Raw genomic sequence first — 53,418 nt, forward strand, 5'->3', positions numbered from 1 at the left:
TGCCGGCATCCGCCGCGCGTTTCGGACGGGTACCCGATGTTCCCGACTATTAGCGACAACTCAGCGACAATCGCCACACGGACAACCCGCGCCTCACCAAACCCATTGTCGCTGATGATATTTGACACTCTGGGCTCATTGGCCTCTTGAACATCACCAGTCCAACGTCCGCATGCGAGCGACTGTGTCGCTGATAGCTGGACATGCCCAATTCTGCGACAGATGAGGAAATAAGAGCCTCAACTGACGTAAGTAAACACCGAGGTCGGGGCGAACGGTGCCTATGGTGCTCAAGTGGCGATTGTCGCTGAGTTGTCGCTAATAGTCGGGCACCTCGGCCCCCATCCGATTTCCGCGACACGCCGAAGGTGCATCGCGCCCCGGAACCATCGACCCGAGGCAATCGCCTCGAGATCTTGTGCAGAGATGTTCTGCCGAGGTCGCACGGTACCCTCGTCACGATGTCCCCCGAGGCTTGGAGCTGCGCTAGATGGTGTTCGACGCCGTAGGTAATCCCCAGACGATTCTGCTGCTCGGCGGCACCTCAGAGATCGGGCTCGCGATCTGTGAGCGCTACTTGCGCGACGCATCCGCCCGCATCGTGCTGGCCGCGCTGCCCGGCGACCCGGGACGCGACGACGCGGTGGCCCAGCTGCGCAACGCCGGCGCCAGCGCGGTGGAGGTCATCGACTTCGACGCGCTCGACACCGCCAGCCACCCCGACGTGATCGACAAGGCCTTCGCCGCCGGTGATGTCGATGTGGCGATCGTCGCATTCGGCCTGCTCGGCGATGCCGAGGAACTGTGGCAGAACCAGCGCAAAGCCGTTCAGATCGCCGAGATCAATTACACCGCAGCGGTTTCCGTCGGTGTGCTGGTCGGCGAGAAGATGCGCGCCCAGGGCTACGGCCAGATCATCGCGATGAGCTCGGCCGCCGGCGAGCGCGTGCGCCGGTCCAACTTCGTCTACGGCTCCACCAAGGCCGGGCTCGACGGCTTCTACCTCGGCCTCGGCGAGGCGCTCCGCGAATACGGCCCCCGGGTGCTGGTGATCCGTCCCGGGCAGGTGCGCACCCGGATGAGCGCCCACGTCAAGGAAGCCCCGCTGACCGTCGACAAGGAATACGTGGCCGAGCTGGCGGTCACCGCGTCGGCCAAGGGCAAGGAGCTGGTCTGGGCGCCGGGGGCGTTCCGCTACGTGATGATGGTGTTGCGGCATATCCCGCGGTCCATCTTCCGCAAGCTCCCCATCTGATGCAGGCGGTCCGCTCAGGCAGGGTGGCCGGACACATGGTGATCGCCCTGCTGCTCGCCTCGGCCGTGGCCGGGGTGTCGATCGCGGCGATCGCCCAGGTCCAATGGCCGGCCTACAACACGTCCAACCAACTCCATGCGCTCACCACGGTCGGCCAGGTCGGCTCGCTGGCCGGCATCTTCGCCGCCGGACTGATCTGGCGCCGCGGCCGCCGCACCCTGGCCCGGCTGGCTGCCCTGGTGTTCCTGTCGGCGTTCTCCGTGGTCACCCTCGCCATGCCGCTGGGCGCCACCAAGCTGTACCTGTTCGGGGTCTCCGTCGATCAGCAATTCCGCACCGAATACCTGACCCGGCTGGCCGACACGCCCGGCCTCCACGACATGACCTACTTCGGGCTGCCGCCCTTCTATCCGGCGGGCTGGTTCTGGATGGGCGGTCGCATCGCCGCGGCCACCGGAACCCCGGCCTGGGAGATGTTCAAACCGTGGTCGATCGTGTCGATCACCATCGCGGTGGCCCTGGCATTCGTGTTGTGGGCGAGCATGATTCGCTTCGAGTACGCGCTGGTGGTCACCACGGCGAGCACCGCGGCCATGCTGGCCTACGCCTCCACCGAGCCCTACGCCGCGATCATCACGGTGCTGTTGCCTCCGGTGTTCGTGCTGGCGTGGTCCGGGTTGCGGGGCGGGGCCAGACACGGCGGCTGGGCCGCCGTCATCGGCGTCGGCATCTTCCTGGGCTTCGCCGCCCTGTTCTACACGCTGCTGCTCGCCTACTGCGCGTTCACGCTGGCCCTGATGGCCCTCGTGCTCGCCGTCGTTCGCCGCAACATCGACCCACTGCTGCGGCTGGCCGTGATCGCGGTGATCTCCGGACTGATCGCCCTGATCACCTGGGGCCCCTACCTGCTGGCCGCGCTGCGCGGTGAACCCGCCGAGAAGGGCACCGCCCAGCACTATCTGCCCGACGCCGGCGCCCAACTGACCTTCCCGATGCTGAGCTTCACGCTGCTCGGCGCGTTGTGCATGCTCGGCACCTTGTGGCTGGTGGTCCGCGCGCGCTCGTCGACGCGCGCTACCGCCCTGGCCATCGCGGTGCTCGCGGTCTATGCGTGGTCGCTGCTGTCGATGCTGACCACCCTGGCCGGCACCACCCTGTTGTCGTTCCGGCTTCAGCCGACGCTGACCGTGCTGCTCACCACCGCGGGCGCGTTCGGGTTCATCGAAGCAACACAGGCGATCGCGCGGCGTTACCAGCCGGACACCGGGCGCCGCGTCGTCACCGCCGCGGCGGCCATCGGCGTCATCGGCGCCGTCACGTTCAGTCAGGACATTCCCGACGTGTTGCGCCCCGACATCAACGTGGCCTACACCGACACCGACGGCACCGGGCAGCGCGCCGACCGCAGACCTCCCGGCGCTGAGCGTTACTACCGGGAGATCGACGCCAAGATCACCGAGATCACCGGGGTACCGCGCAACCAGACCGTGGTGCTGACCGCCGACTACAGCTTCCTGTCCTTCTATCCGTACTACGGCTTCCAGGGTCTGACGTCGCACTACGCCAACCCGCTGGCCGAGTTCGACAAGCGCGCCAAGGCCATCGAGAGCTGGGCGACACTGACCAAGGCCGACGACTTCGTGAAAGCGCTCGACGAATTGCCCTGGAAAGCGCCGACCGTATTCCTGATGCGCCACGGCGCGAACGACACCTACACCCTGCGGCTGGCCTCGGACGTCTACCCCAACCAACCCAACGTGCGCCGCTACCACGTCGCGCTGGACGCGGCACTGTTCGACGACCCACGCTTCGAGGTGAGCGACATCGGCCCCTTCGTCCTGGCGATCAGAAAGCCGACTCCCGATGGCGATTAATTCCGGCGCGGACACGCCGATAGCATCAGAGCCCGTGACGGGAGCGCAGGAAACCGCAGGCAGCAACCACCGGACTGCGCGGCTCATCGCGATCGTCGCCGGGTTGCTCGGCGTGCTGATGGCAGTGGCAACACCGTTGCTGCCGATCAAACAGACCACCGCAGAACTGAATTGGCCGCAGAACGGCACCTGGCAGAGCGTCAACGCGCCGCTGATCGGATACGTCGCCACCGACCTGACCATCACGGTGCCGTGCCAGGCCGCCGCCGGACTGGCCGGGCCCGACAACCTGCAAAACCGCAGTCGCACGGTCCTCCTCTCCACGGTGCCCAAGCAGGCACCCAAGGCCGTCGACCGCGGTCTGCTGATCGAGCGGGTCAACAACGACCTGCTGGTCATCGTGCGCAACACCCCGGTGGTCAGCGCCCCGCTGGATCAGGTGCTCAGCCCGGCCTGCCAGTACCTGACCTTCACCGCGCGCGCCGACAAGGTGACCGGTGAGTTCGTCGGGCTCACCCAGGCCGCCGCCGACGACACCACCGACGACCCCGACGCCCCGTTGCGCGGGGAACGCGGCGGGTACGACTTCCGCCCGCAGATCGTCGGCGTCTTCACCGACCTGTCCGGCCCCACACCCGAGGGCCTGAAGTTCTCGGCCACCATCGACTCGCGCTACAGCAGCGCCCCGACGCTGCTCAAGCTGCTGGCGATGATCATCGGGGTGGCGATGACCGTCATCGCGCTGGGCGCCCTGCACGTACTCGACAAAGCCGACGGGGTTCGGCACCGCCGCTTCCTGCCGCCGCGCTGGTGGTCGATGACACCGCTGGACGGACTGGTCACCGCCGTCCTGGTGTGGTGGCACTTCGTCGGGGCCAACACCTCCGACGACGGCTACATCCTGACCATGGCCCGCGTGTCCGAGCACGCCGGCTACATGGCCAATTACTACCGCTGGTTCGGCACCCCGGAGGCCCCGTTCGGCTGGTATTACGACCTGCTGGCACTGTGGGCGCACGTCTCCACCGCGAGCATCTGGCTGCGGCTGCCCACGCTGGTGATGGCGCTGGCCTGCTGGTGGGTGATCAGTCGCGAGGTGCTGCCCCGCTTGGGCCACGCCGTCAAGACCAACCGCGCCGCCGCCTGGACCGCCGCGGGCATGTTCCTGGCGTTCTGGCTGCCGCTCAACAACGGCCTGCGCCCCGAACCCATCATCGCCCTGGGCATCCTGCTGACCTGGTGTTCGGTGGAACGTGGCGTGGCCACCAACCGCATGCTCCCGGTGGCCGTCGCGATCATCATCGGCGCGCTGACCCTGTTCTCCGGGCCCACCGGCATCGCCGCCGTCGGCGCGCTGCTGGTGGCCGTGGGGCCGCTGAAAACCATTGTGGCCCGGCATACCTCACGCTTCGGCCACATGGCCCTGCTGGCGCCGATCCTGGCCGCCTGCACCGTGACGATCATCCTGATCTTCCGCGACCAGACGCTGGCCGGTGAGATCCAGGCCAGCTCCTTCAAGTCCACCGTCGGCCCCAGCCTGGCCTGGTTCGACGAGCACATCCGTTATTCGCGCCTGTTCACCTCCAGCCCCGACGGTTCCGTGGCGCGACGCTTCGCGGTGCTGACCCTGCTGGTGGCGCTGGCGGTGTCGGTGGCGATGACGCTGCGCAAGGGCCGCATCCCCGGCACTGCCGCCGGCCCGAGTCGGCGCATCATCGGCATCACGATCATCTCGTTCCTGGCGATGATGTTCACACCGACCAAATGGACTCACCACTTCGGTGTGTTCGCCGGGCTGGCCGGCTCCCTGGGCGCACTCGCCGCCGTCGCGGTGACCGCGGCGGCGATGAAGTCCCGACGCAACCGGTCGATGTTCGCCGCGCTCGTGCTGTTCGTGATGGCGCTGTCGTTCGCCACCGTCAACGGCTGGTGGTACGTCTCCAACTTCGGTGTGCCGTGGTCGAACTCGTTCCCCGAATGGCACTTCGGGTTCACCACCATGCTGCTGGGCCTCTCCGTGCTGGCCCTGCTGGCGGCGGCCTGGTTCCACTTCAGCGGCCGGGACAAGTCGCCGGACCCCACGCGCCGCTGGCAACGGATCGTGCAGTCACCGCTGGCCATCGCGGCGTGGGTGCTGGTGATGTTCGAGGTGGTGTCACTGACCTTGGCGATGACCGACCAATACCCGGCCTGGTCGGTCGGCCGCTCCAACCTGGAGGCACTTACCGGCAGGACCTGCGGGCTGGCCAGCGACGTGATGGTCGAGGAGAACGCCAACGCCGGCATGTTGGCCCCCATCAGCGAGCCGCCCGGTCAAGCGCTCGGCGCGGTCACCGCACAGGGATTCGGCCCGAACGGCATTCCTTCGGACGTCTCGGCCGACCCGGTGATGGAGCAGCCCGGCTCGGACAACTTCGCCGACAGCGACTCCGGCACCGTCACGGGCAGCGAGGTGGGCACCGAAGGCGGCACCACCGCGGCCGCCGGCGTCAACGGATCACGCGCCCGGCTGCCCTACGGGCTCGACCCCGCCACCACCCCGGTGCTGGGCAGCTGGCGGGCCGGCACCCAGCAGCCCGCCATCATGCGCTCGGCCTGGTACCGGCTCCCTGACCGCGACAAGGCCGGCCCGCTGCTGGTGGTCTCAGCCGCCGGCCGCTTCGATCCGGGCGAGGTCGTGGTGCAGTACGCCACCGACGAGCAGGCCGCGGAGAACAAGCCGGGCGGCGGCATCGGATTTGCCGACGTGGGCGCCGCCCCGGCCTGGCGCAACCTGCGGGCCCCGATGGCGGCCATCCCGCGGGAGGCCACCCAGATCCGGTTGGTCGCCTCCGACGACGACCTGGCTCCCCAGCACTGGATCGCGGTGACCCCGCCGCGCATCCCGCAGCTGCGGACCCTGCAGGAGGTCGTCGGCTCGTCCGACCCTGTCCTGCTGGACTGGCTGGTGGGCCTGGCGTTCCCGTGCCAGCGGCCGTTCGGCCACCAGTACGGCGTCACCGAGGTGCCCAAGTGGCGGATCCTGCCGGACCGCTTCGGCGCCGAGGCCAACTCCCCGGTGATGGACTACCTGGGCGGCGGCCCGCTGGGCATCTCCGAACTGTTGCTGCGGCCGTCGAGCGTGCCGACCTATCTGCGCGACGACTGGTTCCGGGACTGGGGATCGTTGCAACGGCTCACACCGTGGTATCCCGACGCCGAACCCGCCCGTCTGGACCTGGGCACCGCGATCCGCAGTGGACTGTGGAGCCCGGCTCCGCTGCGACACAGTTAGGACACAGCTGGGACAACACTGCTGAGCCCGCGGTAGGGCAAAAGGGCGTTCACATACGGGTCGCATAACATCGAGCCTCGTGCCTTCCGATGAACCAACCGACCGTGTTGTGAGCATCGCACGCCTGATCGCCGTCATCGCGGGCATCGCGGGCGTGGTGCTGTGTGCCCTGGTGCCACTGCTGCCCGTCAAGCAGACCACCGCGACCATCCAGTGGCCGCAGGGCACCGACGCCGAAGGCAACATCACCGCGGTGACGGCCCCGCTGGTGTCGGGTGCGCCGCTGTCGCTCGACGTCTCCATCCCCTGCACCGCGATCGCGACCCTGCCCGCCGCGGGCGGTCTGGTGTTCTCCACCATCCCGCCGGGCGGCATCGACGCCAGCCGCAACGGCCTGTTCGTGCGGGCCAACGCCGACACCGTGGTGGTCGCCTTCCGCGACTCGGTGGCCGCCGTGGCCCCCCGCGACGCGATCGCCGCCGGCGGCTGCAGCGCCCTGCACGTGTGGGCCAACCTCGGCGGTGTCGGCGCCGACTTCATCGGCATCCCCGGTGCCACCGGCACCGCGGCCGTCGAGAAGAAGCCTCAGGTCGCCGGTCTGTTCACCGATCTGAAGGTGGCGCCGCAGCCCGGGTTGAGCGCCCGCGTCGACGTCGACACCCGCTTCATCACCTCACCGACCCCGCTCAAGCTGCTGGTCATGGCCCTCGGCGTGCTGTGCGTGGTGGCCTCGATCGTGGCGCTGGCCGTGCTGGACGGCCGGAGCACCCATCGGGTGCGCGGCGCGTGGCGACGGTTCGTCAAGGTCCCGGTCGCCACCTGGATCGCCGACATCGGCGTCATCGGCGGCCTGGTGCTGTGGCACCTGATCGGCGCCATCTCCTCGGACGACGGCTACAACCTGACCATCGCGCGGGTGTCGGCCGACGCCGGCTACACCGCCAACTACTTCCGTTACTTCGGCGCCACCGAGGCCCCGTTCGACTGGTATCAGTCCGTGCTGGCCCACTTCGCCTCGATCAGCACCGCGAGCGTGTGGATGCGGGTGCCGGCAACGCTGGCCGCCATCGGCACCTGGTTGCTCTTGAGCCGTTGGGTGCTGCCCCGGCTCGGCCGCCGCGTCGCCCTCAACCGCGTCACGATGTGGACCGCGGGGGCGGTGTTCCTGGCCGCCTGGCTGCCGTTCAACAACGGCCTGCGCCCCGAACCGCTGATCGCCTTCGGTGTGCTCGCGGTGTGGGCGCTCGTGGAAAATACGATCGCCAGCCGCCGCCTGTGGTCCACCTGTCTGGCCATCATCGTCGCCGCCTTCAGCGTCACCCTGGCCCCGCAGGGCCTGATCGCGCTGGCGCCCCTGCTGATCGGGGCCCGCCCGGTGCTGGGCGTGATTCGGAGCCGGCGTCTCGCCCTGCCCGCGGTGGCTGCCCTGGCCGGCTCGGCCGCCCTCGTGTTCGTCGTGGTGTTCCGGGACCAGACGCTGGCCACCGTCGCCGAATCGGCCCGGATCAAATACACCGTCGGCCCGACCATCTCCTGGTACCAGGAATTCCTGCGCTACTACTTCCTCACCGTGGAAGATTCCGTGGACAGCTCGCTGACCCGGCGCTTCGCCGTGCTGATCATGCTGCTGTGTCTGTTCGGCATGATCGCGGTGCTGCTGCGTAAGGGCCTGGTCCCCGGGCTGGCCAGCGGGCCGGTGTGGCGTCTGCTCGGCACCACCGCCGCGGGTCTGCTGCTGCTCACCTTCACCCCGACCAAGTGGGCCGTGCAGTTCGGTGCCTTCGCCGGGTTGGCCGGTGCGCTGGGCGCGGTCACGGCGTTCGCTTTCGCGCTGGTGGGCCTGCACAGCCGACGCAACCTCGCGCTCTACGTCACCGCGCTGCTGTTCGTCCTGGCCTGGGCCACCTCCGGCACCAACGGCTGGTTCTACATCGGCAACTACGGGGTGCCGTGGTTCGACCGTCAACCGGTGATCGTCGGCCAACCCGTCACCACGCTGTTCCTGTTCCTGGCGATCGTCACCGCGGTGCTGGCCGGCTGGCTGCACTTCCGCATCGACTACGCCGGGCACACCGAGGTGGCCAACACCCGGCGCAACCGGGTCCTGGCCTCCACCCCGCTGCTCGTGGTCGCCGTCATCATGGTGGTGCTCGAGGTCGGGTCGATGGCCAAGGGCTTCGTCCAGCGCTATCCCGTCTACACCACCGCCGCGGCCAACGTGCGCGCGCTGAGCTCCGGGCTGTCAGCGGACAGCTGCGCTATGGCCGACGACGTGCTCGTCGAGGCCGATACGAATGCCGGGATGCTGCAACCGGTTCCGGGTCAGACCTACGGTGAGTACGGGCCCCTGGGTGGGGCGAACCCGGTCGGATTCACCCCCAACGGCATCAGTGACACCCTGGAGCCGCCCAAGCCGGTGGTGGCCAACCCGGGCACCGTCAACTCCGACGGCTCGCCCAACAAACCCAACGTCGGCATCGCGTACGCCGCGGGCACCGGCGGCGGGTACGGACCCGTCGGCGTCAACGGCTCCCGGGTGTTCCTGCCGTTCGGCCTCGACCCCGCCCGCACCCCGGTGATGGGCAGCTACAAGGAAAACACCCTCGCGGCCAAGGCCACCTCGGCCTGGTACCAACTGCCGCCCCGCACCCCGGACCGCCCGCTGGTCACGGTCGCCGCAGCCGGCGCCATCTGGTACTACGACGAGGAACACGAGTTCCACTACGGCCAGTCCCTGAAGTTGCAGTGGGGCGTGCACCGCCCCGACGGCAGCTTCGAGGCACTCAACTCGGTCCAGCCGATCGACGTGTTCGCCCAATACGCCTGGCGCAACCTGAGATTCCCGCTGGCCTGGGCGCCGCCGGAGGCCAACGTGGCCCGGATCGTCGCCGACGATCCGAACCTGAGCGATGACCAGTGGTTCGGATTCACCCCGCCGCGGGTGCCGACCCTGCAGACCGCGCAGGAATTCCTCGGCTCACAGACCCCGGTGCTGATGGACATCGCGACCGCCGCGAACTTCCCCTGCCAGCGCCCCTTCTCCGAACACCTCGGCGTGGCCGAGCTGCCGGAATACCGCATTCTTCCCAACGTCAAGCAAGTGGTGGTGTCGTCGAACATGTGGCAGTCCGCCCAGAAGGGTGGCCCCTTCCTCTTCATCCAGGCACTGTTGCGCACGTCGACCATCCCGACGTATCTCCGTGACGACTGGTATCGAGACTGGGGTTCGATCGAGAAATACGACCCGGTGGTGCCGCCCGGCCAGGCGCCCGTCGCCAACATCGATGAAGGAACTCAGCGAGTGTTCGGCTTCAGCCGGCCCGGACCGATCCGGGCCCTGCCATGACCACCACCGTGCGTGAACATCGCGCCGACAAGGACGTGAAGGTGGCCCGCTGGGTCGCGATGATCGCCGGGCTCATCGGCTTTCTGTGCGCGGTGGCCACACCGCTGCTGCCGGTGGTGCAGACCACTGCGACGCTCAACTGGCCCCAACAGGGCGAGCTGAACAACGTCACCGCACCGCTGATCGCCCAGACCCCGGCCACCATGTCGGTCACGGTGCCCTGTGAGGTGATCCGGTCGGTTCCACCCGAGGGGGCCATGGTGCTGGGCACCGCTCCCAAGGAAGGCAGGCAGGCCGCGCTCAACGCGTTGTTCGTCAACGTCAACAGCAAGCGCGTCGACATCACGGACCGCAACGTGGTGATCGCCAGCGTGCCGCGGGAGAAAGCCGCCGCGTGTGAACGCATCGAGATCACCTCGTCGGAGGACGGTACCTTCGCCACGTTCGTCGGGTTGACCGGTACCGACGGTAAAGAGATGCGCACCGGCTTCGCCGACCCGAACCTGCGGCCGCAGATCGTCGGAGTCTTCACCGAACTCAGTGGCCCGGCGCCACAAGGCCTTTCGCTTTCGGCGACGCTCGACACCCGGTTCACCTCCAAGCCCACCGTCCTGAAGCTGCTGGCGATCCTGCTCGGGATCGCCACCACCGTGATCGCGGTGCTGGCGTTGTGGCGCCTCGACCGGCTCGACGGGCGACGGATGCACCGCGTGATCCCATCGCGCTGGCGCACATTCAGTGCGGTCGACGTGGTGGTGGTCGGCGGGTTCGGACTGTGGCACATCATCGGCGCCAACTCCTCCGACGACGGCTACCAACTCCAGATGGCGCGGGTGGCCGACCACGCCGGCTACATGTCGAACTACTTCCGGTGGTTCGGCAGCCCGGAGGATCCGTTCGGCTGGTACTACAACGTACTGGCCCTGATGACCCACATCAGCGACGCCAGCATCTGGATGCGGCTGCCTGACCTGGTGTGTGGAGTGGTGTGCTGGCTGCTGCTGTCCCGCGAGGTGCTGCCGCGTCTCGGGCCCGCGGTGATCGCCTCGAAACCGGCACTGTGGGCGGCGGGCCTGGTGCTCCTGGCGGCCTGGATGCCGTTCAACAACGGCCTGCGTCCCGAAGGCCAGATCGCCACCGGCGCGCTGATCACCTACGTGCTGATCGAACGGGCCATCATTTCCGGCCGGCTCACTCCGGCTGCGCTGGCGATCATCTCGGCCGCGTTCACCCTCGGCATCCAGCCGACCGGGCTGATCGCCGTGGCCGCCCTGGTGGCCGGCGGCCGTCCGATGCTGCGCATCCTGGTGCGTCGCGGGCGCATCCTCGGCGTGTGGCCGCTGGTGCTGCCACTGTTGGCCGCAGGCACGGTGATCCTGTGTGTGGTGTTCGCCGACCAGACCTTCGCGACCGTGTTGGAAGCCACCAGGATTCGCACCGCGATCGGGCCCGCACAGGAGTGGTACACCGAGAACCTGCGCTACTACTACCTGATCCTGCCGACCGTGGACGGCTCCCTGTCGCGCCGGTTCGGCTTCATCATCACCGCGCTGAGCCTGTTCGCCTCGCTGTTCATCATGTTGCGGCGCAAGCGGGTTCCCGGTGTGGCCCGCGGCCCGGTCTGGCGGCTGATGGGCATCATCTTCGCCACGATCTTCTTCCTGCAGTTCGCCCCCACCAAGTGGGTGCACCACTTCGGCCTGTTCGCCGCGGTGGGTGCCGCGATGGCCGCGGTGGTCACGGTGCTGGCCGGGCCTGCGGTGCTGCGCTCGGCACGCAACCGGATGGCCTTCACCTCGGCGGTGTTGTTCGTGCTCGCCCTGTGCTTCGCCAGCACCAACGGCTGGTGGTACGTATCCAGCTACGGCGTGCCGTTCAACAACGACAAGCCCAACATCGGCGGAATCACGGTCAGCGCCATCTTCTTTGCGCTGTTCGTCATCGCCGCCCTGTGGGCCTACTGGCTACACCTGCGCCCCTCGGCCGAGGGGCGGTTGACCCGCGCGCTGACCGCCGCGCCGGTGCCGCTGGCCGCCGGCCTCATGGTGGTGGTGTTCGTCGGCTCGATGCTCTACGGGGTGGTGCGGCAGGAGGGCACCTACTCCAATGCCTCGTCGAACCTGCGGGCCTTCGCCGGCGGCTGCGGCCTGGCCGACGACGTCCTCGTCGAACCGGACACCAACGCCGGATTCCTCACCCCCGTACCGGGCGACTACGGTCCGCTGGGTCCGCTGGGCGGTGCTGCGCCGACCGGGTTCACGCCCAACGGCGTTCCGGATCACATTGTCGCCGAGGCGATCCGGATCACCGTGCCGATGCCGGGCATCGATGCCGACTGGGATGCACCGGTCGAGCTGAAGACGCCGGGCGTGAACGGATCGACCGTTCCCCTGCCTTACGGACTCGATCCCGCGCGTGTGCCGCTGGCCGGCAGCTACGTCGAGGGCCCCGCCCAGCAGGAGAGCAAGCTCACCTCGGCGTGGTACCAACTGCCCGCACGCGACGACGCTCATCCGCTGGTCGTGGTCACCGCGGCCGGGACAATCACCGGCAACAGCATCTTCAACGGCCGCACCGAGGGCCAGGCCGTCGAGCTGGAGTACGGGCGCACCGGTCCCGACGGCGCGCCGGTGCCGGCCGGTCGCGTGGTGCCCTACGACCTGGGCCCCATCCCCTCCTGGCGCAACCTTCGGTTCGACCGCGACGAGATCCCGTCGGACGCAACGTATGTCCGGGTCGTCGCCGAGGACAAGTCGCTGTCTCTCGGGGACTGGATCGCGGTCACCCCGCCCCGGGTGCCCGAGGTCAAGACCGTCCAGGAGTACGTCGGCTCCGAGCAGCCGGTGCTGATGGACTGGGCGGTCGGCCTGGCCTTCCCGTGCCAGCAGCCCATGTTGCACGCCAACGGCGTCACCGAGGTGCCGAAGTTCCGTATCACCCCGGACTACAACGCCAAGATGAAGGACACCGACACCTGGGAGGACGGCATCAACGGCGGCTTGCTGGGCATCAGTGACCTTCTGTTGCGCCAGCATGTGATGGCCACCTACCTGAATAAGGACTGGGGCCGGGACTGGGGCTCGCTGCGTAAGTTCGACACGATCGTCGACGCGACGCCGGCCGAGATCGAGCTGGGCACCGCAACGCATTCCGGGCTCTACACGCCGGGGAAGATCCGCATCAAGCCGTAGCCTCACCACCGCCGGTTTCCACCTCAGGGTTGTTGCGACGCGAATATCGCAGCCCTGCGGTGGAAATCGGCGCTGTGTCTAGCGGGTGCGCAGCTGCGCCAGCGCCCGAGTCGCGGCATGGGCGCCGCACATGCCGTGCGCGCCCGGACCGGGCGGGGTGGCCGCCGAGCAGATGTACATGCCCGGGATGCCGACGTCATAGGGCGCCAAGGTGATCCGCGGCCCGAACGTCAACTGACGGATGTCCTTGGCGCCGGTGCAGATGTCGCCGCCGACGTAATTGGGGTTGTACACCGACAGCTCAGTGGTCGATCGCACGGCGGTGCCGACGATCCGATCGGCAAACCCGGGCGCGAACCGTTCGAACTGCGCGATGATGGCCGCGGTGGCGTCGCCGGTAAACCCGTGCGGCACATGGGCATAGGCGTAGATCGGATTGATGTCACCGGCCGAACGCCCAGGGTCGGCCACATACTGCTGGCCCACCAGAACAAACGGCCGACGCGGCATGCGTCCGGCATGGATGTCACGTTCGGTGGCCGCGATCTCGTCGAAGTCACCGGCCAGATGCACGGTGCCGGCCCGGCCCACGTCCGGGTTCGTCCACGGCACCGGGCCGCGGATCGCGAAGTCGACCTTGAAAGCGCCGGGGGCGTAGCGGAATCGGCGGTAGCCGCGGGCCGCCCGACGCGGCATCCGGTCACCGAGGATGTCGGCGACCGCCGTCGGAACGAGATCGAACATGGTGATGTCGGCTTGGGGCAGTTGGGCCGCACTGGTGATCGCGGTCCCGGTGTGGATTTTGCCACCGAGCTCGGCCAGCACTGACGCCAGCGCGTTGGTGATCGCTTGAGAACCACCCTCGGCCACAGCCCAGCCGTGCCGGTGCCCGGCGGTCACGATGCCCAGCCCGATCGCCGAGGTCATCGGGTAGTGCAGCGGCCGGAACGTATGGGCCGCAACGCCGCCGAACAACGCCCGGGCAGCCGGAGTCCGGAAGATGCGCGCGAACACCGCCGCGGGCAGAACTGTGGGGGCACCAAATCGGGCCAACGCCAATGGGTGCGCCGGGATGCGCAGCAGCGGGCCCATGACGTCGTCGGCCAGGGTGTCGAATCGGGCCGACGGGCCAGCGAACACCGCCCGCCAGCGTGGGCCGTCGATGCCGAGCCCGGCCGCCGTCTGCTCGACACTGCGGTACAGCAGACCGGCGCCACCGTCGTCAAGCGGATGGGCACAGTCGATTTCGGGCCAGCGCCAACGCAATCCGTGCCGCTCCAGCTCGAGGTCGGCCAGGAATGTCGAGGCGACGGCCATCGGGTGGATCGCCGCGCAATGATCGACCACGACGCCCTCGAGAGTGCCGGAGCGCACTCCCCCGCCGATCTCGTCGGCGGCCTCCAGCACGGTGACCTCGTGACCCGCGCGGGCCAACACGATGGCGGCCGCAAGTCCGTTCGGTCCACTGCCCACCACTACTGCCGTACCCATCGGCGCCCCCTTCACCGTCAGCCTAGCCAACTGAGCGCCCAGCCAACTCCCGCCGCCTGTGGATAACTTGTGGATAAATTTTCCCAGGCGGGGCGTCGCTCGTGGTCAGCAGGTGTGCAAACGAATTACACGCTTGTGAGTAAGGCTGTGCGATTGTCGGCCGAGGCAAACTACAGCGGCAGCAGGCCGTGCTTGCGCTGAACCTTGGGACCGTTCTGCTTGTCCCGCAACAGCTTCAGCGACTTGCGCAGCAGCAAGCGGGTCTCGTGCGGCTGGATGACGCCGTCGATGTACCCGCGCTCGGCCGCGATCCACGGCGTGGCCATGTTGTCGTTGTAGCCCTTGATGAAGTCCGCGCGGATCTTCTGCACCTCCGGCGCGGTCGGATCCGGGAACCGCTTGACCAGCAGCTGTGCCGCCCCTTCGGCACCGATCACCGCAATGCGCGCGGTGGGCCAGGCATAGTTCAAGTCGGCCGTCAGCTGCTTGGAACCCATCACCGCATACCCGCCGCCGTAGGCCTTGCGGATGATCACGGTCACCTTCGGCACGTCGGCCTCGACGATGGCGTTGAAGAACCGGCCACCACGCTTGATGATGCCGCCGGTCTCCTCGGCCACACCCGGCATGGCGCCGGGGGTGTCGACCACGAAAACCAAAGGCAGGTTGTAGGAGTCGCAGAAGCGGATGAAGCTGGCCGCCTTGTCCGAGGCCTCGTTGCCGATGGCCCCCGACATGTTCATCGGCTGGTTGGCGACCACCCCGACCGGGTGACCGTCCACCCGGGCGAATGCGGTGATCAGCTCGGGCGAGCGCTGATCGGCGATCTCGAAGACATCGCCGTCGTCGAAGATCCGCAGCAGGATCTCGTGCATGTCGTAGGCCATGTTGTCGGCGTCCGGCACGATGGAATCCAGCTCAAGATCGTGCGGCGTGATCTCCGGCTCCAGGCCGGGATTGATGATCGGCGGATTGTCGAAGTGGTTCGACGGCAGGAAGCTCAGGTAGTCGCGCACGTACTGGTAGGCCGCGGCCTCCGACTCGACCACCTTGTGGATGTTGCCGCGCTGGGCCTGCACATCGGCACCGCCGAGCTCGTCGAAGGTGACCTCCTCGCCGGTGACGTCCTTGATCACGTCCGGACCGGTGATGAACATGTAGCCCTGATCGCGCACGGCCACCAGCAGGTCGGTCTGGATCGGCGAATAGACCGCGCCGCCGGCGCATTTGCCGAAGATCAGCGAGATCTCGGGAACCAGCCCGCGCAGCATCTCGTGCCGGCGGCCGAGCTCGGCGTACCAGGCCAGCGAGGTCGCGGTGTCCTGGATACGGGCGCCGGCGGAGTCGTTGATGCCGATGATGGGGCAGCCCACCATGGCCACCCACTCCATCAGCCGGGCCACCTTGCGGCCGAACATCTCACCGACCGAGCCCTGGAACACCGTCTGATCGTGGCTGAACACACCGACCGGACGACCGTTGATGGTGCCGTGCCCGGTCACAACGCCGTCGCCGAAGAACGCGTTCGGATCCCCCGGTGTCTTGGCCAGAGCGCCGATCTCCAGGAAGCTGCCCGGGTCGAGCAGAGCGTGAATCCTGGCCCGCGCGGACGGAATTCCCTTCTTGTCCCGACGGGCCTTGGCCTTCTCGTCGCCCGGATCGGCAGCGATCTCCAGCTTCTCGCGGAGCTCCGCCAGCAGTTCAGCGGTGGTCTTGTTCGTCACTTGCTCTCGCTCTCCGCAGTCGACATTGTCGCTTCGCTCTCGATACGGTTGATCGCCTCACTCAGGTGGGCACCGACCTTGGCAATGTACGGCTCGTCGATCGCCTGGATGTGCTCACCCCCGATGTGCACGACCTCCAGATCCGAGGCGTAGTCACCCCAGCCGCCGTCGGGCTTACGGGTGGCGTACGCGGGCTCGAACACGATGGCGTCATCGTGGTACCGGTCGGCCATGTAGAGGGTGACGTGGCCGTCGTAGGGCTGGATCTCGATGGTGTCCAGCGCCCGGTTGTCCAGGTACGACGTGCGCTGATGCTCGATGATCCCGCCGGGGATCTGCACGCCGCTCTGCGCGACGACCTCCAGGACGAACTTCACCTGGCCCTCGTCGTCGAGCTTCTCCAGCTCCTCGTAGGGGATCTCGGGAACCTCGACGTTGAAGGTGCGCTCGGCGAACCGGGCGTAGCGGTCCCAGCGGGCCCGCATGCCGGCCTGGCTTTGATCGATCGGCTCACCGGGGCGCACGCAGTCGATCAGCCCGACGAAACGGACATCGGCGCCGGCCTGCTTGAGGCCGATGGCACAGGCATAGGCCAGCGCCCCGCCCAGTGACCAGCCGGCCAGGATGAACGGACCCTTGTGCATCTCCAGCAGTTTGGGCACGTACTCGGCCGCGCGCTCCTCGATCGAGCCCTCGACTCGCTCGATGCCGTACACCGGGGTGTCGGCGGGCAGGCGCTTCATCAACGGCTCGTAGACGACCGTGGATCCACCGGCCGGATGGAACACGAACAGCGGCACCTGCGAGCCGCCTTGTTTCGGTGCCCGCAACGTACGCACGAATCCATCGACCACACCCTCTTCGAGCTGATCGCGCACGATCGTCGACAGCTCTTCGATGGTCTTGGCCGCCCGGACCTGATCGACCGTCACGGTGCCCTCGGCACGCTCAGAGAGCCGCTCGGACAGCTTCGTCGCGGTCTCGACATCGACCAACGGCAGCTCGTTGAAGATGCCGCCCGGCGACTTGCCGGTGACGATGGCCCACGTGGCGAAGGTGACCCGCTCGGCCGCATCACGCGGGGGCACGTCGGCACCCAGCGCCTCGGTGACCGCCTCCTGGGTCAGCACCTTGGCCGCGGCCGCGGCCGCGGTGGCCTTGCTGGGGCCGACCGGAGCCGACGGTCCCGACGGATCCGACGGCGGAGCCGGGATCGCCGGGCCACTCGGATCGGTGGGCGCCGGGGGGATCTCCAGACCTTCGGTGGCGTCCGCCTCGGCAGCCGGGTCCGGCCCACCGTCCTCCCCCGTCGCTCCGCTCGCCTCGGCCAACTTGGCCTCCAGCTCGGCCACCGTGGACGCCCCACCCAACAGCTCGGACTGCTCGGCGGCGATCTCCTCGGCCGTCTTGCCCTTCTGGGACTCGGCGATCTGATCGACCTCGTCGCGGTGCTCGATCGCGTACTTGATCAATTCCTCGACGTTGTACAGGTTGGCGTCGCGGACCGCCGTCAGCTGGATCGGCGGCAGGTCGAAGTCGTACTCGACGCGGTTCTTGATCCGCACCGCCATCAGAGAATCCAGGCCCAGCTCGATCAGCGGCACCTCCCACGGCAGGTCCTCGGGTTCGTAACCCATGGCCGCGCCGACGATGGTGCCCAGTCGCTGCGCGACGGTCTCACCGGAATCCGGCGACCACTTCTCGAAGCCGGCGCCCATGCCGGCGCCCTTGGTGAGGTTGTCGGACAGAATCTCCGCATCATCCTCGGGTTCCGGCTCGGCCAGGGCCGGTGCAGCCGAAACCTGTTCGGCGACAACACCGGCGCCGACCGCGGTGGGCAGGGCCGTGGCCGCACCACCACGGGTCACGATCGCGTCGTAGACCAGAGTGAAACTCTCATCGATCCGGGCATGCACCTGCACCGAGGCGCCACCCGGATGTCGGGTCAGCGTGGTAACCAGGCGCGACCCCTGGGCGGGCACCGCGCGCTGCTCGGACGCCGTCAGCTTGGCATCCGGAAGCACCTGCGCGGCAGCGGCTTTCACCAGCGCGGCCAGATCGGTGTCCTTGCCCACGTACTCCCAGACGTGCTTGCCGTCCGGCGTCGCGACGTGGTTGCCGGGCATGACGGCCGAGCTGTCACCGGTGAAGTGCGCCTCCAGCCAGTGCGGCTTGCGCTTGAACTTCGTCGGCGGGATGTTCGCGAAGTCCAGCGCACCGGCCAGGCCGGTCGAACGACGCGGGAACAGCGTCCGGAAATCCAGATCGTGGCCGTGCACGAAGAGGTGCGCCATGGCCGTCACCATCGAGGTGACCTCGTCCTGCTTGCGGGCCAGGGTCGGGATCAGCTGCGCGTCATGCAATCCGGCCGACGCGGTGGTCAGCCCAACCTGCATGAGCGCCACGGGGTTCGGCGCGAGCTCCAGGAACGTGGTGTGTCCGTTGTCCACCGCATTGCGGATGCCGTGGGTGAAGTAGACGCTGTGCCGCAGGCCCTTCTTCCAGTACTCCACATCGTGGATCGGCTCAGCGCCGGCGCGGATCAGCTTGCCCTCGTGCACGGTGGAGAAGTACGCCGTCTGCAGCGGATGCGCTTCGATGCCTTGGATTTCCGCGGACAGCTCACCGAGGAGCGGGTCCATCTGCTGGGTGTGGCTGGCGCCCTTGGTCTGCAGCTTGCGGGCGAACTTGCCCTCGGCTTCGGCCCGGGCGATGATCGCGTCGATCTGCTCGGGCGGACCGCCGATCACGGTCTGGGTCGGGGCGGCGTACACGCACACCTCAAGGCCCGGGTAGTCGGCGAACACCGTCTTGATCTCGTCGGCCGAGTACTCGACCAAGGCCATCAGCCGGATGTACTCGCCGAACAGCATCGCCTCGCCCTCACCCATCAGGTGCGCACGCGAGCAGATGGTGCGGGTGGCGTCGGCCAGTGACAGGCCGCCGGAGAAGTAGGCCGCGGCCGCCTCACCGAGCGACTGACCCACCACCGCACCGGGTTTGGCGCCGTGAGCCTTGAGGAACTCACCGAGCGCGACCTGGATGGCGAAGATCACCGTCTGGACCACTTCGATGGGGTATTCGCAGGTCTCGTTGGTGTAGTCGATCGCGTCGTCGAGGATCAGCTCGACGATGGAGTACCCGCGCTCGTCCTGAATGTGTGCATCGACCTTGTCGATCCACTCGGCGAAGACCGGCTCGCGCAGGTACAGCTCTTTGCCCATCTTGCGGTGCTGCGCACCGAAACCGGCAAGCACCCACACCGGGCCGTTGGTCACCGGCCCATCCGACGAGATCACGCTCGGATGCTGCTTGCCTTCGGCGACGGCCCGCAGGCCCTTGATCGCCTCGTCATGGTCATGGGCCAGCACCACGGCCCGCGACCGGCCGTGGTTGCGGCGCGACAGCGAGCGCCCGATGGATTCCAGCGACGACGCCCGGCCCTCTTCACTGTCGATCCAATCGGCCAGCTCCGCCGCCGCGGCCTTCTTGCGCGAGCTCAGGAACGCCGAGACCGCCAGCGGCACAACCTTTTTGACGGGGTTCTCGGCGTCGGCAGCGGCCAGCTCGGCGCGGGCCGCCTCGATCAGCCGCTTGGCCTCGTCGGTCAGGCCGGGGAGTTCGTAATTCTCCTCGTCATACGCGGGGTATTCGCCATCGCCGCCACCCGATTCATCTTCGTCGTGAATGAACTCGCCGTACTCGTCCATCCGCACCCCACCGACGTACACGGCGTCGGCGCCGTCGGAAGCCGACTTGTCCTCCGTCGGCTCCGAAACCGGCTCGGGCTCAACGAGATCCGAGGCCAGCACCTCGCGCAGCACCAGGTGCGCGTTGGCCCCGCCGAAGCCGAAGCCGGACACCCCGGTGACGGCGTGGCCGCTGTAACGCGGCCAGTCCGAGACGGTGTCGTTGACCTTGAGGTGTTCCTTGTCGAAGTCGATGTACGGGTTGGGCCCGGCGTAGTTGATCGACGGCGGCAGCTTGCCGTGCTGCAGCGACAACGCCATCTTGGCCAGGCTGGCCGCACCGGCCGCCGATTCCAGGTGGCCCAGGTTCGATTTCACCGCACCCAGCAGAGCGGGCTTGTCCGCGTCGCGGCCGCGGCCGACCACCCGACCCAGCGCGTCGGCCTCGATCGGATCACCCAGGATAGTGCCGGTGCCGTGTGCCTCGATGTAGTCGACGCTGCGCGGGTTGATCCCGGCGTCCTTGTACGCCTTGCGCAGAACCGCTTCCTGCGCATCGGGATTCGGGGCGAGCAGGCCGTTGGACCGGCCGTCGTGGTTGACCGCGCTACCGGCGATGACGGCCAGGATTTGGTCGCCGTCCCGGCGGGCGTCGGAGACCCGCTTGAGCACCAGCATGCCGCCGCCCTCGGAGCGGGCGTAGCCGTCGGCGTCCGAGGAGAAGGACTTGATCCGGCCGTCCGGCGCCAGTACGCCACCGACCTCGTCGAAGCCGACCGTCACCAGCGGGGTGATCAGCGCGTTGACGCCACCGACCACCGCGACATCGGCCTCACCCGAGCGCAGCGCCTGCACCCCCTGGTGGGCGGCGACCAGCGAGCTCGAGCACGCGGTGTCCACCGCCACCGAGGGGCCGCGGAAGTCGTAGAAGTAGGACACCCGGTTGGCGATGATCGAGCTGGCGGTGCCGGTGATGGCGTAAGGGTGGGCGATCGACGGATCGCTCATCGCCAGGAAGCTGTAATCGTTGGTGGAGCTGCCGATGTACACCCCGACGCTCTCGCCGCGCAGACTCGACGCCGGAATCCGGGCGTTCTCCAACGCTTCCCAGGTCAGCTCCAGCGCCATGCGCTGCTGCGGGTCGATGTTGTCGGCTTCCATCTTCGACAGCGCGAAGAACTCGGAGTCGAAACCCTTGATGTCGGACAGGTAGCCACCACGGGTGCGGGCCTTGCCGACGCGTTCGGCGATCCTCGGTTCGTCGAGGAACTCCTCCCACCGGCCCTCGGGCAGGTCGGTGATGCAGTCCTTGCCGGCCAGCAGGGCTTCCCACATCTGGTCCGGGGTGTTCAGGTCACCCGGGAACCGGGTGGCCACGCCGACGATCGCAATGTCTTCCACATCGCGTTCGCGGGACCAGTCCTCATCGCCGGTGTCCTCGGGTTCGGGTTCGCCCTCGATGATCACCGTGGCCAACGACTCGATGGTCGGGTGCCGGAACAGCACGGTGGCCGTCAACGTCACACCGGTGAGGTCCTCGATGTCGCTGGCCATGGCCACCGCGTCGCGCGAGGACAGGCCCAGCTCGATCAACGGCGTGGTCTCGTCGATCGCGTCCGGCGACTGCCCGGTGGCGTTGGCCACCGCCTTGCGCAGCCACTCGCGCATCTCGTTGACCGTCAGGTCAGGGCGCGACTCCGGCGCCCCGGTGCCTTCTGGAAGATTCGAATTGCTCTGGGTGTCATCCATGTTCAAAGTCACCTTCGTCGTGCAGGGGCGCCGGGCAGCGAATGCCTGGTGGAGCTCAGTCGGTCTCGTCGGGGAACGCGTTGGCGATCTTGCCGCTGCGCAGCGACCCGTCGAGGTAGGCCGAGCGGCAGGCCCGGCGGCCGATCTTGCCGCTGGAGGTACGTGGGATCGCGCCCGCGGCGGTCAACAGCACATCGCGCACCGTGACGCCGTGGCGCACCGCGATCGCGGCCCGGATGTCGTCGGTGATCGGGCCGACCTCGAGCTTGTGCGCGCCGGGGGCGCGCTCGGCCACGATCACCAGCTGCTCGGAGCTGTCGTCGGGGTCGCGGTGCAGGCCCGAGTGCGCGTTCTCGAACACCTCGTCGGGCAGCTGGTTGGCCGGCACCGAGAAGGCCGCCACGTACCCGGTGCGGACAGCCTTGCTGGCCTCCTGTGCCGAGTACTCCAGGTCCTGCGGGTAGTGGTTACGGCCGTCGATGATCACCAGATCCTTGACGCGGCCGGTGATGTAGAGGTCACCGTCGTAGAACGCGCCGTAGTCGCCGGTGCGCACCCAGGTGGCGTCGTCGGCGGCACCCTCGGCGTGCGACGGGCTGGTACGCGACTTGAGGATGTTCTGGAATGTGAGGCGAGATTCCTCGGGCTTGTCCCAGTAGCCGGTGCCCATGTTCTGGCCACTGATCCAGATCTCGCCGACCTGGCCGTCGGGCAGCTCGGTCGCGCTCTCGGCGTCGACGATGACGGCCCACTCGTCCACCCCGACCTTGCCGGCCGAGGCCTGGGCCACGGCCTTGGGGGAATCCGAGGCGACCTCGACGATGCGTCCGTTGTTGAGCTCGTCGCGGTCGACCGTGATGATCTTCGGCTCTTCCGAGCTCGGGGTGGTGGAGACGAACAGCGTGGCCTCGGCCAGACCGTAGGACGGCTTGATGGCCTTGGGCGGGAAGCCGAACGGCCCGAACGCCTCGTTGAAGCGGCGCACGGTGGCCGCCGAGATCGGCTCGCTGCCGTTGAGGACGGCCTTGACGTTGGAGAGATCCAGCCCCGACTCACCATCTTTCGGGACACCGCGAGCTGCCGCATGGTCGAAGGCGAAGTTCGGCGCCACCGAGATGGTGCCGCCGGTGTCACCTTCCTTGCGGGCCAGCTCACGGATCCAGCGTTCCGGACGACGCACGAAGGCGGCCGGGGTCATGAAGGTGAAGTAGTGGCCGATCATCGGCGCCAGCAGCGCGGTGATCAATCCCATGTCGTGGAAGAACGGCAGCCAGGACAGGCCGCGGTCACCCTCTTCGCCTTCGAGCGCCTCGACCACCTGCACAACGTTGGTGGCCAGGTTCAGGTGGGTGATCTGCACACCGGTCGGGATACGGGTCGATCCCGAGGTGTACTGCAGGTAGGCGATGGTGGTCTCGTCGGGCTGATCCGGCTTGACCCACGTGGCGGCGACGTCGTCGGGCACCGCGTCGACGGCGATCACGCGGGGACGCTGGTTGGCCGGCCGGCTGCGGAAGAACTTGCGCACACCCTCGGCGGCCTCAGTGGTGGTCAGGATCGCCGACGGGTGGCAGTTGTCCAGCACGGCGTGCAGACGGCCGACGTGGCCCGGCTCGGACGGGTCGAACAGCGGCACCGCGATGCGGCCGGCGTAGAGCGCGCCGAAGAAGGCGACGAGGTAGTCGAGGTTCTGCGGACACAGGATCGCGACGCGGTCACCGAGCTGGGTGACCTGCTGAAGCCGGGCGGCCACGGCCTTGTTGCGGGCACTGAACTGCGCCCAGGTCAGGTCGCGGGCGACGCCGTCCCGCTCGGTGGAGAAGTCCAGGAAGCGGTATGCCAGCTTGTCACCACGGACCCTGGCCCAGCGCTCGACGTGTTCGACGATGCTGGCGCCGTCAGGGAACTTGATCTGACCGTCCTTGATGAACGGATTGATGAACGGCATTTAAAACTCTCCTGTCAGAGCCGTACTCGTCGCGTTGTCGCACGTCACTGGCGGTGCGTCGCAGCCACTCGGCGGCCGGTACGTACCCAAACCCGGACGATCGTACCGGGCGCGCTCCGGACCCACGGATCACCTGATGAATACATACAACCCGCGACGGACGCGCAAAGCTCTTATTTTTCTCTTAATGTTAGGGGACCGTGATGGTCCCGGACAAATCCGGCGCGGCGCGATCAGCCGTGCTTGGGATGCGGCGCGTTCTCCACCAGGTCCTTGGCCCAGTTCAGCGTCCACTGTGTGGCGGTCTGTCCGTTCTCCACCCAGAACTGCGGGGTGTTGTACAGCGCGTGCACCGGTCCGGCCGCGCTGCCCGACAGCGTCTCCAACGTCTTGGGCAGATTGAAGATCGAGAACGCTTCCTCGGGCGCCGAACAGATCAGATCGCCCTTGCCGCAGATCTGGTTGGTCCGCTTGTCGAGTGCCCCGAAGCCTCCTTGGCGCGGACCCGTCATGGTCAGCCCCATCTCGGACAGCACCGGCACCTCGTGCAGCGTGATCTCGGCACCCTGGCCCGGCGGGTTGGGGCCGATGTCCTGCCCGACACCGAGCTGGCGTCGACCGTCGGCGATCAACGTCACCCCGAGCACCAGGTCCTCGTCGACCGGACCACGACCGTTACCGATGTCGCTGGCCAGATCCCCGCCGATCACCGCACCCTGCGAGAACCCGGCGATCACATAGCTGGTCAGCGGGCAACGGTCGTTCATCTCCGTCATCGCCTTGACCGCGGTGCGCATGCCCTCGGCCCGGCTGTCGTTGTAGGACATCTGCTTGTCGGCGGAGAACGGGTTGTGGAACTGGGCGGTGTAGGGGACGGTGTACACCTCGAGGCGGTCCCGGCCGAACTGCTCGGCCAACGGCCGGGTGATGTTGGACATCAACGACATCGGGAACTGCGTCGGGTTGAACGGGTCGTCGGTGGGCGAGGACTCCCAGGTTCCCGGGATCGAGACCATCATCACGTCGGGGCAGTCCGCGGACTGGAACTCCGGTCGCGGTTTACGCGTCGTCGACGGGCCGCCGGGCACGCCCGCCGGGGGTTCGGCCGAAGGCGGGGCCGACGGGGTCTCCGGACGACGCAGGATGATCACCACGACCGCGACCACCAGCACCACCACGAGGGCCATTGCCGCAGCGGCTATCAGGGCCAGGACGCGGTGACGCTTCCTGCGGCCGGCGTTTTTTGCCATGGGTTACTCGGGCTCCTCGCGTACGGGCTGGGTGGTCTGCGGTCAGCAGAGATGTTCGGTGGCGATACGGATGTAATCGGTGGCGGCGGCATCGATCTCGGCGGCGCTCGGCGCGGCCCGGCCGGAGTGCGCGTCGCGCACATCACTGCGCACCAGGGGCAGGACGAAATCCCGCACCGCCTGCTCGCCCTGCTTCGCAGCGCGGGCCTGGCACACGTACGAGCCGATCGACAATGCCAGCAGCTCACTGGACGGATCGATGCCCGCGGCCTTGAGCTCATCGAGATAGACGTGCTGCTGGGACGTGATGGCCACCCGGCCGGTACGGCCCTGCTGCGCGGACACCGCCTGCGGCTGCGCCCCGCCGACCTGGGACGTGGGCAACACGAGGGGCGCCATGATGTCACCGCCCGCATCGCAGCCCGTGAGCAACGACGCAGCGGACACCGCTACCACCAGGGTGGCCGACCGTACCGTGTGCTGCACGCTTCCACCGTACCGGCTGGTGAAATGTGCCCCGGCGCAGTTGATTCTGGTCACTACGGCGGCCTGCCCGGACGGCTACTTGATGGTGGCGACCAATTCACCCGACATGTAGGCGAGCTGCGGGGCCCAGCTACCCCAGTCATGCTGACCGGAGGCCGGGATGTCGAAGTGGCCGTTGCTGCCGCCGACGGCCCGGTAGTGCTGGTAGAACGCCCGGTTGCTGCCCTGGGCCTGATCGCAGACGCCGATCATCGCGGCCGGGTCGCTACACGTGAGCGTGGCCGGGCTGTACACCCACAGCCGGGTGTTGGCATCGGCGAGCAACTGCACGTGCACGTCGGGGTCATGCCACTTCCAGCGGCCCAGCTGTGGGGCTCCCCACATGCCATAGCTGTCGACGCCGCCGAATTGGGCCAGACCCGCGGTGATCGCACCGTTCATCGTGGTGGCCGACGGAGTCAGGAAACCCGACAGCGACCCGGCGAACCGGAACCGGTCGGGATGGAATGCGGCCAGGGTCACCGCCGCGGTGCCGCCCTGTGCGGCGCCGACGATGCCGTGCCCGTTCGGGGCCAGGCCTTTGTTGGCGGCCAGCCAGTCCGGCAGCTCCGCGGACAGGAACGTCTCCCACTGCTTACTGCCGTCCTGCTCCCAGTTGGTGTACAGGCTCCAGGCGCCGCCGGCCGGCGCGGCCACCGAGATACCGCGGCCCGCCAGCGTCGTCATGGCGTGCCCGGCGTTGACCCAGTTGCTGACGTCGGGTGCGGCGTTGAACGCGTCGAGCAGGAACACCGCATGGGGGCCGCCGCCCTGGAACGCCACCGGGATGTCGCGGCCCATCGCCGCCGAAGGCACCATGAGGTATTCGACTCCGTCAGCCCGAGCCGGTGCGCCCGTCGTCGCGGACACGGCCCACAGACCGGCACCGAGCACCGGCGCCAGCAGGGCCAGCAGCATCGCCCGCGTCAGGCTCAACGCACGTCTCATCATCAACCTCTCCTGCTGCCGGTCGGTCCCAGATGTGCCCCCACACACGTAACCCGGGTTGTAGTGAACCACATCGCCGCTTCACCCGACGCTGGAAACGACTGACGGCGGCGTCCCCGTGAGGGGAGCGCCGCCGTCAGTACTGTCAGCGTTGGTTCGCCGCCTACCGCCGGATCAGGCGGTCGGGGTGGCGCCCAGCACGCGCTGCAGGTCAGGCTTCATGGCCTGCAGCTGCTGGCCCCAGTAGGCCCAGGCGTGGGTACCGCTCTGCGGGAAGTTGAACACGCCGTTCTTGCCACCGGCCGCGATGTACTTCTCCTGGAAGGTGGAGTTGGTCCGGCAGACGAAGCCCTCGAGGAACTTGGCCGGGATATCGGAGCCACCGAGCTCGCCCGGCTTGCCGTTACCGCAGTACACCCAGATCCGGGTGCCGTTGTTGGCGATGGTCGCGACGTTCTCGGTCGGGTCGTTGGCCTTCCAGGCGTTGCCCGGGTCACCGGTCTTGCCCCACATGTCGTCGGCCTTGTAGCCACCGGCGTCACCCATCGAGACACCGATCAGCATCGGCCACCAGCCCTCGGACGGGTTCAACGTGCCCGACAGCGAGGCCGCGTAGATGAACTGGTCCGGGTGGCGGGCCGAAAGCATCAGCGCGGACGAACCGGCCATCGACAGACCGACCACGGCGCTGCCGGTCGGCTTGACGTCGCGGTTGGCCGCCAGCCACTGCGGCAGCTCCTGGGTCAGGAAGGTCTCCCACTTGTACGTCTTGCAGCCACCGTCCTTGCTGCCACACGCCGGCTTGTACCAGTCGGTGTAGAAGCTGGACTGGCCGCCGACCGGCATGACCACGGAGATGCCCGAGTTCAGGAACCACTCGAACGTCGGGAGCTCGATGTCCCAGCCGCTGTTGTCCTCACGGGCACGCATGCCGTCGAGCAGATACAGCGCCGGTGCGCCCGGTCCGCCGCTCTGGAACTCAACCCTGATATTGCGTCCCATCCCTGCTGACGGAACGTCGAGATACTCGACCGGCAGGCCGGGTCGAGACCATGCTCCAGCGGTCGCCGAGCCGCCGACGGCGCCGACCAGGCCAGGCAGCACGGCCGCTGCGGCGACCGCAACCGTCAGCCGGCGCGACAGACCTGCCGCTGCGCCGCGCATCTTCCCAACGAACTTCATACCGCTCCCTATCTGAATCTCTTCTTCGTATTCCGCACATCGATACACACCGACGTAAGCGGCTCACGTGCCCGTGTAGTCAACCACACGTGCACGTGGTGCTCCTCTACAGCAGTTGTGGCCCTCATCGCCCCGACGCCCTGGTCGGGCGAGGTTGCGACGTACAGCGGACGTGACGCCCCGCGGACCCCGGTGTGAGCAACGTCTCCCCGTCCAAGGCGGAGACCACAGAGGTCAGCATCGGTTTCTCGCACGTCCAATCAAGATCGTTCACGCGGGCTCGTCTGGGTATCGGCCCAAGACGGCCGGGCGTTACGGACCGGTGGCCGGCATCCCGGTGTAGGGCGGGTTCTTCGGTTCGGGGACCGGCAGGCCGCAGCGCTTCAACTCGTACAGCGGGACCCGGTCGATCCGGTACTTGGTGAACTCATAGGCGTGCACCAGGTTGGACAGGAACCGCCGTGGGGTCATCTCCCCGCGCACCGAGTTGAGCATCGCTTCGGTGGCCGGGCATTTCAGCGCCGCCTGGGCCTGCGCGATCCATTCCTCGTCGAGGTAGGCCGGGATGTAGGGCCGGATCTTGAAGAACGGCCCCTCGGCCACCGCCCAGTCGGGGAAGAGGTTCTTGTCGTGGCCGATGCGGCCGTCGGTCAGCCGCTGGGTGTGGGTGGCCAGGGGGTTCGTCAGCCCGATCTGGTCGATGACCCGTACGTCCAGGCCGACGTTCATGCCCAGCATGCCCATGTTGGTGAAGAACACCGTGTGCGGAAAGTCCATGTCGCGCCGGGCTTCCGGGGTGAGTCCCGCCGGCGGCGGATAGGCGGGGACGACGTCCCACTGGTCGTAGTTGCCCGACGGCAACAGCAGTGCCCCGTCGGGGGTGTTCTCGATCGCGGTCAACACCGCGCGCATGCGCGGGTAGTCCAGGTAGTCCGCGGCGGTGAGCGGGTGGGCGTGACCGGTGGCCTGCGAGTAGAACCGGCGCTCGTCGACGATTCCGCTGTACGTGACGCGGGTGGCGTCGGCACCCATGCCCGGTGAATTCGCCGCCCAGATCGCCCAGCCCACCACCGCGGCCCACAGCACGCTGGTGGCCGCGGCCAGCAGGTAGCCCGTCTCCCGGGTGAACTTGGTGCCGTCGGGCAGCACGACCGGGATCACCGCGATCGGCATCAACAGGCAGAACAGCGGGGTGAGCAACACCCGGCCGTGCATGAAGTCACCGCCCTGACGCACCCAGTAGATGCCCTGCAGCAGGCCGCTGACGAACATGAAAAGCACTACGGTAGCCGGACTTTGGACGGTACGGGCCAGCCAGCCGTAACCGCGCGGCACCTGGCGGCGCACCCACCACGGCCGCGTCCGCGTGGTCAGCAGCACCAACCCCAGCGCCACACACAACATCAACGGCACCCACAGCAGATAGGGCTGGTTGAAATTGGCCAGATAGGTAAAGCCCTGCGACCATTTGGATCCCGACGCATCTTTGGCCACCGCGGTGCCCGGGACCAGCAGGCCGTAGTAGCCCATCCGGAAGATCTGATAGGCCACCGGGAGCAAGCCGCCGGCCACCACGATCAGGACGCGGCGCCGCCATCCGCGCGCGGCGACGAGCATCATCACCAGCGCACCGCCGCCGATCAGCGCCAGCTCGGGACGGACCAGCACGCTCAGGCCGGCCACGGCGGCCAGGGCGCCCTCGAAGAACCGCCCGAGGATCGGGTACGGCCCGTCGTGGGTCTTGCCCGCGGCCGCCGGTCGCGCCGCGCGCAACGCCTGCGACCAACACACCAGCATCCACCACAGCAGGCCCAGATAGGCCAGCACCAAACCGTTTTCGAGCCCCGAGGTGGCGAAGTCGCGGGCCGGGGGCACGGCGATGTAGACCAGGGCACCGGCGGGCAGCAACAGTGCGCGACGGCCCTGCAGGCTCGGGGCGTACAACCGCGCGGTGCCCAGCATCATCAGGACCACACCGAGCACGCTCAGCGTCAGCGCCAGGGCCAACACCACGTACTCCATCCGCACCGAACCGCCCAGCCACGCACCCAGCGTCACCAGGTAGGTCCACACGGTAGAGGTGTTGGCCTCCACCCGCTCCCCGGCATTGAACACCGGGCCGTTGCCCGCCAACAGATTTCGCACGGTGCGCAGGACGATCAGGCCGTCGTCGGCGATCCAGCGGCGCTGCCAGGCGCCCCACCCGAACATCGCGGCCACCACGACCACGCTGACCCACAGGCTGATCCGCACCGAGGGGTGGTACGGGAACACCGGCCACCGGGCCAGACGATCGGCCACGCTGCCGGCGATGCGGCGCAGGCTCGGGCCCGGCCGGTCAGCTGAAGTAGATGGCCGCACCGATGGTTCCGATCCACGCCAGGAACAGGATCTGCAGCACTCGGTCTTTCAGCGCGATCTCCTCGGGCTCACCGGCGATGCCACCATCGATGTCAACGGCGTACCGCAGGATGGCGATGGTGAACGGGATCATCGTGACGGCGTACCAGGACGCATCCTGTGCATCCAGGCTCATCATGTCGTTGGCGCGGTCCCGCCCGAACGCCCACAGGCCATAGCACAGCACCATCGCGGTGGCCGACAACGTCCACACGAAGCGCAGGTAACTACTGGTGTAGCTCTCCAGCGATTTGCGGATCTTGGCGCCCGTGCGCTCGGCCAGCTGCAGCTCGGCAAACCGCTTGCCGGCGGCCATGAACAGCGAGCCGAAGGCCATCACCAGCAGGAACCATTGGGACAGCGGGATGTCGGCGGCCACGCCACCGGCGATCGCCCGGATCAAGAAGCCCGAGGACACGATGCAGATGTCCAGCACCGCCTGGTGTTTGAGACCGAAGCAGTAGGCCAGCTGGATGGCGATGTAGACCGCCATCACGACGGCCAGGTTCGGGGTCAGCAGCCACGAGATGCCCACCGAGGCCAACGCCAGCACGATGGCCAGCCCGTAGGCCAGCCCTTCGGGGACCACCCCGGCCGCGATGGGCCGGAACCGTTTCGTGGGGTGGGCCCGGTCGGCCTCGATGTCGCGGGCGTCGTTGATCAGGTAGATCGAGGACGCCGCCAGGCAGAACACCACGAACGCGATCGACACCTTGTAGGCGAGGTCGGCGTAGTCGTACTCGATGCCGCTGCCGACCGCGGCCAGCGGGGCCGCCAGCACCAGCAGGTTCTTGATCCACTGACGCGGACGAACCGCCTTGATCAGCCCGGCGGCCAGGTTCTTCGGCGGACCGAGTTCCGGCTGCGCTTCCTCACTCATTTGGCCACGGTCTCCTCAGTCCCGACACCGGCAGTTTTCCCGACGACAGAACCCACGAGGGTCCCGACGGCCACGCCGGTGAGCACGTCGGTGGGATAGTGCACGCCCAGCACCAGACGCGACAGCGCCATCGGCACCACCAGCACCGCACGCAGCGGCAGACCGGTGACGCGGGCCAGCAGCACGGCCGCGGCGGTGGTCGAGGTGGCATGGGCCGACGGGAAACTCAGCCGGCTCGGCGTGCCGACGTTGACCGCGATGTCGGGGTGATGGGGGCGCTCACGGCGCACCACCCGTTTGATCAGAACGGCGGCAGCGTGCGCGGCGAAGGCACCGGCGCCGACGGCCAGCCAGGAGCGGCGCTTGGCCGGCTGGGCCAGCGCACCCGCGGCCGCGACCGCGAGCCAACCCGCACTGTGTTCACCGAAGTGCGACAGCGCACGAGCGCCGGTCAGCACACCGGGCCGGGGGGCCAGGGCAGACTGCACGGCGACCAACACGGCGTCCTCGCCGCGCGGGGCATCGGTCATCTCAGTTTTTCTCCGGCGACTCGCTCAGCAACACCGTCTCCCACTTCTGGGTGCTGGTCAGCACCGGCAGCGCCTCACGATAGACCTTGCGCATCCGGTCGAATTGACGGACCACGCGCATCTGCTGGCGCAGCGAGGCCCGCAGCAACGCGAACATCTTGGCCCGGTCGCGCTGCCGGAAGACCACACCGCGCCCGTCGGCGGTGGTGACGGTGACGCCGTCGACCCGGCACAGCGAGAACCAGCGGGCATCCTGGGTGGCCACGTTGATCTGCGGCCGGATGTGGGTTTCGGGATCGTGCCGGCGCAGTTGGTGGACCGCACCGCGGGCCAGGTTGACCAGGATGGCCGGCTTGGACACCGGGATGCCGATCTTCTTGCGCTTGAGGTCCGAGGCCGCGGGTAGCTCGGTGGCGCCGGGCAGCACGACGGCGTCGGGGTATTCCTGCCGCATCTTGCGGATGTCGGGCAGGGCCGATTCCAGGATCGAGAAGATGTGCTCGGGGCCGGCCAGGAAATCCTCCATGGCCCGGTTCTGGATCGCGACCGTCGAATATTCAAGGCACAGAAGATGTTTGAACGTGGCCTTGAGGTGGCTGGCGAGAAGCCCACGCACGTCGCCGTCCCAGTGCAGGGCGGCGATCACCAGCCGGTTGCGCAGGTGGAAGTAGGCCTGCCAGTCGATCGCGTCGTCCTTGTCACTCCAGGCCATGTGCCAGATCGCCGCACCGGGCAGGGTGACGGTGCGGTAGCCATGTTCGGCGGCCCGCAGCCCGTATTCGCAGTCGTCCCACTTGATGAACAACGGCAGCGGCTGGCCGAGCTCCTCGGCCACCTGCCGGGGGATCATGCACATCCACCAGCCGTTGAAGTCGACGTCGATCCGGCGGTGCAACAACTTGCTGCGCTCGGAGTCGGTGTCGTCGAGTGCGTGCTTGGCGAAATCGTGGTCGTACTCGGCATTCGGTGCGGCCGACCACATGAAGTTCGACCGGTCCACCATCTCGCCCATGATGTGCAGGTGTGAGGGCTCCTGCAGGTTGAGCATCTGGCCGCCGACCAGCATCGGCTCCTTCGCGAACCGGTTCATGGCCAATGCCCGCAGGATCGAATCGGGTTCGATGCGGATGTCGTCGTCCATGAACAGGATCTGCTCACAGTCGGTGTTCTTCAGCGCCTCGTACATGACGCGGCTGTAGCCGCCCGAGCCACCGAGGTTGGGCTGGTTGTGAATCGAGAGCCGGTTGCCCAGGGCCGCGGCGGCCGCCTCGAAGCCGGGATGGTCTTTGGCCTTGCTGGTGCCCTGGTCGGACACGATCACCGCGCTGATCACCTCGTCCACCAACGGATCCGAGGTCAGCGCGGCCAGTGCGTTGACGCAGTCCGCGGGCCGGTTGAAGGTCGGGATGCCGACGGCGATGTTGGCCCGGCCCGGCGCGGGCGACGGGGCATACCAGCCGGCGCTGTGCACGCGCACCGCGGAGTTGGTGGTGATGTCGAACCAGATCCAGCCGCCGTCTTCGAACGGGGCGAGGTCGATCTCGAATTCGACCGCGGCGCGGGCGCCGCCATCGGCCTGAGCCTGGTTTCCGTCGGTCCCGCTGGAAACCGGGGCGCCGCCGACGGTGATCCGGGCGCCCGTGGCCTTGGACCGATACACGTCGACGCGGGCGCTGCCGGTCAGCTCGACGCGAAGCACCACGGTCTTCAGCGTCGACCACCGGCGCCAGTAGCTGGCCGGGAAGGCGTTGAAGTACGTCGCGAAGGAAACCTCGGATTCGGTGCCGATCTCCAGGCTGGTGCGGGTCGGCGCATGTGCCCGACGCGCGTTGGTCGACGATTCCTTGATGTAGAGCTGGCGCACATCGAGCGGCTCGCCCGGTCGCGGCAGGATGACGCGGGCCAGCAGACTGACGGCCCGCGATTCCCCGGCCTCGAGCGCGCCGGATGGGATGTCACTCATGCTTTGCTGCTTTCCTTTTCGGGTTCGGAGACCAGCGGCGCACCGTCAGTCAGGTGCGGGGCCAGGGTGTTGTCGTACATGTTCAGCGCACTGGCGATGGCCATGTGCATGTCAAGGTATTGGTAGGTGCCCAGCCGGCCACCGAAAAGCACCTTCGCCGAGGCTGTTTCGGCCTTCGCCCGGGCCCGGTAGCCGGCCAGCAGGGTGCGGTCGGCCTCGGTGTTGATCGGGTAGTACGGCTCGTCCTCGTCGCCGGCGAATCGCGAGAACTCCCGCATGATCACCGTCTTGTCGGCCGGGTAGTCACGTTCGGGGTGGAAGTGCCGGAACTCGTGGATTCTGGTGTAGTCCACATCGGCGTCGTTGTAGTTCATCACCGGGGTGCCCTGAAAATCTCCGGTATCGAGCACCTCAAGTTCGAAATCTAGTGTGCGCCAGCCCAACCGGCCCTCGGCGTAGTCGAAGTAACGGTCCAGCGGCCCGGTGTACACCACGGGGGCGTCGGGGTTGGCCGCCCGCAGTTCGTCGCGGACGTCGAACCAGTCCGTGTCCAGCCGCACCTCGATGCGGTCGTCGGCGGCCATGTTCTCCAGCCAGGCGGTGTACCCGTCGACCGGCAGGCCCTCGTAGGTGTCGTTGAAGTAGCGGTTGTCGAAGGTGTAGCGCACCGGCAGCCGGGTGATGTTGGCCGCAGGAAGTTCCTTGGGATCGGTCTGCCACTGCTTGGCCGTGTAGTGCTTGACGAACGCCTCGTAGAGCGGGCGCCCGATCAGCGAGATGGCCTTCTCTTCCAGGTTCTGCGCGTCGGCGGTCTTGATCTCGGCAGCTTGCTCGGCGATCAGGGCCCGCGCCTCGTCGGGCGTGAAGTAACGGCCGAAGAACTGTGAGACCAGGCCCAGCCCCATCGGGAACTGGTAGGCCTGGCCGTCGTGCATCGCGAAGACCCGGTGCTGGTAGCCGGTGAAGTCGGTGAACTGCCGGACGTAGTCCCACACCCGCTGGTTGGAGGTGTGGAACAGGTGGGCCCCGTATTTGTGGACCTCGATGCCGGTCTGCGGCTCGGCCTCGGAGTAGGCGTTACCGCCGATGTGGGGCCGGCGTTCGATAACAAGGACACGTTTGTCGAGTTGCGTCGCCACGCGCTCGGCGATCGTCAGACCGAAGAAACCGGAACCGACGACAAACAAGTCGAAATGACCGCTGGTCTGGCCTGCAGCGACCCGGGGAGATAAGGACTTCATCGGCAGCCAGGGTATCCGACCGCGCCCCCGTGCCCCGAATTCGACAAAGGGTCCAGGTCGCAATTCGCTCACGATTCAATATCGTCACTCCAGACACAGGAGTCACAGCCTTAACATCGATCACGTTGGCACTCAGGGGCTTCAAACCACCGGTCCACAAGCGCCGACGAAGCAAGAGGAAAGCACCACCCCGCTATCCGAAGTGCAGACCTTGCAGTACACATATTGAGGAGACTTCCGTGCCGAACCGACGTCGACGCAAGCTCTCGACAGCCATGAGCGCAGTCGCCGCAGTGGCAGTCGCAAGTCCAGTCGCCCTTGTCGCCATGTCGCAGCTTTCCCCGTCCGCGCCCCAGCAACGCGAGTTCACGCAGGCAGCGCTGGTCACCGACCTTCCCGGCGAGCTGATGTCCGCCCTCTCCCAGGGGTTGTCCCAGTTCGGCATCAACATGCCGCCGATGCCGACCGGCCTGCTGACCGGCTCGACCCCCACGCCGACCCTCGGCTCGCCGACGCTGACCTCGCCGGGTCTGGCCGCACCGGGGCTGACCTCACCGGGTCTCACCTCGCCGGGCCTGACCTCCCCCGGTCTCACGTCGCCCGGCCTGACCTCCCCTGGTCTTACCTCGCCTGGTCTGACGTCCCCTGGTCTCACCTCGCCCGGGCTCACCTCACCGGGGCTCACCTCCCCCGATCCGTCGCTGACCAGCCCCAACGGCTTGTCGCCTGCGCTGACGTCGCCCGAGGGCGCACTGCCGTCGGCGTCGCTGACAGATCCGGGCCTGACCAACCCCGGGTCACTCACCAACCCGGCGCTCACCCCGCCCGGTGGGCTGACCACCACGCCGGCCGGGTTGGGCGGTACGGGCCTGACCACCTCGCCGGTGGGTCTTGACCCGTCACTGTCGGGCGGCCTGCCCGCCCCCGGTGAGGTGCCGATCTCGGCCCCGATCGGACTGGACCCGGCCGCGGGAACCTACCCGCTGCTCGGCGCCGCCGATCCGTCGCTGGCTGCGATGCCCGCGACCGGCGGTGGCGGCGGTGGCCTGTTCGGCGATCTGACCAGCGCCGCCAATCAACTCGGCGCGGGCCAGGCGATCGACCTGCTCAAGGGCATGGTGCTCCCCGCGATCACCTCGGCGATGAAGCCGCCGGTGCCCGCACCGGTCCCGGCGCCCGCGCCGCCGGCTCCGTAAACACAGCTTCGCCACAAGAACGGCACCGCAGAAGCCATCGGGCTCTGCGGTGCCGTTGCGTGCGTGTCGAAACATTAGTAACACCAGACCCATACGTAACATCAGTCCGTGCAGTCCCGTCGTCCCGCACCGTCCGTTCTGTTCACCGCACTCGCGGCGACGGTAGTCATCGTTCCGTGGGCGATCGCCGGATCCGATTTCAGCGAACAAGGCAATACGTCACACAGTGCGCCGAAGCTGACACAGCAACCCCTGGACAACCTCGCGGTCGGCGAAAGCATTCGGGAGATCCATCAAGACACCCCGTTCTCGATGGTGGCGCTCACCTCCGCGGATCTGCGCGGCACCACCGCCCGGGTGCGGGCCCGCAAGGATGACGGCAGCTGGGGCCCCTGGTACGAAGCCGAGAATCTCGACGGTGTCGGCGCCGACACCGCGGGCCCGCGCGGTACCGAGCCGGTGTTCGTCGGCCGCACCACCACCGTGCAGATCGCCGTCACCCGCGCGCCGCAGCCACCCGCCCCCAAACCGGCCAAGACCTCGAAAGCCGGGCCCGCGCTCGGCTACGTGCCCGCCAACGCCGAGGCGCCGATCGGCCAGAACGTCACCGCGGTGTTGATCAGCCCGCCGCAGGCCCCGGCCGACATCGGCCCGCTGCCCACCGCCGCCATCAACCCGGGGCAGCCGCCGACCATCATCAGCCGCGCCCAGTGGGGCGCCGACGAATCGATGCGTTGCGGAAACACCGTGTACGACAAGGGGATCCGCGCCGGCATCGTGCACCACACCGCAGGCAGCAACGACTACGCCCCGGAGGACTCAGCCGGCATCATCCGGTCGATCTACGAGTACCACACCCGCGAGCTGGGCTGGTGCGACATCGCCTACAACGCCATGGTGGACAAGTACGGCCAAGTGTTCGAGGGCCGCGCAGGCGGGATGGACAAGCCCGTCGAGGGATCCCACACCGGCGGCTTCAACATCGACACCTGGGGGGTGGCGATGCTGGGCGACTTCGACGTCGTACCGCCCACCGACATCCAGATCCGCAACACCGGCCGGCTGCTGGGCTGGCGGCTGGGCCTCGACCACATCGATCCGCACGGCACCGTGGCCCTGACCTCGGCCGGCGGCTCCTTCACCCACTTCCCCCGCGGGGCCACCCCGACCCTGCCGACCATCTTCACCCACCGCGACGTCGGCATCACCGATTGCCCGGGCAACGCGGCCTATGCCCAGATGGACCGTATCCGCGACATCGCCGCCCGGTTCAACCGCCCACCCGGGCCCGAAGACCTGGCCGAACAGATGCGCGGCGGCGCGATCTACGCACGCTGGCAGGCCGTGGGCGGGCCGGCCGGGATGCTGGGCAACCCCACGTCTCCGGAGACGGCCGGGCAGGCCGGAGCCCGCTACGCCACCTTCGAGCACGGCGCCGTCTACTGGTCACCGGTCAGCGGCGCCCAGCCGGTCACCGGTTCGATCTACGAAGCTTGGGGGACACTGGGTTTCGAGCGCGGAATCCTGGGCCTGCCGACGAGCGCCGAGATTCCCGAACCACAGTGGATCGTGCAGAACTTCCAGCACGGCACCCTGAACTTCGACCGCGAGACCGGCCTGGTCACCCGCGTCGTCGACGGGGTGCCGGTGGAACTGCCACCCCCGGCACCCGATCAGCAACCGGTACAGCTGGAGCGCTTCACCCCGATCACCTGAGCCGGCCAGGCCGGGTCAGGACCACCAGCGTTCCAGGACGCGGGCGACGCCGTCCTCGGCATTGGTCACGGTCACCTCGTCGGCGGCGGCCATCGCCTCGGGATGGGCGTTGCCCATCGCCACACCGCGCCCGGCCCAGCTCAACATCGGAATGTCGTTGGGCATGTCGCCGAAGGTCACCACATCGGCTGCGGTGAGCCCCAGCGGGGCAGCCAACTCCGCCACACCGGTGGCCTTGCTGATCCCCAGCGGCACCACCTCGATCAGGCCATTGTTGGTGGAGTAGGTGATATCTCCTTGTAGCCCAACATGTTTCAGCAACTCAGCGGCCATCTCGGCACTGCGCGCACCGGACTTGCGGATGAGTAGCTTGACCGCGGGGGCGCTGAGCAGATCCTCGACCGACACCTCGGTGTTGTCCGGGTTGAGCCAGGCGTGCTCGTATCCCGGCGAGCTGACGAACTGCGGGGTGGCGGCATCGTGCGCGGAGGAGCCCACCCGTTCCACCGCCAGCCCGGAGCCGGGGATCACGCGGGTGGCGATCTCGGCCAGCTCACCGAGCACCTCGGGCGAGAGGGTGCGTGCCGAGACGATGCGGTCGGTGGCCGGGTCGTAGATCACCGCACCGTTGGCGCACACCGCCATCGGTGCCAGTCCGAGCCCGTCGACCACCGGGGCCACCCAGCGCGGGGGACGGCCCGTGGCCAGAATGAACGTCGCCCCGGCGTCGACCGCGGCCTGGACCGCAGCCCGGGTGCGCGGGGTGACCAACTCGTCGTCGTCGAGCAGTGTTCCGTCCACGTCGGTGGCGATCAGCCCCGGCGTCCGCTCCGGATGCATCACTTCTTCCCCGTGGCTTCCCGCGCCGCCCGCTTGCGCGCACGTTCGGCCAGCTCCGCTTCGTCGAGACGCTTGGCCTCGGCAAGCGTCGGCGCGGTTCCGCCGAGACGACGCGGCACCCAGTGCCGGCCTGCCGGTGTCGGGTACTCGCGCTGCACCCGGTCCAGCAGCTGTGTCATCGCCGTGCGCAGCCGCCCGTCGAGCTCGGTCACCGAACCGGTCGGCGCAATCAGTTCACCGACCTGGACGGTGACCGGAATCTTCTTCCGGCCCAACGCCTTCGGATGATCTTTGGTCCAGATCCGGTGCGCGCCCCAGACGATCAGGGGGATGATCGGGACGTCGGCCTCCAGCGCCATCCGGGCCGCTCCCGTCTTGAAATCCTTGAGTTCGAAGCTGCGGCTGATGGTGGCCTCCGGGTACACCCCGACCAGCTCGCCACGACGCAGCGCGTCCACCGCGACGGCGTAGGCGCCCGCGCCCGCCCCGCGGTCCACCGGGATCGTCCCGGTGTGTTTGATCAGGTATCCGACCGGCTGCACTTGCTCCATCTCGGCTTTGATCATGAAGCGCATCCGGCGACCGCGCTCGGTGGCGGCCAGCCCCGCAGGCAGGAAGTCGACGTAGCTGGTGTGGTTGATCGCGACGACGGCGCCGCCCGTGGCCGGAAGGTTGTCCAACCCGCCGAAGGTGATCCGGGTTCCGGTGGCCCGGACCGCGAGCCTCGCGGCGATCTCCAAACTGCGGAAAACCGGTTCCATTCTCGACTTACTCCGAGGCCCCTCGCTTGGCTGCCTTGGCGGCGGCCTCCTCGGCATCCATCCGGTTGGCCTCGGCCAGCGTCGGGGCGGAACCGCCGAGCCGGTGCGGCACCCAGAATTCGCCGGGCGGGTACGGCCCGTAGGCGTCCTGCACCTCGGCGAGCAGATGTTGCATCCGGGAATGCAGAAGTGCGGTGAGCTCGGCTGCCGGCAGGGTGGGCTGGATCGGTTCCCCCACCGCCACCGTGATCGGCACCTTCGGCCGGTACAGGTTCTTCGGGTGGCCCTTGGTCCAGATGCGTTGGGCGCCCCACACGATGTGCGGCACGATCGGCACGCCGGCCTCGATCGCCATGCGCGCCGCACCGGACTTGAAATCCTTGATCTCGAAGCTGCGGCTGATCGTCGCCTCGGGGTACACCCCGACCAGTTCACCGGCCTTCAGGTAGTCGCACGCCGCCTCGAACGATGCCGCGCCACTGTCACGGTCCACCTCGATATGGCGCAGACTGCGCATGATCGGTCCGGTGATGCCGTTGTCGAAGACTTCCTTCTTCGCCATGAACCGCACCTTGCGGCCGCGCTTCTGCCGGTAGGCCGGCAGACCGGCGAACGTGAAGTCGAAGTAACTGGTGTGGTTGATGGCCACCACCGCTCCTCCGGTGACCGGGAGATTTTCCACCCCGGTCACGGTGAACTTCAGCCCCTGCAGCCGCCAGGCCAGCCGAGCGAGTTGTATGACTGTCCCGTACACCGGTTCCACGTAGCCAGCCTAATCCCAGCCCGCATCGGCGCATCACCCAACTCGGGCTAGGCTGGGCGAGCATCAAAGTTCTCCATCGAAAGGCTGTTTGTGCAGGTCACCAGCGTCGGGCATGCCGGCTTCCGGATCGAGACCAAGGCCGGCAGCATTTTGTGCGATCCCTGGGTCAACCCCGCGTATTTCGCCTCGTGGTTCCCGTTCCCCGACAACACGCAGTTGGACTGGGCGGCGGTGGGGGATGTGGATTACCTCTACGTCTCGCATCTGCACAAAGACCACTTCGATCCGGAGAACCTGCGCCGCCACGTCAACAAGGACGCCGTGGTGCTGCTGCCCGACTTCCCGGTGCCCGACCTGCAGCGCGAACTCGAGAAGCTGGGCTTTCACCGGTTCTTCGAGACGACGGACTCCGTCAAGCACACCGTCAGCGGCCCCAAGGGCGACCTCGAGGTGATGATCATCGCGCTGCGGGCCCCGGCCGACGGTCCGATCGGCGATTCCGGGCTGGTGGTGTCGGACGGCGTCACCACCGTGTTCAACATGAACGACGCGCGTCCCGTCGACCTTGATGTGCTGCACGCCGACTTCGGCCAGATCGACGTGCACATGCTGCAGTACTCGGGGGCCATCTGGTACCCGATGGTCTACGACATGCCGGCGCGGGCCAAGGAGTCCTTCGGAATCCAGAAACGCCAGCGCCAGATGGACCGGTGCCGCCAGTACATCGCGCAGGTGGGTGCGACGTGGGTGATCCCCTCGGCCGGGCCGCCGTGTTTCCTGGACGCCGAGCTGCGCGACCTCAACGACGACCACGGCGATCCGGCGAACATCTTCCCCGACCAGGTGGTGTTCCTGGACCAGATGCGCCGCCACGGCCACGACCGCGGCCTGCTGATGATCCCGGGCAGCACCGCGGATTTCACTGGCTCGCAACTGGATTCGCTGACCCACCCGGTCGAGGATCCGGAGTCGATCTTCACCACCGGCAAGGCCGCCTACATCGAGGACTTCGCGCAGCGGATGGCCCCGGTGCTGGCCGCCGAGAAGGCCTCGTGGGCGCCCGCGGCCGGCGAACCGCTGCTGCCGGCGCTGCGGGCGCTGTTCGAGCCGATCATGAGCCAGACCGACCAGATCTGCGACGGCATCGGGTATCCGGTGGAGCTGCGGCTGAACGGCCCCGAGCACAGTGAAACCGTGGTCCTGGATTTCCCGAAACGCCTGGTGCGCGAGCCCATTGCCGACGAAAAGTTCCGCTACGGCTTTGCGATCCCGCCCGAGTTGGTGCGCACCGTGCTGCGCGACAACGAGCCGGACTGGGTCAACACGATCTTCTTGTCCACCCGATTCAAGGCCTGGCGAGTGGGCGGGTACAACGAATACCTGTACACGTTCTTCAAATGCCTGACCGATGAGCGCATCGCGTATGCCGACGGCTGGTTCGCCGAGGCGCACGACGATTCCGCGTCGATCACCCTCGACGGCTGGGAAATCCAGCGCCGGTGCCCGCACCTGAAGGCCGACCTGTCGAAATTCGGGGTGGTGGAAGGAAATACGCTCACCTGCAACCTGCACGGCTGGCAGTGGAACCTGGAGAACGGTAAGTGCCTGACGACCAAGGGGCACGAGCTCAGGTGCGGGAAGCTGTGACCGCGCCGCGCCAGTATTACGACGACGGTTTGGTCCAGCTGGACCGTGAGGCAATCACGTTGCGCCGCTATCACTTCCCGTCAGGGACCTCGAAAGTGATTCCGCTGCGGGACATCCGGTCGTTCAAAGCCGAGCCGCTGGGGCTGTGGATGCAACGCTTCCGGCTCTGGGGCAGCACCGACCTGCGCCGCTGGCTGCCCCTGGACATGCACCGGCCGCTGCGCTCGATTCTGGTCACCCTCGATGTGCCCGGCGTCTACCCCAAACCCGCGTTCACCCCGGCCCGCCCGGACGAGTTGATCGCCCGGTTGGACGAGCTGCTCGGACGCTAGTTCGTCCCGCCCTCAGCGGGCCGAAACCACCTGTCGCAGTTCGGAAGCCCCGCTGGAGGCAGCGTCGTACACCCGCACGATGGCCTCGTCGCCCGGCTTGAGAAAAGTGGACTCGCCCAGCGGTGTGTACCGGGTCGCGCCGATGCCGATGAGCACATTTTCCGGGTGTCCGGACGCCACCATCATCGCGCCGACATCCTCCAACGGGGTATCAGCCGAACCCTTCTGGTTGGCCAGCCGTTCCACGATCCAGTCGAGCAGGACCTCGCCGTAGTACGAGTAGCCCACCAGCGGTGAATCGATACCGTAGGCGTGCTGCTGCCCACCGTCCTCACGCAGGTAGCAGACCAGCCGCATGTTGGCGGTGGGGCCGTCCGGGGTCAGGTCGCTGATCTCGAAGAATTGTGGCGCAACACCTTTGGACGCCGGCCCCCAGTTCTTCTTGTAGCTGATCTTGGGTGCACCCGGCCTGCGGATCGAGCAGTCGTTGAAGGCGCCGAGCGCGAAGGGTTCGAGCCGCGCGACGGTGTCGCCGTTCCACACCACCCGGCAGGCCACCCCGACCTCGGGCTCGATCTGCAGGTTCAACGGGCCGTCAACCTCGCCGGCCGCCGGCAGCAGGATGGCATCGGTGGACAGCGGGAACTCGCCGAGAAAGTCATCCCGTCCGGGCGCATACCACGGAAAGATGCCTTTGGGGGCGTACCCTTCGGTAACAACTTTGACGAAATCACCGGCCTCCCCAGCTTGTTCGAGGTGACCGGCGAAGTTACCGGCCACACCGAAGCCGAACCAGTTGCGCACTTCGGCGAGGTCGATGTCCATCATGGCTGCAACCCTACTGCGGGGGCGACAAGCCGGTGACAAGTCATACTTAAGTCACGGTCAGCACGATGTGCTCCATGACTACCACCAGCACCGTCGCGCCCCGTCTCCCAGACGATCCGGTGCCCGACCTACGCGGCATCGCGGTGGCGCACCGGGTGATGCTGGCCGACCTGCTGCGGCTGACCGACCTGGCCATCGCGGTTCGCGACCGTGACGTGATCTGCACGCCGGGGCGGGCCCGGGCCATCTCCCGGTATGTGGAACTGCTGTGTGATTCGATTCATCATCACCACACCACCGAGGACGCCGTGCTGTGGCCGGTGATCGTGGCGAGCGCCGGTGATCACGTGGATCTCAGCGAGCTGACCGACGACCACGCCGCGCTCGAGCCGCGGTTGCACCAATTACGGGCCCGCGCCGCATCGTTCCGATTGTCGATGGGTGATCGACAGATCGCCGGTCTGATGGCGATCGAGCTGGCCGAACTCTCGGCGCTGCTGACCGAGCACATCAACGACGAGGAGCGAGAAGTCTTCGGGCTGATCACCGAACACGTGTCGGTCACCGACTGGACCGCCGTGGAACGCGCCGCCCGCGACGGCGGCCGGATGTCGTTCGACGCACCGCGGGCGCTGGCGGTGATGACCGCCGACGAACGGGACGCGTTGGTGGGCAGTGCCGGTATCGGGGTCCGCGTCCTGTTCGCCGTGCTCGGGTTGGTGCATCGGCGGCGGGAGCGTGCGGTGTTCGGTACTGCCGTCAGTCGATGAACGGCCGGGCTTCGGCCGCCAACCGATCCCGCAGCACCGCAGCCGCGCTCCGGTACTCACGGGCCTGATCCGGCCGGCCGAGTGCCTCGGCAGCCGCGGCGAGCGCGTCGTCCACCGGGCCCACCATCAGCCCGTCGACGCCCAGCCCGGCGATCCGGCCGGAATACGGATCCAGCTCTGCCGCACGAACCCGGGCCTCCTCCAGATCGCCGAGGGCCACGGCCGCGTTGACCCGCAGCACGGTGAACGGAAGCCAGAAGTACGCCCGCTCGATCGGCCTGCGGTCCTGCCACAGCGCCCGCGCCTCGGCCTCACGACCCCGGGCGATCAACGCCAGCACCGCGGCATCCAACGCCGCGACCGACACCTCGCGGTAGAAGAACAGCAGTTCGTCGGCCAGCAGGCCGAGATCTCCGAGGCAGAACTCGCCCGTCACCCGTCCGACCATGGCCAGTTTGGCCCCGTTGGCCGCACCGTTTTCCACCATGCGCGCAGCCAGGTCTGTGTAGGCGCGCACCGCCTCGTCCAGGCGACCGACCAACAGGTACATCCGGGCCCGGAACAGGCCCAGCACCCCGAGCAGGTGGACGAGCTGACCGGTGCCGGCCCGGGCCACGGCCAGATCGACGTGCCGTTTGGCCGTGCGCAGGTCGGATCGGTGGCCGGCGGCCAGCGACAACAACCAGTGCGCCACGGCTTGATAGTCGGCCTGCTCGGTGGCCTCGGCGGTCTGCAGCAGTTCGGCGGCGACGGCGTCGCGCTCGGCGTCGAGGTCGGGCCCCAGCGAGCAGTAACCGCGGACGTTGAGCGCGGTGCACAGCAGCCGGCCCGACGCCGCCGGGTCCTCGGCATAGACGCGCCGGGCCAACTCGAGCAGTTCGGTGCTGACCGCGAGCGCCCCGTCGGGATCGGTGCCCTCGAGTTCGACGAACAACGCCTTGAGAAGCCTGATCCGGTCGGGCGCGGTGATCTGCTCACCGGCCAATACATGACGCAACAGCGCGATCATCTGGGCATCGGACTCGTCGTACTCGCGGTCGCGCCACACCAACGGGGTGTCCCACGCGGTGAGCACCCGCACCGTCAGGTCGTCGCGCGACCTGCCCGACAACAACTGCAGTGCGGCCTTCATCTCGGTGCGCGCCGCCACCGCGTCGCCGGACTGAGCGAGCGCGGAGATCAGGCCGCACCGCGCGTCGATCTCGTCATCCGGTGCGTCGGCACCCTGAGGCAACCGGCGACTGGCCGCCAGCTCCAGCATCTGCACCACCGTCCGCCACTGCCGAGCGGCCTCGGCGTTCGCGCCGACCGAGCTCGCCTCGCGGGCCGCTTCGGTGGCGAATGAGGCTGCAGCCAAAGCGGTTTCGGAGGTGGCGGCGGCGACGGCGTGGTGGGCCAGGATCGCCGGGTCGACCGATCGTCCCGGCGCCTGCAACAGGGCCAGGGCGGCCGCGTGCAGCCGGGACCGTCGCAGCTTCGAGGTGTCCTCGTAGAGCGTGTCGCGGATGAGCGCGTGCGCGAACCGGAGCCGGCCCGGCGCCGGCTCGTCGAGAAGGCCGAGCAGCACCGCCGGTTCCAGTGCGTCCAACAGGTCGTCGGGGTCGCTGTGGCCGAGTTCGGCAAGCAGGTCGAGGTCGATATCGCGGCCGAGTACCGCGGCCTGCCGCAGCGCGGTGACGGTGTGACCGGGCAATCGGGCCAGCCGACGCCGCAACACATCGCGCACCCCGACCGGTACCGATGCCCACACCGCGTCCGCGCCTTCGGCGGCCATCAGCCGGGCCAGCTCCCGGACGAACAGCGGGTTGCCGCCGGTGCGCTCACGCAACAGCCGCAGCGCCTCGCCACTGACGGAGGGCAGCCCGCAGTCCGCGGCCAGCGCCGCGGTGGCCGCGGCGTCCAGACCGGCGAGCGACAGGTGCCCGGCGGTGTGGACGGCCAGCGCCGCCCGCGCCACCTCCAGCTCGCCCCGGTCCTCCGACGGGCGATAGGTGGCGATGACGAGGATCGGCAGATCCTTGATGCGGTCGGCCACCAGCCGCAGCAGCTCCAACGTCAGGCCATCGGTGCGGTGCAGGTCGTCGAGCACGACGACCAACGGCCGGTCCGCCGCGACGGTGCTCAGTACATCGGCGACCGCGTGCCCCAGCCAGAACGTGCCGGGCTCGACCACTGCGCCGTCGTGCAGGAGCGGGGCCAGCGCGGGCCGGTCGTCGGTCGGCCCCTCCGGGTCGAGGAGCTCCCGCAAGACCTCGGTCCACGCCCAGCCGGCCGGCGCGCCGTGCACTTCCGGGCACCGGCCGTGCACGGTGCGCCAGCCCGCACCGCGCAACCGTCCCGTGGCAGCCAGCGCCAAGGTGGTCTTGCCGGACCCGGCCTCCCCGGCGATCCACAGCACCGCACTGCGGCCCGCGACGACAGCCTTTGCCGCAGAATCGATTTCGGCGAGTTCCTCGGTCCGGCCGTAAGCAGCCTGTCCGCCCCGAGCCGGTTCCGCGACCTCCGGTGTGGCCGGCTGCGGAACCGGCCGGGAAGGTTCCAGGTGGTCGGCCTGCCGCAAGATGTCGCCTTCGAGGTCACGCAGCGCCCGGCCGGGTTCCAAGCCCAGTTCCTCGACCAGATGCTCACGCGTGCGCCGCAACACCCCCAGGGCGTCGGTCTGACGGCCGCTCTGGTACAGCGCCGTCGCCAACACAGCCGCGGCGCCCTCTCGGCCGGGTCGCTCGCCGACATGGCGTTCCAGCGCTGCGATGGCCGTGCCGTACCGGCCCAGCTCCACCTGCGCCGCGGCCCGGGATTCCACCGCCGCCAACCGGAGTTCGGTCAGCCGGGCCACCTCGGGCGCGGCCCACAGCGCGTCACCCGCGCCGGCGAACGGATCTCCCGACCAGCCGTCAAGCGCCTCGTCGAGCAGGCGCGCCCGCTGCTGAGGATCCGGTTCCTCGTATGCCACAGCGACTTTGGCCTCGAACCGCCACGAGTCGACGGCCTCGACCGGCAACCGCAGACAGTATCCGGGCGCGGCGCTGACCAAGATCTGCGCGGGCGCTCGACGCTGCCGGCCCGGTTCGAGCGCCCGCCGCAGATGCGAGACATAGACCTGCAATGCCGACAGCGCCTTGGGCGGCGGCTCGCCCTCCCACAGATCCTCGATCAGCCGGTCGACCGACACCGTATGACCGTGTGCGGCAACCAGTCTGGCCAGCAGCGCCCGTTGCAGCCGGGCGCCGAGGTCCACCGGATCGTCTCCCACCCAGGCCGCTACGGGCCCGAGCACCCTCACCCGCACCGGGTTGTCCCCCCTCATGTCCGCAGTACTACTGGGCCGCGGTGTGGACGGTTACCGGGGTTCCAGCACCGAGGCGCCGACGAACGGCACCAGCGCGTCCGGGACCCGGACGCTGCCGTCGGGCTGCTGATGGTTCTCCAGGATCGCCACCAACCAGCGGGTGGTGGCGAGCGTGCCGTTGAGCGTGGCCGCGATCTGCGGCTTGCCGTTCTCGTCGCGGTAGCGGGTGGACAGCCGGCGGGCCTGGAACGTCGTGCAGTTCGAGGTGGAGGTGAGCTCCCGGTAGGTCTGCTGGGTCGGCACCCACGCCTCACAGTCGTACTTACGCGCCGCCGAGGAGCCCAGATCGCCTGCGGCGACATCGATCACCCGGTAGGGCACCTCGATGGCCGCCAGCATCTGACGCTGCCAACCGAGCAACTTCTGGTGTTCGGCCTCGGCATCTTCGGGCTTGCAGTAGATGAATCCCTCAACCTTGTCGAACTGGTGCACCCGGATGATGCCGCGGGTGTCCTTGCCGTAGCTGCCCGCCTCGCGACGGAAGCACGACGACCAGCCGGCGTACCGCAGCGGACCCGCCGACAGGTCGAGGATCTCGTTGGAGTGGTAACCCGCCAGCGGCACCTCCGAGGTGCCGACCAGGTACATGTCGTCGGCCTCGAGCCGGTAGATCTCGTCGGCGTGCGCGCCGAGGAATCCGGTGCCCGCCATGACTTCCGGTCGGACCAGCACGGGCGGGATCATCAGCGTGAACCCGTTGGCCACCGCCACCTGGGTGGCCAGTTGCAGCAGACCGAGTTGCAGCAGGGCGCCGGCACCGGTGAGGAAATAGAACCGCGAGCCGGACACCTTGGCGCCGCGTTCCATGTCGATCAGGCCCAGCTCCTCACCGAGCTCGAGGTGGTCCTTCGGGTTCTCGATCGCCGGCGGTTCACCGACGGTGTCGAGCAGGACGAAGTCGTCCTCGCCGCCGGCCGGCACCCCGTCGATGATGACGTTGCCGATCGCCATGTGCGCGGCGGTGAAGGCGGCTTCGGCCTCGACCTGTGCGGCCTCGGCGGACTTGACCTGTTCGGCCAGCTCCTTGGCCCGCTCCAACAGCGCCGGACGCTCGTCGGGGGTCGCCTTGCCGACGAGCTTGCTGGCGGCCTTCTGTTCGGCACGCAGATTGTCGGCCGCCGAGATCGCGGCTCGCCGTGCCGTATCGGCCTGCAGCAGGGCGTCGACTCGCGCCGGATCCTCACCGCGGGCCCGTTGTGATGCACGGACGATGTCGGGATTGTCGCGCAGCAGCTTGAGGTCGATCACGGGCGCAACCCTACTTTTCGGAACGCGGCGGCGTACATCTGAGGTGACGACGATGACGGCACCGCGACGGCGACCACCACCGGGCAGAAACCACGCAACATTACAACCGCATCAGTTGTCACAGCGGCTGACACGCCTGTCACAATGGAAGCAATGTTGGAAGCACCCGAGCACCCCGACCACCCCGAGAGTGGGGAACTGCTCGACTCACGTCCGCCCGAGGACCGACCCACCCGGGAACGGTGGTGGCAGAGTCTGGCAGCCGCCTCGACGCGACGTGCGCTCCTGTTGACCGCGCTCGGCGCACTGCTCATCGCCGGCCTGATCACCGCGCTGCCCCGCAGCGAGGGCGCCAGCGCCGTGCCGGGGGCGATCGCCCTGGGACCGCGCGGCAACGACACGTTCAATCACGTCAAGCGCGGTGATTGCCTGACCTGGCCCGGCCGCAATCCGGACGCCGCGCACATCGTGGACTGCAAGGACAACCACCGCTTCGAGGTTGCCCAGTCCGTCGACATGCGCACCTTCCCCGGCAGTGAGTACGGGCCGGGTGCGCCGCCACCGTCGGTGGAGCGGATCAAGCAGATCAGCCAGGAACAGTGCACCCCGTCGGTGCGCAACTACCTCGGTGCGAAATACGACCCGAACGGCAAGTTCACCATCGGCCTGTTGTGGTCCGGAGAGAAGGCCTGGAAGCAGTCCGGTGAGCGGCGCATGCTCTGCGGTCTGCAGTTGCTCGGCCCCGGCGACAGCCAGTTGGAGGCTGCGGGCAAGGCGGCCGACGTCGACCAGTCGAAGGTGTGGGCCCCGGGCACCTGCCTGGGCATCGATGCCGCCACCAACCAGCCCACCGACGTCCCGGTGGACTGCGCGGCGCCGCACGCCATGGAAGTCACCGGTGCGGTCAACCTCGCCGAGAAGTTTCCCGGTGGGCTGCCGCCCGAGGACGATCAGGACGACTTCATCAAGGACGCCTGCACCTCGATGACCGATGCCTACCTGGCCCCGGTCCAGCTGCGCAGCACCACGCTTGCGTTGAGCTACAGCACGATCTCGCTGCCGAGCTGGTCGGCCGGGAGCCGTCAGGTGTCGTGCAGCATCGGCGCCACCTTGGGCAACGGCGGCTGGTCCACCTTGGTCAACAGCGCCAAGGGGCCGTTGATGATCAATGGGCAGCCTCCGGTCGCCCCGCCCGACATCCCTGAGGAGCGGCTCAACCTGCCGCCGATCCCGATGCCCGACGTGGATGAACCCTCGTCGTCGTCGTCGTCCTCCTCGTCGTCGAGCTCGTCCGGCTCGTCGGGCTCGTCGGGCTCGTCGTCCTCGAGCTCACCGGACTCGTCCGGGTCGTCGGGTGGATCCTCATCGAGCGGGCAGCACCTACCGCAGTCCGCGACCACAGAGGCGCCGGCGCCGGCGCAGTCCAACACCTTCAATCCGCCTCCGCCGGAGCAGGCCCCGGCTCCGGAGCCGCCCGCCGGTCCGCCGCCGGGCGAGCCGGTGCCGCCGGCTCCCGGTGAGCCGGCCCCGGTCCCACCGGGGCCCTGACGTGCCGGTGCGGATGAGCTCGGAGAGGTTCGACGAGCTGGTCTCCGATGCGCTCGACCTGATCCCGCCCGAGTTGGCCGCCGCGTTCGACAACGTCGTGATCCTCGTGGAGGACCGCGATCCCGACGAGCCCGACATCCTGGGGCTGTACCGCGGGGTCGCGCTGACCGAGCGGGATTCCTGGTACGCGGGATCGCTGCCGGACACGATCACGATCTACCGGGAGGCCCTGCTGGACTTCTGCGACAGCGAGGCCGACGTGGTCGACGAGGTGGCCATCACGGTGATCCATGAGATCGCGCACCATTTTGGGATTGATGATGAGCGGCTCCACGAGTTGGGCTGGGGATGAGCCGCTTGCGCGAAGACAGAGAGCTGGGGATGAGCCGCTTGCGCGAAGACAGAGAGCTGGGGATGAGCCGCTTGCGCGAAGACAGAGAGCTGGGGCTAGGCGCGGCAACCACATTTTGTCGGCCCACAGTGCTATCAACGGGGCTATGACGATCCAGTGCCGGGAGTGTGTGGCCGGTCTGGAGCATTGCCACGGCACCCTGATTCACCATGTCCGGTACCGCGTGGAATGCACCGACGAAGGCTGCACCACAACCGAAGTTGCGCATACCTTCCGCCTCGACTGTGAGTCGGTGGGCTGCCCGTGCGGACGCGAGGACGAACTGGCGCTGCAGCGGTACGGCTAGCCCATCGGGTCGGTATCGGAGGTCACCGCATCGGCAACCGGTGTCGCGTCGGGCTCCGGGTAGAACGGCGGGGTCAGCGACGCCCATTGCACACAGCTCCACCGCCCGTCGGTGACCGGCGCCAGCACCACCGATTCGGTGTTGCCGAGGTGGTGATCGAGGGCGAAGGTGCCCTCGACACCGGCCAGCACGGCGGCCACCAACCGGATCGCCGCGCCGTGGCTGACCAGCACGATGTCGCTGTTGAAGTCGTGGTCGTCCAGATAGCGCAACCGGAGTTCGGTGAGCACCGGCACGTACCGCGCGAGCACCGCCTCGGCGGTCTCGCCACCGGGCATCGGGACATCCAGCTCGCCGAGGTGCCAGCGTTTGTAGATCCGGTTGAACTCGGCGACGGCGTCGTCGTCGTTGCGGTCCTCCAGGTCACCGACCTGGACTTCGTGCACCCCTTCGAATTCGAATGGGGCCAGGCCGGTTTCGATGCCGATGCCGGCCGCGGTCTGTGCCGCGCGGCGGGCCACCGAGTGAGCCAGGATCGACGGGCGCGCACCGAGTGTCCCGGCGTACCGCCGGGCTTGGTCGTGTCCGAGCTCGGTCAGCTCCGCACCGGGCGGCCGCGTGTCCAGACGCCGCGCGACGTTGCCGTGGGACTGACCGTGACGGACGAGGATCAACCGCCCGCTCATGAGCCGCCCGTCCCGTCCCGCAAGCCTGCCAACCAGCGTGTGGCCTCGTCCAGACGCGGCGGGGGTGCGCCCGCACTCGATCCGGTCGGCCAGGAACCCAGATATCGCACATCGGTACAACGTCGGTGCAGCGCTTTGAGTGCCTCGGCCACCGGATCGTCGTCGATGTGCCCGATGCAGTCCAGAAAGAACATGTACGTGCCCAGCTCGGTTCGGGTGGGCCGGGATTCGATGCGGGTCAGGTCGATGTCACGGACGGAGAACTCGGTCATCGCCGATACGAGTGCGCCGGGGGCGTTGTCGAGGCGCAGCACCACCGACGTGCGATCGGCTCCGGTGGCCGGAGGCGGGGCGCCGGGCGTTCCGACGAGGACGAAGCGGGTGCGCGCATTGGCCTCGTCGACGACGTCGGCGGCCAGCACATCGAGGCCGCAGCGCTGGGCGGCCAGCTGCGTGCTGACCCCCGCGTCGGCGCGGCCCTCGGCGACCTCGTGGGCGGCCGCGGCGTTTGAGGTGGCCGGCACGACGGTGGCGTCGGGCAGGTGGGCGGCCAGCCAGCGACGCACCTGCGCAAGCGCCACCGGGAAGGCGGCGACCGTACGCACCGGGCCGGTGTGTCCGGGCCGGGTCACGATGGTGAACGCGACGTCGAGGACCAGCTCGGCGTAGATCTGCAGCGGTTCCCCGACTGCCAGGCTGTCGAGGGTGGGCAGGACCGATCCCTCGATCGAGTTCTCGATCGGCACGCACGCATGGTCGGCTCGGCCGTCACGCACCGCGGCGAGCGCGCCCGGTGTGCTGTCGGTCAGTACCGGGGTGAAACCGGCTTTGCCGTCCGCAGGTGCCGGTCGCACGCCGGGCACCATGTCGCGGCCCACCATCTGCAGCAACGCCACTTCAGTGAAGGTTCCCTCGGGACCGAGGTAAGCGATGCGCGGCACATCCCAACCCTATCGGTTCAGCGCCGTCGCACACCTGCACGACAGTCGCGGCAGCGTTCCCGGCGAAAGCCTTGCCGACCACCCGCCGTCCAGTTAAGTTAGGCTTACCTCACCTCAGTACCTCACTAGTTTTCGAAGGCGGCGAGATGGCCATTGCGACACCGACGACAGCCGAGCGGATCCGCAGCGCATGCGCACGTGGCGGCGGCGCCATGGTTGCCGTCGAGGGCATCGAGCCGGTGGCCTCGCCCGTTCACCACTTGCTCGACGACGGATCCTTCGCGATCACCGTCCCGGAGGCCGGTCCGCTGGCGGGCATGGCACTGTCGGCCGGTTCGGCCGGAGTGCAGGCCGTTCTCGAGATGACCGATTACGCCCCACTGCCGCTGCGTGAACCGGTGCGCTCCCTGGTCTGGATTCGGGGCCGGCTGCAGCACGTACCCGGTTCGGCGGTATCGGAGCTGCTCGACCTGATCGCCACCGAGAACCCGAATCCTGCTCTGTTGCAGGTGAATTCCGGACCCGGCCAAGGTGAGGACAACTACACCCTGATGCGTCTGGAGATCGAGTCGGTGGTGGTGGCCGATTCGACCGGTGCCGAGGCGGTCACCCTCGGGGCCCTGCTGCAGGCGCGCCCCGACCCGTTCTGCGCAATGGAATCCGGCTGGCTCCAGCACATGGAATCCTCCCACCGCGACGTGGTGGAACGCCTGGCCACCCGGCTGCCGATGACCCTGCGTCAGGGACGTGTGCGTCCACTGGGCCTGGACCGCTACGGCGTGCAACTGCGGGTCGAGAACGAACACGGCGACCACGACGTCCGGTTGCCGTTCGCCAAGCCGGTCGACGACGTCACATCCCTGAGCCAGGCCATCCGCGTGCTGATGGGCTGCCCGTTCCTCAACGGCCTACGGGCCAGACGGATCTGACCCGCACAGTCGTCGGCTCGGCACGGGCGCCGCTACCGTTGCTCCGGTGACATCTTCGGCGCCGGGTTCCCACGAGTTTCTCAACCCGCCGCGCCGCACGCTCAAGATCGAGATCGCCGTCGTCCTGGCGGTGACCTTCGGGCTCAGTGCCTACACCGCGGGCCTTCGGCTCATCGAGGCGGTGCTGCTCGGCCTGTCCGGGCAAACCGTCGCACTCAACCCGAAGCGCTCCCCCTTCGACCTGATCGACCTCGGCCTGCACCTGGCCGTCATCCTGCAGCTGTTGGCCTGGGGCGCGCTGGCGCTGTATCTACTGTGGCGCAGCGGCATCGGACCGGCCGCGATCGGGTTGGGCCGCCCGAGGTGGCGGGCCGACGGGTTGGGCGGGCTGGGGCTGGCCGCACTCATCGGACTGCCCGGTCTGGGTTTCTACGTACTGGCCCGGGTCCTGGGGCTGAGCGCCGACGTCGAGCCGGCCGAACTGTACGACACGTGGTGGCGCATCCCGACGCTGCTCGGCGTGGCGTTCGCCAACGGCTGGGCCGAAGAGATCATCGTGGTGGGTTTCCTGCTGACCCGCCTACGCCAACTCGACGTCAGTGCCGGCCGTGCCCTGCTGATCTCCAGCCTGCTGCGCGGCGCCTACCACCTCTACCAGGGCTACAGCGCCGGCCTGGGCAACATCGTGATGGGGCTGGCGTTCGGC

General features: G+C 68.2%; 36 protein-coding genes. 15 read left to right on the top strand and 21 right to left on the bottom strand.

The genetic code is table 11. The features are described from left to right. Positions 1-490 precede the first annotated feature (490 nt). From A5699_RS24765 to A5699_RS24785, 5 genes are all read left to right on the top strand, one after another. Positions 491-1,255 (top strand): decaprenylphospho-beta-D-erythro-pentofuranosid-2-ulose 2-reductase, encoded by a 765-nt coding sequence (locus A5699_RS24765; protein WP_067775355.1) that lies wholly within the window; start codon positions 491-493, stop codon positions 1,253-1,255. 35 nt (positions 1,256-1,290) lie between these two features. After that, on the top strand, positions 1,291-3,129 hold the full coding sequence (locus tag A5699_RS24770; protein WP_067775358.1) for a galactan 5-O-arabinofuranosyltransferase: 1,839 nt from the start codon (positions 1,291-1,293) through the stop codon (positions 3,127-3,129). Further along, on the top strand, positions 3,119-6,403 hold the full coding sequence (locus tag A5699_RS24775) for an arabinosyltransferase domain-containing protein (protein WP_197508381.1): 3,285 nt from the start codon (positions 3,119-3,121) through the stop codon (positions 6,401-6,403). Before A5699_RS24770 ends, A5699_RS24775 begins: the two co-directional genes overlap by 11 nt. A 79-nt stretch (positions 6,404-6,482) precedes the next feature. Then, on the top strand, positions 6,483-9,749 hold the full coding sequence (locus A5699_RS24780) for an arabinosyltransferase domain-containing protein (protein WP_067775365.1): 3,267 nt from the start codon (positions 6,483-6,485) through the stop codon (positions 9,747-9,749). Next, positions 9,746-12,940: an arabinosyltransferase domain-containing protein gene (locus A5699_RS24785; RefSeq protein WP_067775368.1), complete on the top strand. Its 3,195-nt coding sequence runs from the start codon at positions 9,746-9,748 to the stop codon at positions 12,938-12,940. The genes A5699_RS24780 and A5699_RS24785 overlap by 4 nt, the downstream gene beginning before the upstream one ends. 78 nt (positions 12,941-13,018) lie before the next feature. Here A5699_RS24785 and A5699_RS24790 read toward each other — a convergent pair whose 3' ends face one another. The 13 genes from A5699_RS24790 to glf all read right to left on the bottom strand — a co-directional run bounded on the left by A5699_RS24790 (position 13,019) and on the right by glf (position 34,460). After that, positions 13,019-14,431: an NAD(P)/FAD-dependent oxidoreductase gene (locus tag A5699_RS24790; protein ID WP_067775370.1), complete on the bottom strand. Its 1,413-nt coding sequence runs from the start codon at positions 14,429-14,431 to the stop codon at positions 13,019-13,021. Between the two features lie 170 nt (positions 14,432-14,601). Further along, entirely contained in the window at positions 14,602-16,155 is a 1,554-nt protein-coding gene (locus A5699_RS24795) for an acyl-CoA carboxylase subunit beta (protein WP_067775372.1), read from the bottom strand. Continuing rightward, positions 16,152-21,593: a polyketide synthase Pks13 gene (gene pks13 / locus A5699_RS24800; RefSeq protein ID WP_067775375.1), complete on the bottom strand. Its 5,442-nt coding sequence runs from the start codon at positions 21,591-21,593 to the stop codon at positions 16,152-16,154. The genes A5699_RS24795 and pks13 overlap by 4 nt, the downstream gene beginning before the upstream one ends. A gap of 55 nt (positions 21,594-21,648) precedes the next feature. Beyond that, positions 21,649-23,541, bottom strand: a complete 1,893-nt coding sequence (gene fadD32, locus A5699_RS24805; protein ID WP_067775378.1) for a long-chain-fatty-acid--AMP ligase FadD32 — start codon at positions 23,539-23,541, stop codon at positions 21,649-21,651. A 233-nt stretch (positions 23,542-23,774) separates the two neighbouring features. Continuing rightward, positions 23,775-24,791 carry a cutinase family protein gene (locus tag A5699_RS24810; protein WP_067775381.1) on the bottom strand — a complete coding sequence of 339 codons (1,017 nt, stop codon included), beginning with the start codon at positions 24,789-24,791 and terminating at the stop codon, positions 23,775-23,777. A 42-nt stretch (positions 24,792-24,833) separates the two neighbouring features. Continuing rightward, a complete protein-coding gene (locus tag A5699_RS24815) occupies positions 24,834-25,277 on the bottom strand; it encodes a hypothetical protein (protein WP_067775464.1) in 444 nt (147 codons plus the stop codon). Positions 25,278-25,352: 75 nt separating this feature from the next. Further along, positions 25,353-26,264, bottom strand: coding sequence for an alpha/beta hydrolase-fold protein (locus A5699_RS24820; protein ID WP_067775383.1), 912 nt, complete (start codon positions 26,262-26,264; stop codon positions 25,353-25,355). Between the two features lie 174 nt (positions 26,265-26,438). After that, complete coding sequence (locus A5699_RS24825) at positions 26,439-27,446, bottom strand: esterase family protein (protein WP_067775384.1); 1,008 nt, start codon at positions 27,444-27,446, stop codon at positions 26,439-26,441. Between the two features lie 312 nt (positions 27,447-27,758). Next, positions 27,759-29,807 carry a flagellar motor control protein ZomB gene (gene zomB, locus A5699_RS24830; RefSeq protein WP_067775385.1) on the bottom strand — a complete coding sequence of 683 codons (2,049 nt, stop codon included), beginning with the start codon at positions 29,805-29,807 and terminating at the stop codon, positions 27,759-27,761. Beyond that, positions 29,785-30,726 carry a decaprenyl-phosphate phosphoribosyltransferase gene (locus tag A5699_RS24835; RefSeq protein ID WP_067775386.1) on the bottom strand — a complete coding sequence of 314 codons (942 nt, stop codon included), beginning with the start codon at positions 30,724-30,726 and terminating at the stop codon, positions 29,785-29,787. The genes zomB and A5699_RS24835 overlap by 23 nt, the downstream gene beginning before the upstream one ends. Beyond that, positions 30,723-31,256: a phosphatase PAP2 family protein gene (locus A5699_RS24840; RefSeq protein ID WP_067775389.1), complete on the bottom strand. Its 534-nt coding sequence runs from the start codon at positions 31,254-31,256 to the stop codon at positions 30,723-30,725. The genes A5699_RS24835 and A5699_RS24840 overlap by 4 nt, the downstream gene beginning before the upstream one ends. A gap of 1 nt (position 31,257) precedes the next feature. Then, positions 31,258-33,219: a glycosyltransferase gene (locus A5699_RS24845; RefSeq protein WP_067775392.1), complete on the bottom strand. Its 1,962-nt coding sequence runs from the start codon at positions 33,217-33,219 to the stop codon at positions 31,258-31,260. Beyond that, the gene (gene glf, locus A5699_RS24850; RefSeq protein WP_067775402.1) at positions 33,216-34,460 is read right to left on the bottom strand and encodes a UDP-galactopyranose mutase; all 1,245 of its coding nucleotides are present in this window, start codon (positions 34,458-34,460) and stop codon (positions 33,216-33,218) included. The genes A5699_RS24845 and glf overlap by 4 nt, the downstream gene beginning before the upstream one ends. A 239-nt stretch (positions 34,461-34,699) precedes the next feature. Between glf and A5699_RS24855 the strand changes: the two genes are divergently transcribed. Continuing rightward, positions 34,700-35,656: a hypothetical protein gene (locus tag A5699_RS24855; protein ID WP_067775404.1), complete on the top strand. Its 957-nt coding sequence runs from the start codon at positions 34,700-34,702 to the stop codon at positions 35,654-35,656. Between the two features lie 108 nt (positions 35,657-35,764). After that, positions 35,765-37,372, top strand: a complete 1,608-nt coding sequence (locus tag A5699_RS24860; protein ID WP_067775409.1) for an N-acetylmuramoyl-L-alanine amidase — start codon at positions 35,765-35,767, stop codon at positions 37,370-37,372. 15 nt (positions 37,373-37,387) lie between these two features. On the opposite strand, the gene A5699_RS24865 is transcribed toward A5699_RS24860, so the two are convergent. From A5699_RS24865 to A5699_RS24875, 3 genes are read right to left on the bottom strand one after another with little or no spacing between them, the layout of a single operon-like run. After that, positions 37,388-38,212 carry a Cof-type HAD-IIB family hydrolase gene (locus tag A5699_RS24865; RefSeq protein ID WP_067775412.1) on the bottom strand — a complete coding sequence of 275 codons (825 nt, stop codon included), beginning with the start codon at positions 38,210-38,212 and terminating at the stop codon, positions 37,388-37,390. Beyond that, positions 38,212-38,973 carry a 1-acyl-sn-glycerol-3-phosphate acyltransferase gene (locus A5699_RS24870; protein WP_067775415.1) on the bottom strand — a complete coding sequence of 254 codons (762 nt, stop codon included), beginning with the start codon at positions 38,971-38,973 and terminating at the stop codon, positions 38,212-38,214. The genes A5699_RS24865 and A5699_RS24870 overlap by 1 nt, the downstream gene beginning before the upstream one ends. Before the next feature lie 7 nt (positions 38,974-38,980). After that, positions 38,981-39,736, bottom strand: coding sequence for a 1-acyl-sn-glycerol-3-phosphate acyltransferase (locus A5699_RS24875; RefSeq protein WP_067775418.1), 756 nt, complete (start codon positions 39,734-39,736; stop codon positions 38,981-38,983). A 90-nt stretch (positions 39,737-39,826) separates the two neighbouring features. Here A5699_RS24875 and A5699_RS24880 point away from each other — a divergent pair, with 90 nt between their 5' ends. Then, entirely contained in the window at positions 39,827-41,383 is a 1,557-nt protein-coding gene (locus tag A5699_RS24880) for a Rieske 2Fe-2S domain-containing protein (RefSeq protein ID WP_067775421.1), read from the top strand. Further along, complete coding sequence (locus tag A5699_RS24885; protein ID WP_067775424.1) at positions 41,380-41,715, top strand: hypothetical protein; 336 nt, start codon at positions 41,380-41,382, stop codon at positions 41,713-41,715. The genes A5699_RS24880 and A5699_RS24885 overlap by 4 nt, the downstream gene beginning before the upstream one ends. Before the next feature lie 12 nt (positions 41,716-41,727). Here the strand turns inward: A5699_RS24885 and A5699_RS24890 are convergent, their stop codons facing one another. After that, complete coding sequence (locus A5699_RS24890) at positions 41,728-42,543, bottom strand: DUF5718 family protein (protein ID WP_067775427.1); 816 nt, start codon at positions 42,541-42,543, stop codon at positions 41,728-41,730. Between the two features lie 74 nt (positions 42,544-42,617). Here A5699_RS24890 and A5699_RS24895 point away from each other — a divergent pair, with 74 nt between their 5' ends. Continuing rightward, on the top strand, positions 42,618-43,313 hold the full coding sequence (locus tag A5699_RS24895) for a hemerythrin domain-containing protein (protein ID WP_231965822.1): 696 nt from the start codon (positions 42,618-42,620) through the stop codon (positions 43,311-43,313). Here the strand turns inward: A5699_RS24895 and A5699_RS30200 are convergent. Both A5699_RS30200 and serS read right to left on the bottom strand, forming a co-directional pair. Beyond that, positions 43,303-46,620 (bottom strand): BTAD domain-containing putative transcriptional regulator, encoded by a 3,318-nt coding sequence (locus A5699_RS30200; protein ID WP_067775431.1) that lies wholly within the window; start codon positions 46,618-46,620, stop codon positions 43,303-43,305. The genes A5699_RS24895 and A5699_RS30200 overlap by 11 nt on opposite strands. Positions 46,621-46,653: 33 nt before the next feature. Continuing rightward, positions 46,654-47,910 (bottom strand): serine--tRNA ligase, encoded by a 1,257-nt coding sequence (gene serS, locus A5699_RS24905; RefSeq protein WP_067775433.1) that lies wholly within the window; start codon positions 47,908-47,910, stop codon positions 46,654-46,656. A 144-nt stretch (positions 47,911-48,054) separates the two neighbouring features. On the opposite strand from serS, the gene A5699_RS24910 reads away from it, so the two are divergent. The 3 genes from A5699_RS24910 (at position 48,055) to A5699_RS24920 (ending at position 50,156) form a co-directional block, all read left to right on the top strand. Next, positions 48,055-49,458 carry a septum formation family protein gene (locus A5699_RS24910; protein WP_067775441.1) on the top strand — a complete coding sequence of 468 codons (1,404 nt, stop codon included), beginning with the start codon at positions 48,055-48,057 and terminating at the stop codon, positions 49,456-49,458. Between the two features lies 1 nt (position 49,459). Further along, positions 49,460-49,810 (top strand): metallopeptidase family protein, encoded by a 351-nt coding sequence (locus A5699_RS24915; RefSeq protein WP_067775443.1) that lies wholly within the window; start codon positions 49,460-49,462, stop codon positions 49,808-49,810. 145 nt (positions 49,811-49,955) lie between these two features. Further along, positions 49,956-50,156 carry a hypothetical protein gene (locus A5699_RS24920; protein WP_067775450.1) on the top strand — a complete coding sequence of 67 codons (201 nt, stop codon included), beginning with the start codon at positions 49,956-49,958 and terminating at the stop codon, positions 50,154-50,156. Here the strand turns inward: A5699_RS24920 and A5699_RS24925 are convergent. Then, positions 50,153-50,842 carry a histidine phosphatase family protein gene (locus A5699_RS24925; protein WP_067775453.1) on the bottom strand — a complete coding sequence of 230 codons (690 nt, stop codon included), beginning with the start codon at positions 50,840-50,842 and terminating at the stop codon, positions 50,153-50,155. The genes A5699_RS24920 and A5699_RS24925 overlap by 4 nt on opposite strands. Then, positions 50,839-51,783: a prephenate dehydratase gene (gene pheA, locus A5699_RS24930; protein WP_067775457.1), complete on the bottom strand. Its 945-nt coding sequence runs from the start codon at positions 51,781-51,783 to the stop codon at positions 50,839-50,841. Before pheA ends, A5699_RS24925 begins: the two co-directional genes overlap by 4 nt. A gap of 146 nt (positions 51,784-51,929) precedes the next feature. On the opposite strand from pheA, the gene A5699_RS24935 reads away from it, so the two are divergent. Continuing rightward, the gene (locus tag A5699_RS24935; protein WP_067775460.1) at positions 51,930-52,712 is read left to right on the top strand and encodes a DUF2470 domain-containing protein; all 783 of its coding nucleotides are present in this window, start codon (positions 51,930-51,932) and stop codon (positions 52,710-52,712) included. Between the two features lie 46 nt (positions 52,713-52,758). Next, positions 52,759-53,418, top strand: a 660-nt coding sequence (locus A5699_RS24940; protein ID WP_067775462.1) for a CPBP family intramembrane glutamic endopeptidase, incomplete at its 3' end; no start/stop codon positions are given.

This window comes from Mycobacterium sp. E802 (assembly GCF_001666875.1).
Lineage (GTDB): Bacteria > Actinomycetota > Actinomycetes > Mycobacteriales > Mycobacteriaceae > Mycobacterium.

Coding starts and splice junctions, on each gene's coding strand:
- A5699_RS24765 (WP_067775355.1), top strand. CDS start 491: ATGGTGTTCGACGCCGTAGGTAATCCCCAGACGATTCTGCTGCTCGGC.
- A5699_RS24770 (WP_067775358.1), top strand. CDS start 1,291: ATGGTGATCGCCCTGCTGCTCGCCTCGGCCGTGGCCGGGGTGTCGATC.
- A5699_RS24775 (WP_197508381.1), top strand. CDS start 3,119: ATGGCGATTAATTCCGGCGCGGACACGCCGATAGCATCAGAGCCCGTG.
- A5699_RS24785 (WP_067775368.1), top strand. CDS start 9,746: ATGACCACCACCGTGCGTGAACATCGCGCCGACAAGGACGTGAAGGTG.
- A5699_RS24790 (WP_067775370.1), bottom strand. CDS start 14,431: ATGGGTACGGCAGTAGTGGTGGGCAGTGGACCGAACGGACTTGCGGCC.
- pks13 (WP_067775375.1), bottom strand. CDS start 21,593: ATGGATGACACCCAGAGCAATTCGAATCTTCCAGAAGGCACCGGGGCG.
- fadD32 (WP_067775378.1), bottom strand. CDS start 23,541: ATGCCGTTCATCAATCCGTTCATCAAGGACGGTCAGATCAAGTTCCCT.
- A5699_RS24810 (WP_067775381.1), bottom strand. CDS start 24,791: ATGGCAAAAAACGCCGGCCGCAGGAAGCGTCACCGCGTCCTGGCCCTG.
- A5699_RS24820 (WP_067775383.1), bottom strand. CDS start 26,264: ATGAGACGTGCGTTGAGCCTGACGCGGGCGATGCTGCTGGCCCTGCTG.
- A5699_RS24825 (WP_067775384.1), bottom strand. CDS start 27,446: ATGAAGTTCGTTGGGAAGATGCGCGGCGCAGCGGCAGGTCTGTCGCGC.
- A5699_RS24835 (WP_067775386.1), bottom strand. CDS start 30,726: ATGAGTGAGGAAGCGCAGCCGGAACTCGGTCCGCCGAAGAACCTGGCC.
- A5699_RS24840 (WP_067775389.1), bottom strand. CDS start 31,256: ATGACCGATGCCCCGCGCGGCGAGGACGCCGTGTTGGTCGCCGTGCAG.
- A5699_RS24845 (WP_067775392.1), bottom strand. CDS start 33,219: ATGAGTGACATCCCATCCGGCGCGCTCGAGGCCGGGGAATCGCGGGCC.
- glf (WP_067775402.1), bottom strand. CDS start 34,460: ATGAAGTCCTTATCTCCCCGGGTCGCTGCAGGCCAGACCAGCGGTCAT.
- A5699_RS24865 (WP_067775412.1), bottom strand. CDS start 38,212: ATGCATCCGGAGCGGACGCCGGGGCTGATCGCCACCGACGTGGACGGA.
- A5699_RS24870 (WP_067775415.1), bottom strand. CDS start 38,973: ATGGAACCGGTTTTCCGCAGTTTGGAGATCGCCGCGAGGCTCGCGGTC.
- A5699_RS24890 (WP_067775427.1), bottom strand. CDS start 42,543: ATGATGGACATCGACCTCGCCGAAGTGCGCAACTGGTTCGGCTTCGGT.
- A5699_RS24895 (WP_231965822.1), top strand. CDS start 42,618: ATGACTACCACCAGCACCGTCGCGCCCCGTCTCCCAGACGATCCGGTG.
- A5699_RS30200 (WP_067775431.1), bottom strand. CDS start 46,620: ATGAGGGGGGACAACCCGGTGCGGGTGAGGGTGCTCGGGCCCGTAGCG.
- A5699_RS24910 (WP_067775441.1), top strand. CDS start 48,055: ATGGAAGCAATGTTGGAAGCACCCGAGCACCCCGACCACCCCGAGAGT.
- A5699_RS24920 (WP_067775450.1), top strand. CDS start 49,956: ATGACGATCCAGTGCCGGGAGTGTGTGGCCGGTCTGGAGCATTGCCAC.
- A5699_RS24925 (WP_067775453.1), bottom strand. CDS start 50,842: ATGAGCGGGCGGTTGATCCTCGTCCGTCACGGTCAGTCCCACGGCAAC.
- A5699_RS24935 (WP_067775460.1), top strand. CDS start 51,930: ATGGCCATTGCGACACCGACGACAGCCGAGCGGATCCGCAGCGCATGC.